This is a genomic window from Streptomyces sp. CBMA29, from assembly GCF_014596445.1.
GTDB lineage: Bacteria > Actinomycetota > Actinomycetes > Streptomycetales > Streptomycetaceae > Actinacidiphila.
The window spans coordinates 1-57,671 of the sequence record NZ_MECL01000252.1; the positions used below are offsets into that span (position 1 = coordinate 1).

The window sequence follows — 57,671 nt, forward strand, 5'->3', positions numbered from 1 at the left end:
GTTCGCCCGGCTGCGCGCGTGGTGGCGGCGGGGCCCGGGGGCGGGGCGGCGGGTCAGCGGGGACCGGCGAAGGGGCCGGTCGCCGCACCAGGCGCCCGTCCCCGTCCGCACGCCCGACGAACCGCTCGGCAGAGGAGGCCGGTGATGGCCGCGACCAGGCTCAACAAGGTGATCGGCGCTCTCGCCGCCGGCGACCACGTCTTCGCCACGTTCTCGGCCGCGGACCCGGCGTCCGCGATCGAGCTGAGCACCGGCGACTACGACGCGGTGGTGTTCGAGACGGAACACAAGCCGTGGGACGTCACCGCGCTGCGCGACAGCTTCCAGTACCTGCTCAACCGGCGCCGGATCTTCGGCGCGGACAGCCTCGCGCCGTCCGTCACCCCGATCGTCCGCATCCCCGCCAACGGCGCGGAGAAGTCGCAGTGGCACGCCAAACAGGCCCTCGACCTCGGCGCGTTCGGCGTCATCTGGCCGCACGTGTCCACGGTCGGGGAGGCCCGTAACGCCGTCGCCGCCTGCCGCTACCCGCGGCTGCCCGACGCCCCGCTGTACGAGCCGCCCGGCCTGCGCGGCGACGGCCCGCACGCGGCGACGCGCTACTGGGGCATCCCCAACACCGAGTACTACGCCAGGGCCGACGTGTGGCCGCTCGCCCCTGACGGCGAGATCCTCGTCGGCCTCATGATCGAGGACCAGCTCGGCATCGCGAATCTGCCGGACATCCTCGACCAGGTGCCGGGCATCGGCCTGATCCTCATCGGCGAGGGCGACATGAGCCAGGAGCTGGGCGTCCCCCGCCAGTACGAGCACCCGCGGGTCCTGGAGTGCAAGCGGCGCATCCTCGACGTCTGCGCCGAACGCGGGGTCGCCGTGGGGCACCCCCACGTGACGGCGGGCAATGTCGAGCGGGTCCTCGACGACGGATACCGGTTCCTCATGACGGCGCCGGTACGCACCTACCCCGGCCTGGTCAAGGGCCGCGAACTGACCGGCGGCAACACGAACTCCCGCGAACTGACCGGCCGCGAGCCTCGGAGCACCTCATGATCATCGACTGCCACGGCCACTTCACCACGGCACCGCCCGCGCTCGGCGAGTGGCGGAGCCGGCAGATCCGCGCCTACGAGGAATCCGGCGCCAGGGTCTCACCCGACGAACTGCGCATCGGCGACGACGAGATCCGTACCGCCGTCCAGGACGGCCAGTTGAAGCTCCAGACCGAGCGCGGCACCGACCTGATGCTCTTCTCGCCGGGCGCGGGCAAGATGGCCCACCACTACGGCGACGAGCGCACCAGTCTCGACTGGTCCCTGGTCAGCAACGACCTCATCGCCCGGGTGTGCGGCCTGTTCCCCGGCCGGTTCGCCGGGGTGTGCCAGCTCCCGCAGTCGCCGGGCGACGCGCTGCCCGCCTCCGTACGCAACTGCGTCGCCGAACTCGAACGCTGCGTCGAGGAGTTGGGCTTCGTCGGCTGTCTGCTCAACCCCGACCCCTCGGACGGGTACTACGACGCCCCGCCGATCACCGACCGGGTCTACTACCCCCTGTACGAGAAGATGGTCGAACTCGACGTCCCCGCGATGATCCACGTCGCGATGTCGCGGAACCCGGCGCTCCAGGGCACCTGCGCGCACTATCTCGCGGGTGACACCGCCGCGTTCATGCAGCTCTGCATGTCGGACCTGTTCAAGGACTTCCCGACGCTCAGGCTCGTCCTGCCGCACGGCGGCGGCGCCGTCCCGTACCACTGGGGCCGCTACCGGGGCGTCATGCAGGACCAGGGCAGGCCGCCGCTGGCGGAGTCGATCCTCGGCAACGTCTTCTTCGACACCTGCGTGTACCACCGGCGCGGCATGGAGCTGCTGCTGGACGTCATTCCCGCGCGGAACGTCCTGTTCGCCTCGGAGATGATCGGCGCGGTCCGCGGCGTGGACCCGGAGACGGGGCGGCGCTTCGACGACACCAAGTACACGCTCGACTCCCTCACCGGCCTGAGCGACGCCGACCGGCGGGCGGTCTACGGAGGCAACGCGCTGCGGGTCTACCCCCGCCTCGACCGAGTCCTCGGCTCCCGCGACTCCCGCGACTCCCGCGACTCCCGCGCGAAGGAACCGACGTACGCGACGGCCCCGGCCCCGGCGAAGGAGAACCACAAGTGAAGGTCTACGAAGCACTCGCCGAGGCGTTCGTCCTGGAGGGCACCACCGACGTCTTCGGCATGATGGGCGACGCCAACATGCACTGGATGAACGCGCTCGCCGAGCGCGGGGTGCGGCTCTACGAAGTACGGCACGAGGGCTCGGGGCTCGGCATGGCCGACGGCTGGGCGCGCGGCGCCGGGCAGCCGGGCGTGCTCACCACCACCAGCGGCCCCGGCGTCGCGCAGCTCGCCACCTCGATGATCGTCGCCAGCCGGGCCCGTACCCCGCTCGTCGCCTTCTGCGGCGAGGTGCCGCTGGGCGACGACAGCGCCGTGCAGTACCTCGACCAGCGCCGCTTCGCCGCCGCCATCGAGTGCGAATTCCTCCACGTGGCCCGGCCGGAAGCCGCCCAGGAGGCCGTACGGCGCGCCTTCTACCTGGCGCGCACCGAGTCCAAGCCGGTGATGATCAGCGCGCCCTTCGACGTACAGCTCGCCGAACTCGACGACTACGACGACGAGTACGTGCCGTCCACGGCGCTGATCTCGCGGGCCCGCCTGCTGCCCGACCCCGCCGGGGTGCGGGCCGCGTGCGACCTGATCGAGAACGCCGAGCGCGTGGTGATCATCGCGGGCCGGGGCGCGCGCCAGGCCGACTCCGGCGAACAGATCCTCGCCCTCCAGCAGCGGACCGGCGCGCTGCTCGCCACCACCCTCCAGGCGAAGAACTGGCTGTGCGACCGCACCGACTTCCACGTCGGACTCTCCGGCCTGTTCGGCGACAAGGCGTCGATGGAGCTGCTCCAGGAGGCGGACTGCGTGATCGCGGTCGGCGCCAGCCTGAACCATTACACGATCGAGAGCGGCTACCTCTACCCCGAGGCCAAGTACGTCCAGATCGACACCGCCCCGCACCTGGTGATGGGCAACGGCAAGGTGGCCGACTGCTACCTCCAGGCCGACGCGGTCACCGCCCTGACCGAACTGACCCGGGAGCTGGAGGGACGGTCCGCGCGCCTGGAGGGCTTCCACACCGACGACGTACGGCGCCGCCTGACCGACCGGCTCCGGCCGCCGGCCGAGTACGTGACCGAGCCCGGACTGCTCGACCCGCGCGAGGCGATCTGGATTCTCGACCGGGAACTCCCCGGCGAGATGGGCCTGGTGCTGGGCAGCGGTCACCAGACCGACTTCGGCACCATGCTCTTCCAGCGTTCCCGCGACGTGCTCTCCAACTACGGCATGTTCGGCGCCATCGGCCAGGCCCCGCTGATCGCGCTCGGCCAGATGATCGCCCACGGCAACAGGCCCGGCTTCGTGGTCGAGGGCGACGCGAGCTTCCTCATGCACCTGTCGGAGTTCGAGACCGCGTGCCGGTACGACGTCCCGCTGCTGGTCGTGGTGATGAACGACCAGGGGCTCGGCGCCGAGTACCACAAGGCCAGGGCGAAGAACCTGGACCCGGAGCTGGCGACCATCCCCACGCCCGAACTCGGCCGCGTCGCCGAAGCGCTCGGCGGCGGCGGCGCCACGGTCCGCACGGCGGACGAACTGCGCGCGGCGCTGGCGGAGTACGTACGCGCGCCGCGGCCCACGGTGATCGACGTCCGCATCACCCGGCAGGTGATGAGCACGCCGTACCGCCGTATCCAGTACGGCGAGGACGTGTGAGCCGGCCGTCCGCCCCTTCGTACGACAACCCCCGCCCGGACCCCGCCTCTTAAAGGAGAGTTCTATGAAACTGGTGCTCGGCCGCGACGATCTCGCGGCAGCCGCGGCGGCGGCCGTCCGTGAGACGGGCACGGAACCCGAACGGCTCGGCATCACGCCGGTGCACAAGGCGTCGCGCGGCTTCGTCAACGACTCCGCCGCGGACATCTGCGAAGTGGCGATCGTGACCGTCCTGCAAGCCGTCGCCCACGGCAAGCCGGTGCTGCTGCTGCCGGTCACCACCCTCGGCCGCCACCAGCACCAGACCCTGGTCACCCGGGGGAAGTTGTCGGTCGCCGACGTCGAGGGGCGCAGCGTCGGCGTCCGCTCCTGGAGCCAGACCACCGGCGTGTGGATGCGCGGCTTCCTCACCGAGCAGTACGGCGTCGACCTGCGCAAGGCGGACTGGACGACGTACGAGGGCAGCCACGTCGACGGCGCGAAGGACCCGTCGTGGGTGCGGCGCGCGCCGCAGGGCGCCAAGCTGCCCGCGGACTTCCTCGACGGCCGCCTCGACTTCGGGATCATGGGCAACGAACTCCCCGCGGACGACTCCATCCGCACCGCCGTCGACAACGCGCGGGAGACCGCCGAACAGTGGTCGAGGGACCAGGGGTTCATCCCCGTCAACCACGTCGTCGGCGTCGGCGAGCGCGCCGCGGCCGACCACCCCGCCGCCGTACTCGCCGCCTACGACGCCATGCGGTCCGTGCTCACCGCCAAGGAGGAGCGCGGCCCCGTCCCCCTGCACCCGGTGGGCTTCGAGGCGTTGCGCGCCGCGTTCACCAAGGCCGCCGCGTACGCGCTGGAGCAGGGCGTGATCCCGCGCGCCGTGGACTACGACGAACTCGTCGAGCGGACCTGCGCGGCGCTCGACGTGCCAGCGGCCCGCCTCGGCGGCTGAGCCGCGATCCGCCACACACACGAACGAGGAGAGACAACGATGGGCAAGCTCACGGTCGTTCTGGGCGACTACCCGCACGCCCGGCCGCTGCTGGACGGCGACGTCGGGCTGGACGGCCACCAGGTCGAGCCGGTGGAGGTCGCACCGGTCATCGGCGCGTACCGGCGGATGATCCGCGACCTGGAATTCGACGTGTGCGAACTGGCGCCGGTCTCCTACCTGATGGCCCGCCAGGAGGGCATAGCGCTGACCGCCGTGCCGGTGTTCCTCAACCGGCGCTTCCACCACGGCGACGTGCAGTGCGCCGCGGGCTCCGGCATCCGCGTACCGCGTGACCTGGAGGGCCGCCGGATCGGCGTGCGGGCGTACTCGGTGAGCACCGGAGTGTGGGTGCGCGGTGTGCTGCGCGACGAGTACGGGGTGGACATCGACACGATCACCTGGGTGGTGGACGACGACGACCACATCGAGGGCCGCGTCCCGTCCAACGTCGAACGCGTCACCGACGGGCGGTCGTTGGGGGACCTGCTGCGCGCCGGGGAGATCGACGCCGCCCTGACCGGCAACGCGGGCACCGGGCGCGCGGGCGCCCCGCGCGCGGGGTGGTCGGCCGGTACCGCCGAGCCCGAGCCGACCGGCGAGGAGGGCCCGTACCCGCTCTTCCCCGACGCCGGGACCCTCGCCGTGGACCACTATCTGCGCACCGGGGTCTACCCGCTGCACTCGCTGGTCTCCCTTCGCTCGGAACTGGTCGAGCGGGAGCCCGAGTTGCCGACCAGGCTGTACGCGGCCCTCGCGGAGAGCAAGCGCCGCCACCTCGCCGGCCGGCCCGACTGGGCGGCGGCCCCTCGGCTGGCCCGCCAGGCGCGGCAGCTCGGCACCGACCCCGTCCCGTACGGGATCGCGTCCAACGAGCGGAGCCTGAACGCGATGGTGCGGTTCGCCAGCGACCAGCGGCTGCTGGACCCCGGCTTCCCCGCCGACCTGCCGTCGCTGTTCGCCCCCGGCGACTACCCGGACGCCTGAGCAGCGAAAAGACCTCACCGACCGAACAGAAGGGCGCTTTCACCGTGGACATCGTCGACGCGCACTGCCACATCATCTCCGACGACCTGACGGCCTACCCCCGAGCCCCGATCGGGGGCAAGCAGTCCGCGTGGGCCGCGACCCGGCCGGTGACCGCCGACGGCATGGCCGAGCGGATGGACGAGGCGGGCATCGCGCAGGCCGTCCTGGTCCAGGCCACCACGAACTACGGCTACGACAACTCCTACGTCCTGGACAGCGCCCGGCGGCGGCCGGACCGGTTCGTCGCCGTCGGCACCGTCGACCCGCTGCGCGCCGACGCCGCCGCCTCGCTCAAGGCCGCGGCCGGCGAGGGCGGCCTGGCCGGGGTGCGGCTGTTCACCAGCGGCAGCACCGTGCCCGTACAGGGCGAGTGGTTCGCCGCGCCCGAGACGTACCCCTTCTGGGAGCAGGCAGCGGAACTCGGCCTGCCCGTCTGCCTCCAGATGCGGCTCGGTCCCGCGACCGCGCAACTGACCGGGCTGCTGGGGCGTTTCCCCGGGGTGACGGTGCTCCTCGACCACATCGGCTACCCCGACATCGCCGCCTCGCCGGCCGGTGCGGGCGCGGAGGTCGCCGCGCTCGGCGTCCATCCGGGGCTGCACCTCAAGCTCACCCACCGCAATCTCGAACGGCTGAGGGACGCGGGGGAGCGGGCGGGCGACTTCCTCCGCCCGGTCGTCGCGGCGTTCGGCGCCCGGCGGATCGCCTGGGGGTCGAACCTCCCGGCCGCGGAGCAGTCGCTGCCGGAGCTGCGCGCGCTGGCCGAGGGCGTGCTGGCGGCGCTGCCGGAGGCCGACCGGCGGGAGATCTTCGCGGGCACGGCCCGCCGCCTGTACCCGGGACTCGCCGGTGGCCGTGGCTGAACGGGTGGACTTCGCCGCCCCGTTGCCGCCGGGGTGCGCCGCGCTTCCGCGATACTCCCGCCAGCGGTTGTCCTTTTCCAGCAGACCCACGGGGTGATCAAGGTGGATTCCAATGGCTTCGACGAGACGGACGCGGTCCGCACGTCGGCGACCCGCCAGGACCAGGCGTACGACGGGCTGCGCTCGCTGCTGCTGTCGGAGAGCATCGAGCCGGGCACGCGGCTGACCGAGGCCGATCTGACCAGGATGTTCAACGTCTCGCGCAGCACCATGCGGGCGGTCCTGGTCCGGCTGGCCCAGGAGGGCTATGTCACCAGCGAGGTCAACCGCGGTGTGCGGACCCGCAGTTTCTCCGTCGAGGAGGCCGCCGACATCCTGGAGGCGCGCGAGACACTGGAATCCGCCCTGGCGGGCAAGGCGGCGGAACGCGCCACCGACGAGGAGATCGCCGAACTGCGGCGCACGCTGGAGGAGATGGAGGCGTGCAAGGCCCGCGGCGACCAGGCCGGTTACTCCCAGGGCAACCGCCGCTTCCACCAGCAGGTCAAGGAGGCCGCGCACCAGCACACCCTGGCGCGGGCGTACGACACGCTGCTGTACCCGCTGGTGATGCGCCAGTACCGCAACCTGTCCGCGCCGCACCCGCGCGCCGGTTCGCTGGAGGAGCACCAGGCCATCCTGCTGTCCATCGTCACCCGCAATCCGCAGGCCGCGACCGCGGCGATGCGCCACCACGTCGCGTCCGCGCGGGAGGCGCTGATGCTGCGGACGCGGCGCGAGCCGACGGACTCCCCGCCGGGCGCCTGACCCCCGACCGCTGACGTACCGCCCGCCGCCTACCGGAAAGAGACAGCATGCTCCAGCCAGTGAAGACCGAGGCGGGCCTGGTGGCGGGCATATCCGGGCGGGACCCGGCGGTGACCGTCTTCCGGGGCATCCCCTACGCGGCCCCGCCGGTCGGCGAGCTGCGCTGGCGGCCACCGCGGCCACCGGAGCCCTGGTCAGGGGTGCGCAGGGCGGACCGCTTCGGCCCGGTCGGCCCGCAGGCGCCGGGACCCGAACTGGACGGGCTCGACCTGCCGATGAGCGAGGACTGCCTGTACCTCAACGTGTGGACGGCAGCGCGTGCGGACGCCGTGTCCGGGCCCGCCGCCCCCGAAGCGCCCCGCCCCGTACTGGTGTGGATCCACGGCGGCGGCTTCCGGGTCGGCACGGGCGCGCACCCGCGCTACGACGGTGAGGCGCTGGCACGTAAAGGCGTCGTGGTGGTCACCTTGAACTACCGGCTGGGCGCGCTCGGTTTCCTCGCCACACCGGAGCTGAGCGCCGAGTCCGAGCACCGGGCCTCGGGCAACTACGGGCTGCTCGACCAGGTCGCCGCGCTCACCTGGGTACGGCGCAACATCGCCGACTTCGGCGGCGACCCCGGCCGGATCACGATCGCCGGGCAGTCCGCCGGTGCCGGTTCCGCCAACTTCCTGGCCATGTCGCCGCTGGCCGAGGGCCTCTTCCACCGCGCGGTCGCGCAGAGCCACGCCCGTCACTTCCGCGACCCGGAGCTGCTGTATCTGGCGTCCTCCTACCGCACGCTGTCCGACGCCGAGTCCGCCGGCATCCGATACGCGGCCGAGCGCGGCGCGCGCACCCTGCGGCGGCTGCGGTCACTGCCGTGGCCCAAGCTCGTCGAGGGCAACGCCTCCGCCGTCGACAGCGCCGCCGACACCGGCGGCCCCGCCAAACCGCCGCTGTTCCGGCCGGTCGTGGACGGCTGGGTGATCCCGCACGGCTACGCGGAGACGTACGCCCGGGGCCTCCAGAACGACGTCTGGTACCTCGCGGGCAACAACCTCGACGAGAGCGGCGCGGTGCCCGAGAGCACCTTCGCCGCGTACCGTACGGCGGGCCGCAGATTCTGGCGGCCCGGCGCCCCGCCGGTCCATGTCACCCGGGACGCCTTCGTCACCGCCTCCCGCGAGAAGTTCGGCGCGATGGCCGAGGAATTCCTGCGGCTCTACCCGGCCGGCACCGACGACGAGGCCGGTCGCGCACACTGCGCCGCCGTACGCGACAACGCCCGGATCTCCACCTGGCTGTGGGCCGAGGACTGGACCGCGCACGGCCGACGTCCGGTCTACACGTATTTCTGGACCCACGCCTCCCCGGTCATGGGCCAGAACCCCCGCCGCGCCTCGCACGGCTCCGAGATCGACTTCGTCTTCGGCAATCTCCACCCCGAGCGCGGCGACTGGACCGACGAGGACCGCGCCGTCGCCGGGACGATGAGTTCTTACTGGGCCAACTTCATCGCCACCGGCGACCCCAACGGCCGCGGTCTGCCGCCCTGGCCGGCCTGGTCGCCCGGCACCCCCGCCGTCATGGACCTGGGCACCGCCTTCGCCCCCGTCCCCCTCGCCGACGCGCCCCGCCTGGACTTCTGGACCCGCTTCTTCCGTACCCAGCAGGCTTGGTAGCGGTGGCGGCTACCGCCGGGTGACGGAGCGGATCCGGGCGAGCCGTCGTGGCTACCGCCGGGTGACGGAGCGGATCCAGGCGAGCCGTCGTGGCTACCGCCGGGTGACCGAGCGGATCCGGGCGAGCCGTCGTGGCTACCGCCGGGTGACGGAGCGGATCCAGGCGAGTTGCTGGCAGACGTCCCCGGCCTCGGCGACCTTCTCCCGGTCGGAGCCGTCGAAGACGCCGAGGAGCGTCTCCGCGCCGTGCGGCGCGACGCTCATCACCGGTCCGCCGGAGTCCCCGCCCGCGGGGATTCCGGACACCTTCACCATGCAGAAGTCCGTGCCGCCCGGCACGGTGGCACCGGCGCACCGCGGGTCGTCCGGCCGGACGACCCGCAGCCGCGCCTGCTTGAGCACCGGCGACTGGCAGGAGTTCTCGTCCCCGGCGCACGTCGCGCCCCACCCGTACACCCGCACGGTCCGGCCGGGGCGGACGGGCGCGGTGGAAAGGCGCGCCGTGCGGACGTTCATGGCCGGCACCTTGACCAGCATCATGTCGGCGACCGCGCTTCCCACGCGCCCGCCGGGCACCGGCCGGACCGTCGTGCCCTTGCGGACGTCGAGACTGCCCACCCGGAACGTGATCCGCTTGTCCGCGACCGGCCGCGCCTGCTCGAAGAAGCAGTGTGACGCGGTCAGAATCCACCGGCGCGTCACGGCCGTTCCCGTGCACACCGGTTTCCCGTCGACGAACATCCGCACCGCCCACGGCGCGTACGTGCTCTTCGACCCGCCGATCACCGCGGAGGCCGGTGCCGACGCCGTCACGATCCCCGTCACGGCCACCAGTACGGCCGTCAGCAGCACCCGAACCCGACCTGCCATCCGTGACAACCCCTCACGTTCACCCGGTATTGCGCCCACTTCCACCGTTTGCGCTCCTGAGCGTACGCGCCGGTCCCCGGCTTTCCGGGCTCACCGCGTGGCGTCGGCGCGGTGCAGCGTGAACCAGAACGTCGGGACCGGATTCGTACCGGGCGTCACGTCGGTCAGCCGCCACCCGGCGAACCTGGCGCGGAGTTCGTCGGCGGTGACACCGCGTGCGCCGCCGACCTGCTGTACGGGCTGCTCGGCCCGGAGCTGTACCTGGTCTTCGTCCGCGACCGGGGCTGGTCCCCCGACGACTGGGAGCGGTGGGCGCGCACCGCCCTGACGGCGGCTCTCCGCGCCGACCAGGTGTGACGCCCGCCGGGCCGGGGTGTCCGGGGGTGTCTGGTGGCGTCCAGGAGTGTCCGGTGGTGCCCGGGGGTGTTCAGCGCGGGATCACCCAGTCGGGGCGCCAGGTCCCGGCGGCGTCGTGGGCGGTCGCCGCGGCGGCGAGGTGGGCGCGCAGACCGGCCAGCGCCGGGTGGGGGTTGTCGCGGTGCCACAGGAGCGCGTGCGGGTAGACCGGGGTGGGGTCGGTCACCGGGATACGGCGCAGGCCGTGGCCCGCGGGCCAGATGAGACGGGTGTGCTCGCCCATGAAGGTGGCCAGCGCCGGGGTGTCGGCGATGGTGTCGAGGAGCGCGTCGGAGCCGAAGTTGGGGCCGGTCGCCTCGATGGTGAGGCCGAACTCGTCGACGAGGTCGTCGTAGTAGGCGCCCCACTCGGTGCCGGGGACGATTCCGGGCATCCAGATCCGGTGCCCCGCGAGCTGCGCGACGGTCACCGACCGGGCGCCCGCCAGCGCGTGGGCCGGGCCGGTGAGGAGCTGGAGCGGCTCGTCGAGCACCCGTACGGACTCGACGTCCTCGGGGAGCGGCAGGCCGGGCGCGGCGACGGCGCGGAAGGTGGCGTCGATCGCACCGGACCGGACGGCGCCGACGGCCGTGCCGAATTCCAGCAGCATCACCACGTCGAGGTCGATCTCGGGGTGCGCGCGGTGGAAGCCGCGCATCAGGCCCGCCTGGGCGCTGCGCGAAGCCATCACGTCGATCCGCAGCGGACGGCGGCCGGGGCGTACGGACGCGACCGCGCGCTCGGCGACGCGCAGCAGCTCGCGCGCGTGGGGCAGGAACGCCTGGCCGTCGATGGTGAGTTCGGCGCCGCGCGGGGCGCGGGTGAACAGCCGCATGCCCAGGGCGCGTTCCAGCGCGGCGACCCGCTTGGAGACCGCCTGCTGGGTGATCGACAGGTCGGCGGCGGCCTTCTGGAACTGGCCCGCGTCCGCGACGGCGACGAAGGTGCGTACGGCTTCGAGGTCCACGTCGACTCACCTTAGTGAACAACGAACGGTTGTGGCTCGCGGGCGGTGCGGTTGTTTGACCTGCGGTTGCGCCGCCCGCTTGGCTCTCACCGGTCAACGTCGGCTTGTCGAAGGGGAAGCGCCGCGCATGAGGGGCAGGAGAGCGCTGGGCCGGCCGTTCGGCTGGCTGTGGACGGCGTACGCGGTGAGCGCCTACGGGTCGGGCCTCGGCTTCGGCGCGCTGCCGCTGATCGCGGTGCTGGCCTTGCACGCCGGCCCCGCCGAGGTGTCCGCGCTGTCCGCGGTGGGGCCCGCGGTGGGTGCGCTGATCGCGCTGCCGCTCGCGCCGTGGGTGGAGTTCCGGCGCAAGCGCCCGGTCATGGTCGCGATGGACCTGACCCGGTTCGCGGTCATGGCGACGGTCCCGGCCGCCTACGCCCTCGGGTGGCTCAGCTTCGTCCACCTGCTCGTGGTCTCCGCCGTGTCCGCGGCGGCCAAGATCGCCTTCAACGCCTCCAGCGGCGCCTACCTCAAGGCGCTCGTCCGGCCGGACGACCTGCTCGTGGCCAACGCCCGCTTCGAGTCCACGAACTGGAGCTCCATCGCGGTCGGGCCACCGCTGGGCGGAGCGGCGATCGGCCTGTTCGGTCCGGTCGTCACCGTCGTGGCCGACGCGCTCAGCTACCTGTGCTCCGCGCTGTGCATCACCGCGATCCGCAGGCAAGAGGACGCGCCGCGACCCGCCGGCACACCGACGACCCGGGCGGGCGCGCTGCTCGACGGCTGGCGGCACCTCCTGGGCCATCCGGGACTGCGGGCGCTCTACCTCAACCAGCTGCTCGTCGGCGGTCTGATCATGGCCACCGAACCGCTGCTCGCCGTGCTCCTGCTGCGCCAACTCGGCTTCCCGCCCTGGCAGTACGGCCTCGCCTTCGCCGCGCCCTGCGTCGGCGGGCTCATCGGCTCGCGGCTGGCCCGCCGGGTGGTGGCCCGCCACGGGCAGCAGTGGGTCTTCCGGACCGTCGGCACCCTGCGCGCGGTCTGGCTGATCGGACTGGCCTTCGTCCGGCCCGGCGTCGTCGGCCTGCTCACCGTGATCGCCGTCGAGCTGGCGATCATCGTCAACATGAGCCTGTACACGCCGGTGCTCGCCACCTACCGGCTCGAACACACCCCCCGGCACCTCGTCGCCCGGACCCTGTCGGCCTGGTCGATCGGCCAGCAGACGGCGATCGCCGTCCTCACCGCGCTCGCCGGGCTGCTCGCCGACGTCACCAGCGCGCGTACCGCCCTCACGGTCGCGGGCCTGCTCATCCTGACCACCCCGCTCCTGCTGCCCCGCCGCGACCTCCCCCCGACCCCGAAGCCAACCCTGGCCCCCGACCGCCCCTGACCGACCGCCCCCGGGCCGACCGACCCTGACCGACCGCCGCGGCGAAGCGTTCCGCGGCCGGAAGGCGGCGCTCAGAGGCGGCTGAACGGCTCGGCGTAGGCGAACGGTCCGCGCAGGGACGGCTGGTACGCGGTCAGGGCGCGGATCTGGAAATACGGGGACCAGCCGGGGTCCGGCGGGGTGATGCCGAGGTCCGTGCCGGCACGGAACCCGAACCGGCCGTAGTAGGCGGGGTCGCCGAGGAGCGCGACGAGTGGTTCGTCGAGCGCGTCGGCCGCGCCCAGGACGGAGTGGACGAGCGCCATGCCGACGCCGCGCCGCTGGTACCGGGGGTCCACGCTGAGCGGGCCGAGCCCGAGCGCCGGTGCGCCGTCCACCCGCCCGCGCGTGCAGACCACGTGTCCGACGATCTCCTCCTGGTCACCGATCGCCACGAGCGACAGCGCGGGGAGCCAGGCCCCGCAGGTCCGCAGCGCGTCCACGAGGGTGGCCTCCGCGACAACCGGCACCTGCGGCTTGGCGAAGGCGGCGGTGACCACCGCGCGTACCGCTACCACGTCGGTGGGTTCTTCACGTCGGATCAGCATCGGCACAGTCTCGTGGGCCGGCCGTGGACGCCGCAAAGCGATTCGGGGCGGAGGCCCCGCCGCTCCGCTGTTGCGGACCGGGACTGACCGCACTCGCGCCCGGCGTCGCAGCGACGACCGATGTCAGCGCGTCGGCGGTGAACCTCCGGCGCCAGGCGAGCGCGACGTGGACGAGGCCGATCAGGACGGGGACCTCGATCAGCGGGCCGACGACCCCGGCCAGCGCCTGGCCGGAGGTGACCCCGAAGGTGGCGACGGCGACCGCGATGGCCAGCTCGAAGTTGTTGCCCGCCGCGGTGAACGCGAGGGTCGCGGCGCGGTCGTAGGCGAGACCGACACCCTTGCCGAGGAGGAAGGCGCCGAAGAACACGACCGCGAAGTAGACCAGCAGCGGAGCCGCGATCCGTACGACGTCCAGCGGGCGCGAGGTGATCGTCCCGCCCTGGAGGGCGAAGAGGACGACGATCGTGAACAGCAGCCCGTACAGCGCCCACGGGCCGATCCTCGGCAAGAACGCGCTCTCGTACCGCTCGCGCCCCACGCGCCGCTCGCCGACGCGGCGCGTGAGGAACCCCGCGAGCAGGGGCGCGCCGAGGAAGACGACGACGTTCAGCGCGATGTGCCAGGCGGAGACGTCCAGGCCCTGGCCGTCCCCGAGGCTGAGCAGGCGCGGCAGCAGGTCGAGGTAGAACCAGCCCAGCAGCCCGAACGCGACCACCTGGAACACCGAGTTGAGCGCGACCAGGACGGCCGCGGCCTCGCGGTCGCCGCACGCGAGGTCGTTCCAGATGATGACCATGGCGATGCAGCGGGCGAGTCCCACGATGATCAGACCGGTGCGGTACTCAGGCAGGTCCGGCAGGAAGATCCAGGCCAGCGCGAACATGGTCGCGGGGCCGACGACCCAGTTGAGGAACAGGGAGGACGCCATCAGCTTCCGGTCGCCGGTGACGCGGTCGAGCCGGTCGTAGCGGACCTTGGCCAGCACCGGATACATCATCACGAGCAGGCCGAGCGCGATCGGCAGCGAGATCCCGCCGACCTCGGTTTTCGCGAGCGCGTCGTCCAGCCCCGGGACGGCGCGGCCCAGGCCCAGACCGGCCCCCATCGCGGCCAGAATCCAGACCGCGAGGTAGCGGTCCAGGGCGGAGAGCTTCCCGACGACCGGGTCGCGCGGGACCGGATCGCGCGGCACCGGATCGCCGCCCGGTGGGCGGGCGGCGGCGGGCTCCGCCGAGGTCACTGATCCGGGCTCCGCCGAGGTCACGGGCACGCCCGCTTGTTCTCGGCGGCGGTACGCGCGGACTCCGCGAGCGCGGCGAACCGCTCGGACAGTCCGGCCAGCACCTCGGGGCGCAGCTTGTAGTAGACGAACCGGCCGCAGGGCTCGGTGTCCACCACGCCCGCCTCGCGCAGGACCTTCATGTGGTTGGAGAGATTGGTCTGCCTGGCTCCGGTCTCCTCGACCAGGTGCGTGGTGCACAGGGTCTCGCGGGCGAGCAGGGTCACGATCCGCAGCCTGAGCGGGTCGGCCAGCACCCGCATCAGATCAGTCTCGACTGATGTCAGCATGGACTGATACTTTCATGCGTCAGTCGCTGCTGACACCAGCACGGGCCGAAACGGCCGGTCGCCTCACCAAGCCGCCTCGTTTAGCCGTCCCGCCAAGCCCGTCCCGTCAAGGAAGGAACAGGGAAGTCCCATGTCCGACAAGCCTTCCGTCCTGTTCGTCTGCGTCCACAACGCCGGCCGGTCGCAGATGGCCGCCGCGTGGCTCACCCACCTGGCGGGGGACCGCGTCGAGGTCCGCTCCGCCGGGTCCGACCCGGGCGCCGCCGTGAACCCGGCCGCCGTCCAGGCCATGGCCGAGGTCGGCATCGACATCTCCGCCGAGACCCCGAAGGTCCTCACCGCGAACGCGGTACGCGAGGCCGACGTGTGCGTCACGATGGGCTGCGGCGACACCTGCCCGGTCTTCCCGGGCAAGCGCTACCTCGACTGGAAGCTCGCCGACCCGGCCGGCCAGGACGTCGAAGCCGTGCGCCCGATCCGCGACGAGATCAAGTCCCTGGTCGAGACCCTGCTCCACGCCATCGCGCCGCCCCCCCGCGCCCTGACCGCGCCGCCGTCACGCTCGCTTCCGTCCCCTGCCCGCCCCGGTGCGCGGCTGAGCCCGAACGGCGTCCCGCCGCCCCGCGCGACCGTCTCGCGGGCCTTCCTTCGCGACAGGCCAGGCCCCGTGAATCACCTGGCTGACGCGACCTCGCCCCATCTTCTCCAGCACGCTACGAATCCCGCGGTCTGCTGGCCGTAGGAGGCGGAGCCTTTCGCGAAGGCCCGCAAACCCGGTGTACCGGTGCCGCCGAGCGTGGGATACGGCGCGTGCCGCTGGTGCCAGTAGACGTACGCAACCAGGTAGCTCTGGCGCCAGCCAACCTGGGCAGCACGTATGTGCAGAGTCGCGAGTCCCGACGATCGGGCCTGGACAGAAGACGGCAGCGCCCTGGGAGCGAATGCTTCGGAGCCATGCAGCTCTGCAAAGCTCGCGTGCGTCGTACTTGCCAACGACTCCGAGGGAACAGGCCGCGTGTGAGCCGTAACCGGTCCACTCTGACCTGGTGCGGGCGGGCACTGCCCAAACCGGATGAGCTCGAGCGGGCATAAGAAGTGCAAAGACAGGAACCAAAGTCTAGAGGTGGATTAGAGTCCACTTGGAGACCAAGTCCCCAATGTCCCGTTTGTGGACTTATTCGATTTGGTGAAATATTCTTATGTCCCAGAAGTCCTCTATGAGCGGAGTGGGGTAATTTGAGTAAAGATGATGTTGACCAGCCTCAGCCGGATTCCAATGACATCCTCGGCGGTAACCTTCGGGCTGAGGATCTGAGTCGGAAGCAACTTGAGGCATGGACTGTGCTGAGTGAACGGGAGCACTCGATTCTGAACTCCCTCGAGTCGCCGGGCCAGAGACTGCTAATCGGTCCTCGTGGGTCAGGTAAGAGCACCTACCTGAAAATGGCGTACTACAGGGAATTGGGTGGCTCAAAAGTATTTCCAGTGTATGTGAACTACTCGAATTCAATCTCGATCGAGCCGGAATTCCGTCGGTCGGCTACGGCTCTTCCCTTCTTCCGTCAGTGGATTCTTGCCCAAGTGGTTGCAGGAGCTTCAGCCACCCTGCGTGAATTGGAGGCATCTGTACCGGAAGGTCTGGATGCTCTGTGTCGCACGGCGCATGATCTGGTTTCTGCTGTTGAGCGTAGGCACTTGGAGAGAGCGCCGGAAAGCTCGTTCGACATTACCGGAGTCCTTGAATTTTTGGAGATTTGCAAAAAGCACACAGGTCGACGTCGAACCGTGCTTCTACTGGATGACGCTGCCCATGCATTTTCTGCCGAGCAGCAGCGCGAATTTTTCGAGGTATTTGGCGCATTGCGGTCGCGTAGTGTAAGCGCAAAGGCCGCCGTGTATCCCGGCGTCACCAGCTATACCCCTAGGTTCCATGTGGGGCAGGATGCTCAGCTCACTAGCGTATGGCTCAAGACGGATTCACCCGGTTTCGCGGAGATGATGCGTGACATCGCTGAGCGACGTCTCACGAAGGAGAACCTCGAGAGATTGTCGCAGCGCGACGGCGTAATCGATTATCTCGCGCTCGCATCGTTTGGTGTTCCTCGTGCTTTCCTTGCGATGATCGCTCAAGTTTTGGAGGAGTCAGACACGACCCACCGCCAGTCGACGGCGCGTCGATTGGCTGATGCGGCTATCGCCGAGAATGCCAATGGTGCGCTAAAAGTTTTCACCTCGCTTGAGGATAAGCTGCCTCGCTATAAGAATTTCGTAGCCATTGGACAGCAATTGGTTGACAATGGAATCGAAGCGATCCGTGAATACAACGATCGCAGGGTAACGGTGGATCCGGACAGCGGGAGAGCGTCCACGCTACTGATTCAGGAGCCCGTGAGCGCGGAGATCGAAAGAGTTCTAGGTTTTCTGGAATATGCGGGAGTAGTGAGACCAGTGGCAGGGGGGATCAGCATGGGGAAGGCCAACTTCAGAGTGATTGTCCCCCACTTCAGCCTCCTCATCACTAGGACGGCCTTGGGGTTGGGTAGGAATCCCAGTGTGGCCTCTGCCATCCAAGCCTTTACTCGCCGTGATCCCCATGTTCGGGTTCGTCGACAGGTTGGCACACTGCTCGGTGAGGACTATCAGAGTCGTTGCCGTCTCAATCTCGGCGCCTGCTCGAATTGTCAAACCGAAAGGGACAACCCGGAAGCACGATTCTGCTCCACTTGTGGCACCCGGCTTGAACAGGTATCGGTATTCGAGGAATTGCTGGATGCGCCGATCGAAAAACTTCCAATTGGGAACGCCCTACTGGACAGGATCAAGAGCAACAGCGACATTAGAAAAGTCAAGGATATCCTCTTGGATGACGATCGGCAGGTCTTGTTGAAGGTCCCCTACGTAGGGCCGGTCAAGGCTAGCCGAATTCGGGTGCTGGCAGAGGAGTTCGTCTATGAGTAGAGGGCCCCAGGTGTCGGCTGGCTCTCAGCCAGAAACGATGCACCTTGCTGACTGCGTGACAGGAGTCGAGCACAGCCCCGGCTCTGCAATCGATGAGTTTGAAGCTGCGTTGGTTGCGCTGGCTAGAACGAGCGGAATAATTGATGCCGCCGCTCACCCCGATGTTCTTGCAGAGATGTTCATAATTTCGGCAGTAAGTTCGACTGAATCATATTTTCGACGTTTGCTGAGTTCGCTGGCGGCAGTGTGTCCTCTCACAGCGGATAATATAGGTAGAGAGGCCCTGAATTATTCGGCGGCAGCCGCTTATCCACAGGAGTTGCTGAGCCTCGCACTGCTTGAGCGGTCACTCTTCAGCTCGAAGGGTGTTATTTTCAAGGAAATAAAAAGGTTCACAAAATTCGAGGCCAGTAAACACCGCGAACTGAGTGCTGCTGTTGAATCATTCGAGACAATTTGCCACATCAGGCACGCTGCGGCCCACTGGCGGGGCCACCTGGACTCTGATGGTGCAAGGCGTTTGGGTGTTTTTGTCACCAGGGGTGAAGTTTATAGAATAAAATTGAACGCACCTCTTGTTCAGCGTGCTTTCGCGGTATGTGACCATCTCGTGAGGCTCGCTAATCGTGAGCTTTTCAGGTTCACAATTCAGCAGTGGGTTGCGAATCAGTACCTGGTTCTGGATGGAGGCGGCGAAGAGGTGGATATTATTCGTTGCGAGCAGCTGCTATCTGTGTTTGGAAGTACTGTTTATTGCGAAGAGGAGAGGGTGACTGCTAAGTCGCTCATGGAGGAGCTGAGATCTGCTCCGTGACCTGAATGGAGTTTCCGTTCTTGCGTCCAGGGAGCGGCATTCGCCCCGGGTTACCGGCGATCAACGTCACATTGCCAGCTCCATCCGGCGCTGGCTCCGCTTCTGGTGCCGGTGCCACGGAGAGTCAGCGTGTGGTGGTGAACCGGTCTGTAACTCGATGACCAGCAGCTTTCGAGTGGTTGTGGAGTCGGCGTGGCTCAGGAGGATCTGGCGGCTGCGGCCCGGCAGCGGCTGGAGCATGCGCGGATCGCCCGTCAGGAGATGGCCCGCAGGTCCGGTGTTGCGGGAGGGTTATGGTGCTCGGCCGCCGGTGTGGCAGGCCGGGCCGGACGCCGACGGGCAGGTCTCCGAGCCGTCCACCGACTGCGCGTCCATGATGCCCGCGCTCGGCCCGCCGGGCCCACCCGTCCCGTTGGCGACGTAGCCGCTGGTAGAGCTCGCGCATACCCGTGGCGTGATCAGCGGCGGAAGAAGTCGTAGACCTTGCGCGCGCCCGGCGGGTCCATGGCCATCGCTCGCCACTTCACGCCGTTGTCAACGAGGAAGCGCACGGCGTCGAGCATTTCACGGTGGCAAATACGCCTCGGGTCGTCCGCTCCGGCCCTCCGGCCCGGCTGGCGCCGGCATTCGATACATCCCTGCCTCGGTCGCACCGAGACCTCGGGTTCGTCACGCCGACCGACGCGCGGCTGAGCACATCGGAGCCGTCCCCGGGGCCTGGCTGCCGGCTCCGAGCGAGAGCTCGTCAGCAGTACGGCTGCCAGGTTCCGGGGACGGCTCCGATCCGTCGATAGATCGCCGCCGCCTGGTTCTCGCCGGCTGTCCCGCACCGGGCCATGGCCTCCAGCGCGCGGGCTTCGGTGAGGGGGAGGTGGATCTCTTGGGCCAGTCGGAGGGCTTGACGGAGACGGGCTGCGGCCTGGTCCGGCCGGTTGCAACTGATCCGCAGTTCGCCCGAGCTTGTCAGCGCGCTTGCTTCGCCGTTGCGGTCGCGCAGTTCTCGAAAGAGTCCGAGGGCCTTTTCGATCAGGTCGTGGGCTGCTGTGAGGTCCCCGATCGCGTGCCGTGCGCGGCCCAGTTCGTGGAGACTGTTCGCCTGGCCCTGAACGTTGCCGAGTTCGCCGAAGCGCCGCAGCACTGCCTCCAGCGCGCGGGCCGCTTCCTCATGTCTGCCCGTTGCCAGCAGAACGCGTCCCAGATCCCACTGCGCATAGGCCAAACCGTTCGCGTGCCCCAACTCCTGATAGAGCGTCAGGCCCTGGCGGAAGAGTTCTGCGGCCGCGCGGTAGTCACCGGTGATCATGCGAGTGTGGCCGAGTTCGCACAGCGTGTCGCCCTCGCCTTGGCGGACGCCGAGGCCGCCGAAGATGGACAGGGCGCGTTCGAGGCTCTCCGCGGCTGTCGGGTACAGCGCGGAGGAATTCTGGAGCCGCCCCAGCAGAAAGAGCGCATTCCCTTCGCCTGTCCTGTGCCCGACCTCTTGGTAGATCCGCAGTGCCGGCAGGACGGACCCGAGCGCCTCCGTACGGTTTCCCATGTCGTGGTGCATCTGTGCCACGTCGCAAAGCACGTTGGCCTCGCCCAGGCGGTCGCCCAGCAGGTTGTACAACGCGATTGCCTGCCCCAGCAGTTCGCTCTGCGCCGCTCCATCTCCGATCATGAACCGGGCCATGCTCGACACCTGGAGGGCGTTGGCCTCGCCCTGGAGGCTGTCGAGACCGCGGAAGACGGCCAGTGCCCGATCGATCTCCTGGAGGGCGCCGGCGTAGTCGCCCGTGCTGATGCCGCACCGCGCCGCCTCGGTCAGGGCGTTCGCCTGGGCCAGCAGGTCACCTTCCTCGCCGGCCATCCGTGCCGCGGTGCGGCTCAGCGCCCGTGCCTGCGGCAGCGGTCCCTCCGTTCGCAGGAACGGGGCTAGCGCCGCGGCTAGTTGAACAGGCCACGTACGCCCTGTGTGCTTGACGGCGAGCGCCAGAGCGGCGGTCAGATTGTCTCTTTCGCCGCGCATCCACGCGAGCGCCTGGTCACGGCCGGCAATGTCAGGGAAGGCCGCGGGGACGGGCTGGGCCAGTGGGCGCTCCGGGCGTACGTGACGGGCCAGATAGCGGTCGGCCGCGGTCGCGGTGTACTGGTAGAAGCCCAGCAGCCGGTCCTGGGCGCACTCGCGCTCCGCAGCGTCCGAGGTCACGGTCGCAGCCACGCGGACGGCGTGCAGGCGGACCAAGTCGTGGAAGCAGTAGCGACCCGCGCGGTTCTGCTGGAGGAGATTGTGGTCCAGCAGGGTCTCCAGCAGATCCTGGGCCGAGCGTACGTCCGTCCCGAGGAGGTTGGCGGCCGCGTAGCTGTCCACGTCGGGCCCGGGGACCAAAGCCAGTCGCCGGTAGGCGTGCTGCTGTGAGTCGGTCAGGACCGTGTAGGAGGAGTCGAAGACCGCGACCAGGCTGCGGTTCTCGTCTTTGAGGTGGTTCAGGCGCTGCCGCTGCTCGCGCAACTGTACGACGAGGTCCTGCACACGAAGCGCTCGCCGGTGCCGCAGCCGCGCGGCGGCGATGCGCAGCGCCAGCGGCAGCCCCGCACACAGTGCCATGAGCTCGGGCACGAACGGGTCGTTGTCCGGGACGCGGTCGGAGCCTGCTGCCGCGCGCAGTAGGTCGTGGGCCTGTGTCTGTGAGAGGGGATCCACGGTGAGGGTGTGGGCGTCGTCGAGTGCTGTCAGGTGTTTCCTGCTGGTCACGATGACCAGGCAACCCGATGCCGCGGGGATGAGTTGGCGAATCTGGACGGCGTCGGAGGCGTTGTCCAAGACGAGCAGGGTGCGGGTGTCGGCGAGCCGACCACGGTAGAGTGCGGCCCGCTGTTCGACCTCGCGTGGGATCAGGTGCGGTGCGACGCCCAGTGAACGCAGCAGCCGCTCCAAAGCCTCTTCGGCGCTCAGGGCTTCCAGGCCCGGAGTGTGCCCGTGCAGGTCCAGGAACAGCTGCCCGTCGGGGAATTGTTGGCGTAGCCGGTGCGCGGCATGAACGGCCAGCGACGTCTTGCCCACTCCGGCCATTCCGTCAACGGCGCAGACCCACGCGGCCGCGGTGCTCTGGCCGGTCCGCGCCTGCTCGGCCAGGGCCAGGATCTGCGCGAGTTCCAGGGAGCGACCGGTGAACGTGCGCAGGTCCGCGGGAAGTTGGAATCGCGTGCTCGGCCGGGGCGGATGCTCCTCGGGTGTCACGTCGGGCGTCACGGGAGCGCACGTCAGCTCCTGAGCCGGGGCGGGAACCGTCGGTGCGTCGAGCCCGGGGTGGGCGTCGAGGATCCGGCTGTGGAGGTTCTGCAGTTCGGTGGAGGGCTCCACACCGAGGTCCGCGACCAGGATGTCGCGCAGCCGGCGGAATGACTCCAGCGCCTCCGCGCGGCGGCCTGTCCTGTGCAGTGCCAGCATCAACTGCCCGTGCAGCGCCTCGCGCAACGGGTACTGGCGCACCAGTCCCTGCAACTCGGGGACGAGATCGGGGTGTCGGCCCAGCCGCAGGTCCGCCTCGATGCGCCGCTCCCACGCCAGCAGGCGGGCCTCTTTCAGCGCCTGGACACCCGATTCGAGCTCGGGGCCCACCGGCATCCCGTCCAGGGGATCGGCTTGCCACAGCGCCAGAGCACCGGCCAGCAATCCGGTAGCGGCAGGCCAGTCTCCGCCACGCAGCGCCCGCCCGCCCCGTTCGCACAAGGCGAGGAAGTCCAGGGTGTCGAGCTCTCCTTCGCCCACCTCGACGCGGTAACCCGAGGGCACGGTACGGATTCGCGCGGCTGCCTCGCTGCCGACCTGCCGCCGCAGGCGTGACATGTGGTTGTGCAGGGAGGCGACCGCTGATGCCGGCCGCTGTGAACCCCACACCGCCTGCGTCAACCGCTGCGCGGACACTGATGTGTTCGGGCTCGACAACAGCACCGCGAGGATCGTGCCCGGAATGCCGGTCAGCACCTGCTGCGTCGCCTGGCCGCCGGTGACTCGTACCGGCCCGAGGATCTCGAATCGCACGTCGGCCCCGTCTCCGCTCTGTGCACCCGTTCCTGCGGACCGTGTTGGTCAGATGTTAGCCGCGTTAGAGCGATGAGCCCCAGGCTGGTCCCACGTCCCGAAAACGGGACCTCGTCACCCCGATGGGGTTGTCGGGGCGGACGTACGACACCCCTTCGGCTTTGCCGGCACAACCCATGGAGACCACCGTGAGCAGCAGCAGCGACACCCGGATCACGCCCTTCCGGATCGACGTCCCGCAGGCGGACCTCGACGATCTGCGCGACCGGCTGGCGCGCACCCGCTGGGGAAGCGAGATCCCCGGCACAGGGTGGAGCCGGGGCGTGCCGGTCGGCTACCTGAAGGAGCTCGCCGGCTACTGGGCGGAGAGATTCGACTGGCGCGAGGCCGAGGCCGAGCTCAACGGGTACCCGCAGTTCACCACCGAAGTGGACGGGCAGAACGTGCACTTCGTACACCTGCGCTCCGACGCCCCCACGGCGGTGCCGTTGCTGCTGATCCACGACTGGCCCTGCTCCATCGTGCAGTTCGCCGACGTGATCGCGCAGATGGCCGCCGACTTCCACGTGGTCGTCACCTCCACGCCCGGCACCGGGTTCTCCGGCCCGCTGGGCGAGGCAGGCTGGACCACCGGCCGGATCGCCGGCGCCTTCGTCGAGCTGATGGACCGTCTCGGCTACCGGCGCTACGGCGTCCAGGGAACCGGCGGGGGCGCCTGGATCGCGGCGGAGATGGGTCGGCAGGCGCCGCAGCGGGTGCTGGGCGTGCACCTGAACGGCCTGGTCACCTTCCCCTCCGGAGACCCCGCCGAGTTCGAGGGGCTGACCGAGGCTGAGCAGGAGCGGCTGGCCCGCCTGGAGCGCTTCCGCGAGGACCAGATGGGCTTCAACGCGATCCAGTCGACGCGCCCGCACACCCTGGCCCACGGCCTGACCGACTCGCCCGTCGGCCAAGCGGCCTGGATCGCCGAGAAGTTCAAGGAGTGGACCGACCCGGCCGCCGAGCTGCCGCAGGACGCGGTGGGCCTGGACCGGCTGCTGACCAACATCAGCATCTATTGGTTCACCGGCACCGCCGGCTCCTCGGCCAACCTCTACTACGAGTCCGGGCACGACGCGAGCGCCTGGGCACCCAAGCCGCGAGGGACCGTACCCACCGGCGTGGCCGTCGCACTGCCCACCGACGTCGCCATCCGCCGCTTCGCCGAACGCGACCACCACATCACCCACTGGAGCGAGCTGCCGCGCGGCGGCAACTTCCTCGCCCTCGAACAGCCGCAGGACTACATCGCCGACGTCCGGACCTTCTTCGCAAGCCTCGACACCTGACCCGCTCCACCGGGTCCAGGACCTGCGCGACCTCGGTGCAGTCCGGAGAGCCAGCCCCTGTCAGCACCTGGCAGTCCATGCCAGTCCATGCCCGCGCCTGTCAGTCCATGCCAGTCCATGCCCGCGCCTGTCAGTCCACGCCAGTCCACGCCAGCCCCTGCAAAAAGTCCCTGACGGCTGTTCCTGCAGGACAGCCGCCGCTGGCGACGGTCTCACCGCCCGAACGGGCACTCCCTACCGCCTCGCGCACGCACAGTGCCGCTACCTCAAGGAATCTCTGCCATGCCTCCTGCTCTGCCGCGCCTGAAGAACTCCGCGATCGCCATCTCCACCGCGGTCGCCGCCGTCGCCGTCGCCGGACTGACGGCGCTGCCCGCCCGCGCCGACACCCCCTCGAACATCGCCGCCGCCGTCAACAGCCAGGTCGGATACGGTCCCAGCGGCTCCACGGGAGCCGGTTACAGCAACGGAGTGAGCCAGACCAACTCCACGCACGGCCAGAGCTGGTGCGCCGACTTCGCCGGATGGGCCTGGGCCCAGGGCGGCGGCGTCAAGCACCTGAGCACCCTGGACGACGGCGCCGCCAGCTTCTACAACTACGGCCAGGACTACGACACCCTGTCCAACACCCCCGCCGTGGGCGACGCCGTCGTCTTCAGCTACAGCGCCTCCAGCGACTGGGCCAAGCACGTCGAGATCGTCACCGCGGTGTCCGGCAGCACCATCACCGCGGTCGGCGGCAACGAGAACGGCCAGGTCGAACGCGACACCTTCACCCACGACGCCGTCGGCACCTCGACCTACAACGGCACCATCAGCGGCTACGTCGCTCCCGCCTACACCGCCACCACACCGCCCGCTGCTCCGGTGTATTCCGGTGATGTGCCGTTGGCCGGCAAGTGGGCTGGCGGTTACATCGCCACGATCGGTGTCTACCGTCCCAGCACTGGTTCGGGCGGCACGTTCTACCTGCGCGACAGCAACACCGCCGGCACCGCCGATTCGACGATTTCCCTGGGCAGTGTCGGTGACGTGCCCATCACCGGTGACTGGAGCAACGTCGGCCACACCCAGGTCGGGGTCTACCGGCCCAGCACCCGTGCCTTCTACCTGCGGCTGGACAACGGCAACACCACTCAGTGGAAGTTCGGCGACTCCGGTGACACGCCGATCACCGGCAACTGGGACGGCGCGGGCGGCACCGGAATCGGGGTCTTCCGCGTGACCGGGCACACCAACACGTTCTTCCTGCGCCACGCCGACGCGACGGTGACCTCCATCGCGTTCGGCAGCCCCGGTGACATGCCCATCACCGGCGACTGGGACGGCACCGGCACGACCCAGGTCGGAGTCTTCCGCCCCAGCACCGGCTCGGGCGGCACCTTCTACCTGCGCCACGCCAACGGCACGACCACCTCCTTCAGCCTCGGCAACTCCGGTGACCTGCCGGTCCTCGGCGACTGGGAAGGCAACGGCAAGACCGAAGCCGGCCTCTACCGCCCCTCCAACGCCAACTTCTACCTCGACAAAACCACCGGCATCACCACCATCCACTACGGCAACGGCGGCACCTGGTCCTAGGGCGTCCGGGTCCGGGCGCAGGGTTGGTTGACGGGTTGGGCCGCGGGGTCCGCGGGCGGGTGCGGTCATGACGGCCTCGGACTCGGCGGGAGTGAGGCGGCCGAGCGGGGCCTGTTGCGCAAGATCACCTCCCACTACCGGGTTCCCCCGGCAGACTGCGCCCGCCTCCCCGACCCCGCCAGGCCCTGCACGGACGCCACGATCTGGATCGGCCTGGACGGCGGCCTCGCCGCGGGCATGCGTGTTCAGGGGGCGTTGGGGCCGTTCCACTGACAGACCAGGACGGTGGCGTCGTCGTCGAGGCGGCCCTCCTGGTGGTCGAGGAGGGTGTGGATGAGGCGGCGCAGGGTTTCTGCGACCGGCATGGCGTCGGCGTGGTGACGAATGACGAAATCGGTGAAACGGTCGACGCCGAACTGCTGGCCGTCGGAGCCGCGGGCTTCGGTGATGCCGTCGGTGTAGAGGAGCAGCCGGTCGCCGGGTTCGAGTTGTTCCTGGCAGACGCTGATCGGCAGGTGGAGTCCGGTGCCCATGGGACCGGCCGGTGGGCAGTGGGCGGTGATGGCCCAGCGGCGACCGCGAATGATGATGGGCAACAGGTGCCCGCGGTTGACCCAGGACAGGACACCGGTATTCAGGTCGAGATCGGCGAGTATGCCGGTGGCGTAGCTCTTGTGGTCGAACTGCCGGATCAGCACGTCCTCTATGGCCCGACTCACTTCGGCGGGGTCGGCGCCCTGCCGTCGCACGTTGCGGCAGGCGGCCATCACCAGACTGGCGGTCAAACCGGAGGTGGTGTTGTGACCCATGGCGTCGAAGACGGCCATGTGCACGGTGTCACCGCAGATGGCGTAGTCGTATCCGTCCCCGGCGACCTGATAGGCCGGTTCCATGGCGGCGCTCACCGTGACCCGGTCGTTGGCGAAGGTGGGCGGCGGCATCAGCGTCCACTGCACTTCGGCGGAGACGGCCATCGCGCGGGTACGGATCAGCTGCGCGTACGAGTCACTCTGCGGACGCTTGGAGGTCAGCAGCAACCCGGTCATCGCGGCGAGGGCCTGTGCGATCTGCGGATCGGGCCGCGCCTCCCCGTCCGGCCTCAGATGCAGTACGCCCAGTCGCTGAGTGCCGTCTGTGACCGGGACCCAGCGGCCGCAGCTCTGTGAATCGCTCAGCGCCTGTTCGGTCTGGTACGCGCGGCCGGCGAGTGTGCTGTCGATCTTCAGTTCCTGGCCGCCCGCACCCGCGTTCCGGCCTCGGCCGGTGACTTCACGCAGGACGACCTGTTGCAGGTCCGCCACGAACAATCGGACCCGCCCGAGACCGCAGCGCATCGCGGCGTCGTTCAGCAGCGCGGGTATCTGCTCGAAAGTCGCCCGCGGGCTGTCCTGCAACAGGCGCGTCAGGGCGTCGGCCACGGTGGAACGTGATGCCGCCATAACCTGATCCCCGATACGTGAGGTGGTGGTAGACCGTCTGCCTCGCGCCGTCCGCGCCTGACTGCCCGGCCGGACCACCCTACCGCCGCCCGTTTCCGGTCCCAGGAGCCCCAGGCGGCCGGACGAAGAGCAGATACGGCGGCTACGGCGTATGCGGTGAACAGGATTCGGCGGCCCTCGTACGGGCCGGGCCGCGGACTCGGCGCGCAGCGCTCTCCCGTACAGGTGGGCGGCCAGCCGCTGGGCACCTCGCGTCACCGGCCCGACAGCCCGCAGGCACCACACCGCGGGCCGGCTGATCGCGAGGACGGTGAACTCCACCGCCCCGTCCGGCAGGCGTTGCAGGACGAACGACTCCTCACCGCACTCGGGGTGCCCCGCGAGGGTTCCGTAGCCGAAGCCGACACGGTCGTCCTCCATGACCGCCCACACCACTTCGCACGGCGCCCGCCACGGGCCCAGCCGCAACACCACACGCTCGCCCGGCGCCGCGTTCCCCGTGACGGACTCAACGCGTACGAGGGGCGTGGCCCGGTGCATCCCCCAGCCGACAAGCACCTCGGCCGCACGCTCGAAACACCCGTCCTCCAGCCGGACGCGGACCCGCAAGGCGCGAAACCCAGGCGGCACCGTCCCACCCGAAGCCGTCATGCCCACCGTGGCATAGGTGAAGTCGTTCATACCGCCAAGTATCAGCGCTGCGCGCCGCCGCCGGGACATTCCCAGGTCCTGCTCGCCCTACGTCTTTCAGCCTCCACACGAGCTGCCGCATGGTTGGCCGTGGCCTGTGTCCGCGTGGGTCGACCGTGTCGGAGCGTCGGGTCATGGGTCTGGTACGGCAGGCCCGGCGCGATGCCCAGGGCCGTGTGCCCGTCGCAGACAGCGTGCGGTCGGAGCGGGCGCCGAAGTACAAGCTCCTATTCGTCGACCGGCTCCTGACAACGCTGGTTCGCCTGCGGCATGGAGTCCCCCATCTCGGCCCGGCCGGACAGACCGGGACCATCGGCGCCACCGAGATCCGGGTCCGACGACCGGCACCACATCAGTCCGTACGAACGAGGTTCGTGCCCGGCCCGCACTGCCAGCTCGACGAAGAGCATGATCAGGGTTTGCCTTCCCGGTCTCGGAACGCCGGTGCGTGAGTACCGACTATTTTTCGGCGAAAAGCACGGAAAGGGAATCTTACAGGTTATCTATTGCGCCCTGTGCGGACCCCTCTGGCAAGCATGAAGATTCCCACCACTCCGAGAGTGGTGGCCATCACGTACATCATGGTGCTCTTATGCCCCGGAACAAGAAAAACGACGGCGGATATAATCATGAATATCGCCGACCAGTGCAACATTACACGTCTTCCTTTGCTTTCATCACGGCTCATCTGTGACTACCTTCACGTGTCAAAGTGTGTGGGGGACGGGCTGGAAGTCCGTACTCCGCGCGCCATCGCTTAGTGTTCTGTAGAGGCGTTTATCCTGTGACAGCCGAGGGTGCGGAGGGGGGCCGAAAAGGCGCATCAGCAGGAGCTACCGGAGCGCCGTGGGCCCTGGGCTGGGATCTGTCGCTGCTGCCACTGCGCGGAGCGGGAGTTGTATTATTCCATTTCGTTTCCGTCTCGGAAACCGTCGCGGCGGCACGACACTTCAATGGTTTCTGCTCTTATCGCACTGGCGCTAACTACCGGGATTTTTCCTGTGGCCCGCAATCATCGATGCGGTAAGAGTGACCATTCCGACGCACATCGCCGCGACAAGCCAGAACAAGCCGTTGACCCCGGCCACGATTTCCGCCGTGGCCATGAGGAGCAATCCGACAACGGCAAGGGTCGGACCTACCTTTACGAGCATGCGTTCACTCCATTGATTGTGGCCGCAGTGCCGGAGGCCAGGTAGCCGAAGTCGACGAGCGAAGAACCGCCGCTTGCCGGAGCGCTCGCAGTCGACGCCGCATAAGGCCCAATCCCGAGGCGGCGCACTTACAGTTGATGTCCAGATGGATGTGGAAGTTGATTCCAACAATGTCCCGTCTGGGTCGGTGTGGTTGATGGGGCGGGCGCCCATCTTGTACAGGCCGGTGGGGTCGAGGTAGGTGCCCTGGAACCGGTAGGGCTGGGGGACGGTCTCGGTGGTGGTGTCGGCGACGCCGGCGGGGGTGTAGGCGTAGGTGTAGACGCGGCTGCCGGTGTTGTTGACCAGGCCGAGCACGGAATCGTCGGCGTCGGTGAGGTAGTAGTAACTTTTTCCCCCGGTCCGCATGGAGTTGAGTGTGCCCTGGGGATCGCGGGTGAATCCGGTGTCCGTCCCGGACGGTCCTTCAGTGCATCGGCCGCCGCCCGCGCCGCGCCAGAAACGCCAGGCTCTGCATCCACCCGCGCCGGCGCGCACCGACGCGTTCGGCCAGTACCGAGAAGCGACGCCTTGGCGACCTATGGGGCGACGGGCCACGGCCGAAAGCCCTTATGCGACCGGCGACTCCGCAGAAGCCCAGTTTCGACGCACGCTACCGGGTAGTCGTGAGCGGTCGAAGCCGTCACGACTGCCGCCGCGCCGGGGGGTAGTCCCGGCGCTCCGGCACGTCGTCAGCAGGTCGTAGGGGCGCCGTGGCAGTGCAGGGGAGGTGTCGGAACGGCCTGGCCGCTGGCGCGTAGGGGACAAAACGGTCCACTACGTCATGGAGCGGTGGAGCTGGGGGTGGTGATGGCGGGGTGTCGACGCGCGGTCCGGCTGGGGGCCGTTCCGTGGGCGGGGATGTGCAACGCTGTTCTCTGTGAACCGACTCGGTGACGCGACCTCGCCCTATTTGCTTCAGCATGCGGAGAATCCGGTCGACTGGTGGCCGTGGGGGGCAGGGGCGTTCGCGGAGGCGCGCAAGCGTGGGGTGCCGGTGCTGCTGAGCGTGGGGTACAGCGCGTGTCACTGGTGTCATGTGATGGCGCACGAGTCCTTCGAGGACGAGGTGACGGCCGGGTATCTCAATGAGCACTTCGTGTCGGTGAAGGTGGACCGCGAGGAGCGGCCGGACGTCGACGCCGTGTACATGGAGGCCGTGCAGGCGGCCACCGGTCAGGGCGGCTGGCCGATGACGGTGTTCCTGACGCCGGAGGGCGAGCCGTTCTACTTCGGTACGTACTTCCCGCCTGCCGCCCGGCAGGGGATGCCGGGGTTCCGGGATGTGCTGGAGGGTGTCGTCGCGGCGTGGCGGGACCGGCGCGAGGAGGTCACGGATGTCGCGACGCGGATCGTCCGGGACCTGGCCGAGCGGGCCGACGCGTACGGCGCGGCCGTTCATCCGGGTGAAGGCGAACTGTCGGCGGCGCTGCTCGGGCTGACCCGTGAATACGACGCGCGGCGCGGCGGGTTCGGCGGGGCGCCGAAGTTCCCGCCGTCCATGGCACTGGAGTTCCTGCTGCGGCACCACGCGCGGACCGGCGCCGAGGGCGCGTTGCAGATGGCCCGCGACACCTGCGAGGCGATGGCGCGCGGCGGGATCTACGACCAACTCGGCGGCGGCTTCGCCCGGTACGCGGTCGACCGCACCTGGACCGTGCCGCACTTCGAGAAGATGCTGTACGACAACGCGCTGCTCACCCGCGTGTACGCGCACCTGTGGCGGGCCACCGGCTCCGACTTCGCGCGTCGCGTCGCGCTGGAGACCGCGGACTTCATGATCGCCGAACTGGCCACGGACGAGGGCGGGTTCGCGTCCGCGCTGGACGCCGACAGCGACGACGGCACCGGCAAGCACGCCGAGGGCGCCTACTACGCGTGGACGCCCGCGCAGCTCACCGAGGTACTGGGCGCGGCCGACGGGGAGTTCGCGGCGGGCTACTTCGGCGTCACCGAGGAGGGCACCTTCGAGGAGGGCGCCTCCGTGCTCCAACTCCCGCAGGGCAACGGGGTGGTGGACGCCGACCGGGTCGGCTCCGTACGCGAACGGCTGCTCACCGCGCGGGCGTCGCGTCCCCGTCCGGGGCGTGACGACAAGGTGGTCGCCGCCTGGAACGGCCTGGCCATCGCCGCGCTCGCCGAGACCGGCGCCTACTTCGACAGGCCCGACCTCGTACAGGCCGCGGTCGACGCCGCCGACCTGCTCGTACGCGTCCACATGGACGAGCGCGGACGGCTCTCGCGCACCTCGCGTGACGGTGTCGCCGGGACCAACGACGGTGTGCTGGAGGACTACGGCGACGTCGCCGAGGGCTTCCTGGCGCTCGCGTCGGTGACCGGCGAGGGCGTCTGGCTGGACTTCGCGGGGCTGCTGCTCGACTCCGTCATCGTCCACTTCACCGCCGACGACGGCGGGCTGTACGACACCGCGGACGACGCGGAGACCCTGATCCGCCGCCCGCAGGACCCCACCGACAACGCGACGCCGTCCGGCTGGACCGCCGCCGCCGGTGCGCTGCTCACGTACGCCGCCCACACCGGCTCCGACGCCCACCGCACCGCCGCGGAAAGGGCGTTGGGCGTCGTCGGCGCGCTCGCCTCCCGCGCGCCGCGGTTCGTCGGCTGGGGTCTCGCCGTCGCCGAGGCCGCCCTCGACGGGCCGCGCGAGGTCGCCGTCGTCGGCGCGGTCGGCGACCCCCTCACCGACGAACTCCACCTCACCGCGCTGCTCGGCGCCGCGCCCGGCGTCGTGGTCGCGGTCGGCGAGGAGGGCAGTACGGAGTTCCCGCTGCTACACGCCCGGCCGACGCGCGCCGGGCAGGCCGCCGCGTACGTCTGCCGCAACTTCGTCTGCGACGCGCCGACGTCCGACGCGCGCACCCTGCGCTCGCAGCTCCGCTCGGACGTGTGGACCGGACCCCGGCCGAGCTAGTGCCGTGACCGGCAATGTTTGCCCGGAAGGAGCGTCGTCCGACGCAGCGAGGGCGCGGTCAGGGCAGCGCGACGGGGGCAAAGCTTGCCGGGAGGGGCACTGGTCCCGTGCGGGGAGCGGCCCACGGACCCTCGCGTCTGCTCCACCACCGGGGCCGGTGGTGACGTGCGACCGCGGTCGTGGCTGTTCGCGCAGTCCTCCCCCCCTCCCCAGCTACCGCTGGGAGGTGCCCCCAGCGCCCCTACGGGCCTCGACCCCCTGTGCTGAGCCCGGTTGAGGCCGCCGCCCCCGCCGTGCCCGCTGGGTCAGAACTCCAGGCCGCCGCGCAGCAGGGCGAGGGCGCGGTCGAGGAGGGGGAGGAGGTCTTCGGTGCGGCCCTGGTCGACCCAGTACATCGTCGTCTCGTGGATGACGCTGAAGACGGCGGCGGTGAAGACGCGTACTTCGAGGTCGTCTGCCGAGCAGCCCGACCGCTCGGCGATGATGCCGCCGAGCAGCCGGCCGGTCTCCGACATGCTCTCGTGGGAACGGGCGCGGATCGCGGGGACGTCGCGGACCAGTTCTTCGCGCTGAACCATCTCGGCCTGGCCCTCGGGGTCCTGGAGCAGCAGGCTGAGCGATTCGTGCATCACCATCTCCAGCGCCGTCAGCGGACTCTCCTCGGCGGGCCGGGACCGCAGCATCTCGGCCATGCCCGCGTCGTACTCGTCCGTGAGGACGATGTCCTCCTTGGTGGGGAAGTACCGGAAGACGGTGCTCGGCGAGACGTCCGCCTCGGCCGCGATCTGGTCGACGGGGGTGGCGTCGTACCCCTGCTCGGCGAAGAGCCGGTACGCGGCGGCGCGGATGGCCTGGCGGGTCTGGGCCTTCTTGCGTTCGCGCAGACCGGTCTTCGCCGGGATGAGGCCGCTGTAACGAGGGGACATGGCGTCATTGTCCGGCATCCGTGGTGCGTTCTGCCACGGGCAGCGGTGCCCCGGCGCGGGTGCCGGAGCCGGTTCCCGCACTGGTCCTGGAGCCGGGAGCGGCGCCAGTCACGCCGCCGGGCGCGGTGTCGCTCCCGGACCCGGACCCGTATCCGTGCCCGTCCCCTGACGCCTTCGCGGCCGGGCCCCCGTCCGCCGCGTTCCCGGTGCGCGGGTTCGGCAGGAAGGCCGCCACCAGCGCGGCGGCCACGAGCGACGCGATGCCGCACACGGTGAGGACGACGCTCATACCGTGCAGGTACGCGGCGTCGGCGGCGGTGGCCAGCGCGCGGTCGCCCAGGGAGGCCGCGACGGCGTGGGCGCCGACGACGGAGTCCTTGGCGGTGCGCGCGGCGGCCGAGGACAGGCCGCCGGTGTCCAACCGTCCGGTGTACCCGGCGGCGAGGACGCTGCCGAGGATGGCGACGCCGATCGCGCCGCCGGTCTGCCGCAGCGTCTGGAGCAGTCCCGAGCCGCTGCCCGCGCGCTCGCGGGGGAGCGCGCCGAGCGCGCTGTCCATGGCGGGCACGATGGCGAGGCCGAAGCCGAGCCCGGCGATCGACAGCCACAGGGCGGTGGCGCCGTAGCCGTCACCGACGCTCGTGGTGCTGCCGAGGAAGGCCGCGCCCGCCAGGACGGCGAGCCCGCCGACGATCACCGGCCGCGGGCCGAACCGCTTGACCAGCGGGGAGCCCGCGCGGGCGGAGAACATCAGGCCGCCCATCATCGGCAGCAGCCGCAGACCGGTGCCGAACGCGTCGTAGCCGAGGGAGGTCTGGAGGTAGGACGGCAGGACGAAGAGCAGCCCGGTGAGGATGAAGGTGACCAGGGTGGCGGCGACCGCGTTCCACACGAAGCCGCGCTGTCGCAGCAGCGTCAGGTCGAGCATCGGCCTGCTCACCCCGCGCTCGCGCAGCACCAGCCCGGTGAGCAGCGCGACCCCGCCGAACAGCATCAGCAGCACCAGCGGGTCGCCCCAGCCCCGGCCGGGCGCCTCGATGATGCCGAAGACCAGGGCGCCGAGGCCCCCGGCGGCGAACACCGTGCTGAGGACGTCCACCCGGGGCGCGGCGGGGTCGCGGGTCTCGGGCAGCAGCGTCATGCAGGCGACGACGCTCAGGCCGACCAGCGGGATGTTGATCAGGAAGACCGAGCCCCACCAGAAGTGTTCGAGCAGCGTGCCGCCGATGATCGGGCCGAGCGGCATGCCGAGCGCCATCGCGGTGGACACGATCGCGACCGCCCGGGAGCGCTCCTGCCCGCTGAACATCGACGGCAGCACCGACAGCGCCAGCGGCATGATGAAGGCCCCGCCGACGCCCATCACCGTACGGGCGGCGATCACCGGTCCCGGGCTGTGCGCCAGGACGCCGAGCATCGATCCGGCCAGGAACACGATGAGGCCCGTGACCAGCATCCGGCGCCGTCCGAACCGGTCGCCCAGCAGGCCCGCCGGGAGCATCGCGGCGGCGAAGACGACGGTGTACGAGTCCACGATCCACTGCATGTCGCCGGTGTCGGCGCCGATCTGCGCGGACATCGTCGGCAGCGCCACGTTGAGGATCGTCGTGTCGAAGCTGAGGACGAGGACGCTGGCGATGATCGCGAGCAGTGCCAGCCAGCGCCGGGGGTCCGCCTGCGGCGATGCCTGTGCGCCCGTATGCGCGTCCGTATGCCCGCTCGAATGCCCGTCCGCGTACGCGCCCGTATGCGCGTCCGCCTGCCCGTCCGCCGGGGGCGGGGCTTGGGAAGAAGAGGTTGCCATGACGGCTCCTGAAGGTCCGTGTCAAATGATAGTGACTCCTAAAAGAGAGTAGCTGTCAGATCGCCGAATGGAAACCCGTGCAGGTGAGCGCGCCGGCGTACGAAAAAACCCGCCCCCGTCGGGACGGGTGCGGGTGAATGAAGGGGCGGCTGCGGCCCGCCGGCTCAGGCGTGCCGGTAGGCGACCAGCCTTATGCGTGCTGGTAGGCGACCAGCGAGATACCGACGTAGTGGACGATGAACGCGACCAACGTGAAGGAGTGGAAGACCTCGTGGAAGCCGAACCAGCGCGGTGACGGGTTCGGCCGCTTGAAGCCGTAGACGACGGCGCCGCCGCTGTAGAGCAGGCCGCCGACGATGACGCAGACCATGACGGCCACGCCGCCGGTCCGCATGAAGTCCGGCAGGAAGAAGACCGCGACCCAGCCGAGCGCGATGTAGCACGGGGTGTAGAGCCAGCGCGGGGCGCCGACCCAGAAGACGCGGAAGGCGATCCCGGCGAGCGCGCCCGCCCAGACGACCCACAGCAGCGCCTCCGAGGTGCCGCCGGGCAGCAGCAGGATCGCCAGCGGCGTATAGGTGCCCGCGATGATCAGAAAGATGTTCGCATGGTCAAGTCGTCGCAAAATCGCTTCGCCCCGCGGGCCCCAGTTGCCCCGGTGGTAGAGCGCGCTCACACCGAACAGCGCGCACGCGGTCACGGTGAAGACGGCGCAGGCGATCCGCCCCCTGGTGCTCTGGGCGAAGGCGGTGAGCACGACTCCTGAGATGAGCACGGCGGGGAACATCCCCGCGTGCAACCACCCTCTGAGCTTGGGCTTCACGGGGATCGGCAAGTCGACGTCGTCGACGGTGGGGGACACCTCTGAAGTGTCGTTGCCAAGGACCATGCCGTCAATCCTACCTACGGTCGCGTAAGTTACCTGTTAGTAACTTGAAGGCCGGCGCGGGGCCGCCCCGCAGTGGTGATGCTCACTCGCGGCGCCCTGGACAGAATCATTTGACGGGGCCCACACTCATATGAGTGCGGTCGGTACCGGATGAGCACTCCACGAACGCGTCCGGGCCGCAGCCCCCAAGGGGCCGAGAACCAAACCCTCAATTTGTGACGCCGGTTCTGTGCGGACCCGGCGGGACGGAGCGATCGTGGCGCGCGGTATTGCGGCTCCCACCAACCATCAGGAACTGACCCGCTGGGTCGGCGAGATCGCCGAACTCACCCAGCCCGACGAGATCGTGTGGTGCGACGGCTCGGAGGCGGAGTACCACCGTCTGGCCGGAGAACTCGTCGCCAAGGGCACCTTCACCAAGCTCGATCCGACCCTGCGCCCCAACTCGTACTACGCGGCCTCCGACCCCTCGGACGTGGCGCGGGTCGAGGACCGGACCTTCATCTGCTCCGAGAAAGAGGCGGACGCGGGCCCGACCAACCACTGGAAGGCCCCCGCCGAGATGCGGGAGATCTTCACCGGCGCCGACGGCTCAGGGGGCGTCTTCCGCGGCTCGATGAAGGGCCGCACGATGTACGTCGTGCCCTTCTGCATGGGCCCGGTCGGCTCACCGCTGTCCGCCATCGGCGTGGAGATCACCGACTCCGCCTACGTCGCCGTCTCCATGCGCACGATGACCCGGATGGGCCAGGCCGTGCTGGACGAACTGGGCACCGACGGCTTCTTCGTCAAGGCCGTGCACACCCTGGGTGCCCCGCTCGCCGAAGGCCAGGCCGACGTGCCGTGGCCGTGCAACACCACCAAGTACATCTCGCACTTCCCCGAGAGCCGCGAGATCTGGTCCTACGGCTCCGGCTACGGCGGCAACGCCCTGCTCGGCAAGAAGTGCTACGCGCTGCGCATCGCCTCCGTCATGGCCCGCGACGAGGGCTGGCTCGCCGAGCACATGCTGATCCTCAAGCTCACCCCGCCGCACGGGCAGCCGAAGTACGTCGCCGCCGCCTTCCCCTCCGCCTGCGGCAAGACCAACCTTGCGATGCTGGAGCCCACCGTCTCCGGCTGGACCGTCGAGACCATCGGCGACGACATCGCCTGGATGCGCTTCGGTGAGGACGGCCGCCTGTACGCCATCAACCCCGAGGCCGGTTTCTTCGGCGTGGCGCCCGGCACCGGAGAGCACACCAACTCCAACGCGATGAAGACGATGTACGGCAACTCGGTCTTCACCAATGTCGCCCTCACCGACGACGGCGACGTGTGGTGGGAGGGCATGACCGAGGAGCCGCCCGCGCACCTCACGGACTGGAAGGGCCAGGACTGGACGCCGGAGTCCGGCACGCCCGCCGCCCACCCCAACGCCCGCTTCACCGTCCCCGCCGCGCAGTGCCCGATCATCGCGCCCGAGTGGGAGGACCCGCGCGGCGTCCCGGTCTCCGCGATCCTCTTCGGCGGACGCCGCGCCTCGGCCGTACCGCTGGTCACCGAGTCCTTCGACTGGCAGCACGGCGTCTTCCTCGGCGCCAACGTCGCCAGCGAGAAGACCGCCGCCGCCGAGGGCAAGGTCGGCGAACTGCGCCGCGACCCCTTCGCCATGCTGCCGTTCTGCGGCTACAACATGGGCGACTACTTCGGCCACTGGGTCGCGCTCGGCAAGAAGCACGACGCCGCCAAGCTGCCGAAGATCTACTACGTCAACTGGTTCCGCAAGGACGCCGCCGGGCGCTTCGTCTGGCCGGGCTTCGGCGAGAACAGCCGGGTCCTGAAGTGGATCGTCGAACGCCTCAACGGCGAGGCCAAGGGCGTCGAGACCCCCATCGGCATCCTCCCGGCGCCCGGCGACCTCGACACCGAAGGGCTCGACATCTCCCAGGACGACCTCGACCTGCTGCTGTCCGTGGACCCCGAGGTCTGGAAAGAGGAAGCCGCCCTCATCCCCGCCCACCTCGAAACCTTCGGCGCCCACACCCCGCGCGAGCTGTGGGACGAGTACGAGTCCCTGGTAGCGCGCCTGGGCTGACGTGGGGGGCGCGGATCGCCCGCGCCCCTTCGCGGTAACCTCCCGCGACCCGTAGCCGTACCCATGACGGGCCCTTGACGGGCCCCTTCGCCGTACCTCTTACGGCACCTGGCTGTAGCCGCCCAGGAAGTCGCCGATGCGGGTGACCGCGTCCGTCAGGTCCTCCTTGGCGGGGAGGGTGACGAGGCGGAAGTGGTCGGGGTCGGGCCAGTTGAAGCCGGTGCCCTGGACGACGAGGATGCGCTCGGCCCGCAGGAGGTCGAGGACCATCTGCTGGTCGTCCTTGATCTTGTGCACCTTGGGGTCGAGGCGCGGGAAGGCGTAGAGGGCGCCCTTGGGCTTCACGCAGGTGACGCCGGGGATGGCGGTCAGGGCCTCGTACGCCGCGTCGCGCTGCTCGGTCAGCCGTCCGCCGGGCAGGACGAGGTCCTTGATGGACTGGCGCCCGCCGAGGGCGGTGGCGATGGCGTGCTGCGCGGGCACATTCGCGCACAGCCGCATGTTCGCCAGGATCGTCAGACCCTCGATGTAGCTGGTCGCGTGGTCCTTGGGGCCGCAGACCGCCAGCCAGCCGCTGCGGAAGCCCGCCACCCGGTACGCCTTCGACAGACCGTTGAAGGTCAGGGTCATCAGGTCGGGGGCGATGGCGGCGAAGGGGGTGTGCGTCGCGTCGTCGTACAGGATCTTGTCGTAGATCTCGTCGGCGCAGACGATCAGCCGGTGCCTGCGGGCGATCTCGGCGACGCCGCGCAGCATCTCGTCGTCGTACACGGCGCCGGTCGGGTTGTTCGGGTTGATGATCACGATCGCCTTGGTGCGGTCGGTGATCTTCCGCTCGATGTCGGCGAGGTCCGGCTGCCAGTCCGCCTGCTCGTCGCAGCGGTAGTGCACGGCCGTGCCGCCGGACAGCGAGACCGACGCCGTCCACAGCGGGTAGTCCGGCGCGGGCACCAGCACCTCGTCGCCGTCGTCGAGCAGCGCCTGCATCGACATCTGGATCAGCTCCGACACCCCGTTGCCGAGGTAGACGTCCTCGACGTCCAGGTCGATGCCCTTGGTCTGGTAGTGCTGCATCACCGCGCGGCGCGCCGGGAGGATGCCCTTGGAGTTCACATACCCGTGCGCCGTCCCCAGCGACCTGAGCATGTCCTCCAGGATCTCCGGCGGGCACTCGAAACCGAACGGCGCCGGATTCCCGGTGTTCAACTCCAGGATGCGGTGGCCCGCCGCCTGAAGCCGCATGGCCTCTTCGAGGACCGGGCCCCGGATGTCGTAGCAGACGTTGGCGAGCTTCGTGGACTGGATCACCTGCATGCCGGTCACCTTACGGCCACGTCTCGCGCGCCGCTCGGTGTTTTCCGCCACGTACCGGCGGACCCGGGGTGCGGCTGCCAGACTTGGAAGGTGCCCTCCCCAGCGGCCGGACCGCCGCCCATGTCGCCGTACGCGTACCCCTACGGCACGCCGTACCCCGACCCGTACGCGTCCTCGTACCCGCCGGTGACCCCGCCGGCGTTCGCTCTGCTCAACGACGAACCCGTGGCGGACGAGACGCGCGACCTGCTCGGCGCCAACCGGGCGGCGGCGCAGCTCACCGGACTGCTGGTGGCCTCGCGCGACGCGACGCCCTTCACCCTCGCGGTGGACGCCGGATGGGGGATGGGCAAGAGCAGCCTGATGCGGCTGGTCGACGTACAGCTCGGGCGGTTCCCCGACGTGCACACCGTCTGGTACAACGCCTGGACCTCGACCGGCGGCGACGCCCTCGAAGGGCTCATCAAATCGGTGCTCAACCAGGTCGACCCCAGCATCCTGCGGCGCGCCCTGCGCCGGATCAGGGCCGGCGGCGCCCTGACGGGCCTGTTACGGGCGCTGACCGTCGTCGCCGCCGGGCCGCTCGGCGTGGCGGGCATGGTCGACGAGCTGTGGAAGCGCCTGTCGGTCGACGCGGGCGCCCGCAACGGCATGCGCGACGCGCTGCGCGACATGGTCGGCGAGTGGACCGCGACGCGCGGCTCCGCGCCCGGCGGCAAGCTGCTGGTCATCTTCATCGACGACCTCGACCGCTGCTCGGAGCAGACCTTCCTCGCCGTCTGCGAGGCCGTGAAGGTCTACCTCGACGTGCCGGGCCTCGCCTTCGTCATCGGCTGCGACCGCGCCGCGATCGGCCCCGGCGGACTGCTGCCCGACCTGTCGCCCGCAGGCGCCGCCTTCGTGGAGAAGATCTTCCAGACCAGCTACCGCATCCCCGCCCCCAGCGGCCGGGAGATCCAGGCGTACGTCCGCTCCTGCGCCGAACTGGCCGGTATCGAGCACCTGTTGGACCCGCACCTGGTCGAACTCCTCGCCTACCGCGCCGCGCGCAACCCGCGCCGGGTCAAACGCCTGCTCAACGGCCTGCTGTTGGAGGCGAGCCTCAACCCGGTCTGGGCGGGCATCCGCCCCGAGGCCGTCATCCGCACCCTGCTGCTCCAGTACCTCTATCCCGACTTCCACCGCATGATGACGGCGCCCGCAGGGCCCGGCGACGACGCCGACGTGGTCCGCGAATTCCGCACCTACCGCCGGGTCCGCACCCGCCTGTGGTCCCCGGCGCCGCTCGCCGACCCCGACCGGCCGATGGTCGCCGACTTCCTGCGCGCCCACTCCCTGCCGCCGCTGCGCGGGCACGAGAACCACGGCGCGGTCCTCGCCGACCTCGAAGCCCAACTCCCGGTCGGATTCCCTGACCTGGCGGGCGACCCCGCCTTCGTCTCCCTGGTCGAGGACCTGGTGGCGCTGCCCGAGTCCGAACTGGTGCTGCGACGGCTGCGGCAGGGCGCCGAGGACGGCGAGGCGGCGCCGTATCCGCCGCTGGCCGGTCCGTGGGGGAGCGCGCCGCAACCCGGGGCCGGGCCGCAACCGGCCGGGGACCCGGTGGCGTCACCGGGACCGAGCGGGCCGAGCGGGCCGAGCGCGCCGTCGGTCGACTACGGCGATACGGGGGTCGTCCAGGCCGGCCGGGACCTGCATACGGCCCCGGGGTACGGGCCTTACGGGCCTTACGGGCCCGAGCCGCTCGAACGGCCGCAGTCGGTGAGCCCCGCGCTGGACGAGGACGCGGGCGAATTCGTCATCGACTACTCACCACCGGCCTGGTACACGCAGAGCCAGCCGGAGCAGTCGCCGGTGGAAACGGCGACCGGGCGACACCCCCGTGTGCTGGTGGCGGGATTTCCGCATTCCGCCGGGAACCGGCTGGTCAGGCAACTGACGGCGGACGGGGGTGACGTGGTGTGGGCGGAGTCGCAAGCGCGGCTGGACCAGGAACTGTCGGTTGCCGGGAACCTCGCGCTGCTGATCTGCCAGGTCGACTTCGAGGACGGCCGGGGCCGCGGTTTCGACCTCGTCCGCGCGCAGCGCGCCCGTGGGTACGGCGGTCCGGTGATCTTCTACTCGCCGCGGGTCACGCCCGATCAGCAGGCGACCGCCATCGACCTGACGGCGTACCTTGCTGACGATCTGCCCGCCGTGCTCTCCCGGGCCAGGGGACTCCTGGACTTGCTCACGCTCACCGCTGGGCGGTCCGCCGCGCCTCGGTCCGCCGCACCGAGCGTCCCGCCAGCACGTCCGTCCGACGAGCGTCCTCGATGACGAACCGGCCGTCGATCAGGACGTACGGGATGCCGGTGGGCAGGGTGCGGGGGCGGTCGTACGTGGAACCGGCCGCGACGGTGGCCGGGTCGAACAGCACCAGGTCGGCGCGGTAGCCCTCGCGGACCAGGCCGCGATCCGGCAGCCGCAGCCGGGCGGCGGGCCTGCCGGTCAGGTGGGCCACGCACTCCTCAAGGGTCAGCACCCCCAACTCCCTGACGTAGCGCCCCAGATACTCGGGGAAGGTGCCGTACGCGCGCGGGTGCGGCTTGTCGCCGCGCAGGATGCCGTCGGAACCGCCGGTGTGCACGCGGTGCCGCATGACGGCCCGGACGTTCTCCTCGTGGCCGACGTGCTGGAGGATCGTGGTGGCGAGCCGGTCCTCCACCAGGAGTCGCCGGGCGGTCGCGAAGTCCGCGATCCTGCGCCCGACATGGGCGGCCAGCGAGCGCTCGCGCACTCCGGCGACCTCGATCACCGACCAGTCGACGGGGACGCCGTGGCTGCCGTCCGCGCCGTCCACCTCCATCACCCGGCGGATCCGCGCCGCCGTCGCGTCGTCGCGCAGCCGGCCCAGCGTCGCCTCGGGGCCGCCCTCGGTGGCCCAACTGGGCAGCATCGCCACGAGGGTTGTGGAGCCGGGGAGGTAGGGGTAGCTGTCCAGCGAGATGTCCGCGCCTGCCGCGAGGGCCGCGTCCAGCAGCGCCAGCAGTTCGGGGGCGCGGCCCTCGTTTTCGGGGAAGTTCATCGTGGCGTGCGCCAAGTGCAGTGCGCAGCCCGCCTGTTCGGTGAGCGCCACCATCTCCTCGTACGCCCGCAGCGCGCCCGCCCCGTACGACCTGTGGTGCGGGCAGTAGTAGCCGTCGTACGCCGCCACCACCCGGCACAGCTCGGTCAGTTCGGCGTCCGACGCGTACATCCCCGGTGTGTACGTCAGCCCCGACGACAGGCCCACCGCACCCTGTGCCAGGCCGTCGGCGACCAGCTCCTTCATCCGGGCCAGCTCCGCCGCCGTGGCCGGGCGGTCCTCCCACCCCAGCGCCAGCATCCGCACCGTGCCCTGCGGCACCAGATACGCGGCGTTCACCGCGATGCCCCGGTCCAGCCGGTCCAGGTACTCGCCGACGCTCCGCCAGTCGAACTCCACGTCCGAGCCGTCGCCGTTCCACCCCGCGATCTGCACCCGCACCTGCGCCAACGTCCGGTCGTCGACCGGTGCGTACGACAGGCCGTCCTGGCCGAGGACCTCCAGCGTCACGCCCTGCGCCGCCTTCGCCTCGTGCGACGGGTCCGTCAGCAGCGCCAGGTCGCTGTGCGCGTGCATGTCGATGAAACCCGGCGCCAGCGCCAGGCCCCTCGCGTCCACCACCCGCCGGGCACCGAGCCGCGCCCCGATCGCCGCGATCCGGCCCGCGGCCACCCCCACATCCGCCACGTACGACGGTGCCCCCGTCCCGTCGATGACGCGAGCGTCGCGGAACACGAGATCCATGGAGGGCCTTTCGGTCGGTACCCGGTGGGGGCGCGGCGGCGACGGGTGCCGGGAGGTGGGCTAGAAGAAGGTGCGGACGTAGGCGGGGACGGTGGCGTCGGGGGCGGTGACCGGGATGAGGGGCCACTTGTCGAAGGTGGTGCAGGGGTGGGAGAGGCCGAGGGCGACCCAGTCGCCGACGGCGAGGGGATCGGAGGCGGGCACGGCCAGCCATGTGTGCTGGTCGGACAGGGCGGTCACGGTGAGCCCGTCCGGCGCCGGGCGCGGCGCGGCGTCGGCGCCGCGGACCGTCCGGACGGACGGCAGCCCGAGATCGTACGGCGCGTCGCGCTTCCCGGCGTTGAGGAACGCCTGGGTGGGGGAGGGCCGGGAGACGACCTGCGCCCAGAGCCGGAAGGCCGGTTCGAGGGCGCCCTCGTCCGGGACCCGGTTGAACGGCGTACGCCGCCGGTAGTGGTCGTCGTCGTGCGTGACGTACGCCCCGGAGCGCAGCAGTTTCAGGACCGGCCGGGACATCGCGGGCACGTCCGCGAAGACCTCCGCGACCATGTCGAACCAGGCGGAGCCCCCGGCGCTGACCACGATCTGCTCGGCGTCCCCGAAGAGCCCGTCGGCGTCGAGACCGGCGGCGAGCGCGACCAGTCGGCGCAGCCAGGCGCGTACCCGCCCGGGGTCGGCGTCCGGCACCTCGCCCTCGTACCCGGCGACGCCGACCAGCCGCAGGGTGCCGGTCGCGGCGACGGCCGCCGCGACGGCCGCGCACTCGGCCTCGGTCCTGACGCCGGTCCTGGCGCCCTCGCCGCCCGCGAGCTCGACCACGACGTCCAGCCGCCGCCGCGTCCCGGCGTCCCGCAGCGCCGCGTCCATCAGCTCGACCCCGCGCACGGAGTCGACGTACGTGACGACGGTCAGGCCGGGGTCGGCGTCGAGCTGACCGCCGATCCAGCGCAGCGCCACCGGGTCGACGACCTCGTTGGCGATGAAGATCCGCGGCACCCCGAACGCCCGGCACACGCGCGCCTGGTGGGGTACGGCGACGGTGATTCCCCAGGCGCCGCGCGCGAGTTGGTCGGCGAAGAGCTGCGGGGCCATGGACGTCTTGCCGTGCGGGGCGAAGGACAGGCCGTGTTGGGCGGTGTACCGCTCCAGCAGGTCGAGGTTGTGCGCGAGGGCGGCCTGGGACAGCACGAGGACGGGGGTGGTGAAGCCGCCGTCGAAGAGGCCGCGGCGCTGGTCGGCCAGCTCGCCGACGGTCAGCCCCTCGGCGTCCGGCGGCAGCCCCTTGAAACGGTGGTCGACCCGCTCCTCGCGCAGCCCGGCCGCCAGCGCCGCCACCCGCTCGGCACCTGCACCGGCAGCGGCTCCCGTACCGGCAGCGGCTCCCGCACCGGCACCCGCTCCCGCACCGGCACCCGCGCCCGTGTCGGCCGCGTCCCCGTTCCCGTGTCCGCCCGCGTCCGCCGTCATCGAACCTCCCGAGTTGCAACATATGCAACGGCCGTTGCATAAGGTGATGCAAGGTGTCTAACATCCCCGCGAGTGCCTGGTCAACGGCGCTCCTGCCCACCAGGCCACCGCCGCTTCCGCCGCGGCCCGCAGAAGTGAGTGACCGCCGTGACCGTACCGACGAGCCCGAGCGCCGCCCCCGGCGCCGCCGACTTCGACGTCGTCTGCCTCGGCGAGTCCATGGTCACCTTCGTTCCCTCCCGCCCCGGCCGCCTTGCCGACGTACCCGCCTTCCACCGCGCGATCGGCGGTGCCGAGTCCAACGTGGCCTGCACCCTGGCCCGTACCGGCCACCGCGCCCGCTGGATCAGCCGCGTCGGCGCCGACGGCTTCGGCGACCACCTGGTGGAGACCGTCGCCGCGGCCGGGGTCGACGTCAGCGCCGTACAGCGCGATCCGCACCGCCCCACCGGCGTGTACTTCCGTACGGCGGGCGAGCGCGCCGTCGGTACGGACGCCCCCGGGGACCGGGCCGAGGTCGTCTACTACCGGGCCGGTTCCGCCGCCTCCGCGCTCGCCCCCGGCCTCGTCGCCCGCGCCGACGCGTGGAGCGGCCGGGTGCTGCACCTCACCGGCATCACCGCCGCGCTCTCCGCGACCTGCGCGGAGCTGATGCGCGGCCTCACCCGCCGCGCGCCGGGCCGCCCGCTGGTCTCCTTCGACGTCAACCACCGCCCGGCGCTGTGGCGCGACGCCGACCCCCGGCGGACGCTCGGCCTCGCCCGCGGCTGCGACCTCGTCTTCGTCGGCGAGGACGAGGCGCAGGCCGCCTGGGGACTGCCGGACGCGGCCGCGGTACGGGCCGCGCTGCCCGAGCCGCGGACGCTGGTGGTCAAGCAGGGCGAGGCGGGCGCGACCGTCTTCGACGGCGACGAACGCCGCCACGTCCCCGCGCTCGCGGTCGACGTCGTCGCGCACGTCGGCGCGGGCGACGCCTTCGCCGCCGGGTACCTGTCGGCGGCCCTGCGCGGTCTGCCCGTACGCGACCGCGTCCGGCACGGCCATGTGCTGGCCGCCGCCGCGCTGACCGAGTCGGGCGACCTCGGCACGCCGCCCGACCGCGCCCGCGCCGACGCGCTGGTCGCCCTGGACGACGCCGCATGGGGGAGACTGCGGCTGGGCGCCGGGTGGACGGCGTCCGGAGATCGTGCGCCCACGACGACGGAGGAGGGACCGCGGTGAGCCAGACGGTCGACCGTGCGCTGAGCATCCTGCCGCTGCTGGCCGAGGGCCCGGCGGGGCTCGAACAGGTCGCCACCCGGCTCGACGTCCACAAGTCCACCGCGCTGCGGCTGCTGCGGACCCTGCACGAACACGGCCTGGTCTACCGGCAGCAGGACCAGCGCTACCGGCTCGGCGCCCGCCTGTTCGCCCTCGCCCAGCAGGCCATCGAGACCCTCGACATCCGCGGCATCGCCCACCCCCACCTCGCCGCGCTCAACGAACGCACCGGCCACACCGTGCACTTGGCGGTGTACGAGCAGGGCGAGGTCGTCTACATCGACAAGGTCGAGAGCCGCTATCCGGTACGGATGTACTCCCGCGTCGGCCGCCCGGTCGCCATTACGGTCGCCGCCGTCGCCAAGCTGCTCCTGGCCGACCTGCCGGAGCCCGAACGGCGCTCGGTGGCCGAGCAGTTGGAGTACCCCCGCTACACCGCGAAGTCCACGCCCGACGCCGCCGCGTTCCTCGCCGAACTTTCCCGCGTCCGCGAACAGGGCTGGGCCACCGACCTCGGCGGCCACGAGGAGTCGATCAACTGCGTCGGCGCGCCGCTGCGCGGTCCCGACGGCCGCGTCTGCGCCGCCATGTCGCTCTCGGCCCCCAACGTCGTCGTCTCCGCCGACGAACTGCTGCGCCTGCGCCCGCTGTTGCTGCGCACGGCCGAGGCCGTCAGCCGCGACCTGTCGGGAAGCGCGCCTGTATCCGCATCAGTACCCGTACCCGTACCCGCACCCGCACCAGATTCAGTGAAGGACAACTCCGCATGAGCGACGGCCAGAAGACCGCGATCGTCCCGGCCACCCACACGGCGCCGCCCGCCAGGTTCTCGCACGGCGTCCGCAAGGGGAATCTCCTCCAGGTCGCCGGCCAGGTCGGTTTCCTCCCCGCCGTCGAGGGCAAGCCCCCGACGCCCGCGGGCCCGGGTCTGCGCGAGCAGACCCTCCAGACCCTCGCCAACGTCCAGGCCGTCCTCGAGGCGGGCGGCGCCACCTGGGAGGACGTCATCATGATCCGCGTCTACCTCACGGACACCGCCCACTTCGCCGAACTCAACGCCATCTACAACGAGTTCTTCGCCTCCCTCGTCGAGGCGCCCGCCGCCCGTACCACCATCTACGTCGGCCTCCCCGCCGGGCTGCTCATCGAGATCGACGCCTTGGCCGTGCTGGGCTGACCGTGTTGGGCTGACGGTTCCCGTACGGGCACAAGGGCGCCCCCTCACCCGAGGGTGAGGGGGCGCCCTTGTGAGCAGGACTCCGTGTTACGGCATGCCGTGCACGTGGGCCCCGACGCCGTTGGACCAGGCGTTGCCCGCCGAGGCGTCCCAGTTCGTGGACCAGGTCATGGCCCCGCGGATGGTGGGCCAGGTGGTGGAGGGCTTGAAGGTGCCGCAGCCGGTGCCCTTGGCGAGGCAGTCGAGCGCGTTGTTGACGACGGTCGGGCTGACGTAGCCGGAGCCCGCGGCGCTGGTGGACGCCGGGGTGCCGATGCCGACCTGGGACGGGGAGAGCCCGGCCTGGATGGCGGTGCAGGCCAGGGTCGTGATGAAGTCCACCGTGCCCTGGCTGTAGACGCCGCCGTCGCACCCGTTCATCGAACCGCTGTTGTAGTACTGGGTGTTGACGACGGTCAGGATGTCCTTGATCTTCAGCGCGGTGGCCAGGTAGTCACTGCCCGCCGAGAGCATGTCGATGGTCTGCGGCGCCATCGTGATGATGAGCGACGAGCCCGCCTTGGCACTCAGTGCGCGCAGCGCCTGCGGCATGTAGGTGGTGTCGATGCCGTTCTCGAGGTCGATGTCGACGCCGTTGAAGCCGTACGTCTGCATCAGCGTGTAGACGCTGTTGGCGAAGTTGGTGGCCGAGGCGGAGTCACGGACCGAGATGGTGCCGTTCTGGCCGCCGACGGAGATGATCACCTTCTTGCCCGCGGCCTGCTTGGCGGCGATGTCCGCCTTGAACTGCGCGGTGCTGTAGTTCAGCGCCGGGTCGAGGGTGAACGAGACCGCGCCGGACGTGGTCGTCGCGTCCGCGAAGGCGACGGCGATGATGTCGTACTGGCTCTGCACCTGCGCGATGGTCTGCACGGTGGCGCCGTTGTTGAAGTTCTGCCAGTAGCCGGTGACCGCGTGCTTGGGGATGCTGCTGGTCGGCGGGCTGGTCGGCGGCGTCGTGGGCGGGGTGGTGGGGGGTGTCGTGGGGGGAGTGGTCGGCGGCGTCGTGGGAGGCGTCGTCGGCGGGGTGGTCGGCGGGGTCGTGCCCGTACCGCCAGGGCCGGACAGCGAGATGTCGTCCGCGTAGTACGCGGGCTGCGCGTACCAGCCGTGGGTGTAGATCGTCACGGACTTGGTGTTCGCGCCGGTGGTGAAGTTCACGCTGAGCTGCTGGTACGAGGAGGCCGACGGCGTCCAGGTGGACGGGTCGGTGCCGCCGGTGCCGGTGGCGCCCAGGTAGACGTACGAGCCCTGTACCCAACCGCTGAGCGTGTACTGGGAGTTGGGCTGCACGCTGACGACCTGGGAACACTGGCCGGTGTCGCTGCTGGTCGGGGTGGCCTTGAGGGCGGCGGAACCGGAGTGCACCGGGCTGGAGACGGTGCTGCCGCTGCCCGCGGTGCAGGTCCAGCCGGAAAGGCCGCTCTCGAAGCCGGGGTTGGCGGCGAGGTTGGTGGTCGCGGCGCTGGCGCTGCCCATGTCGACGAGCGCGACACCGGTGCCGATCACCGCGGCGGCGCTCAGCCCCGCGATGCCGCGGCGGACGAACTTGGAGCGGACGAGCTTTGATCTGTGCTGGGCATGGCTCGCTTGATTCGCGTGCGATGCACGTTCCACGACTGCCTCCTGGGGGCAAGGAGTTGGGGGGTAGTGGGAGTGCGGGTGGCGCATGACATGACGTACGGACGTGAAGCGGTGACCTGAAGCAGTGACCTGAAGCGACGACATGAAGAGCGACATGAAGAGCGACATGAGGAGCAACTTGAAGTGCACACACAAAACAGCTGACAGGGAGAAAGCTGGTCCAGACCAATTGGGTTGTCAAGACCTCTGCCGGACACCTGTCGTTCACCACTTCCGATCCGCAACTTTCCGCACCCAAGCCGCTACACATCGATAAGCTGACGACCGCGAATCGCCAGGTACCGGCCACCACCGGGCGCAGGAGGGGGAGGTACCGCATGCCGAGCGTCATCACCGTCACCTCCGACGATCTCTCGCTCTCGCTGGAAGAGCAGTTGGCGCGCACCACGACCGCGCTCGACACGTACGGGCACCTCATCGCCCTGGCGCCGGCCGAAGCGGCCGACCCCGCCAGACGCCGGATGCACACCGTGCGGTCCGCCCTCGAAGCCGACCGGATAGCGATCGTCCCCAGCCCGCTCCCCCCGCTGGCCGTCGCCCTGCTCGCCGAACAACTGCGCCAGCTCTCCGGCACCGACCTCGGCCCCGGCGTCCTCGCGGGCGCCGCCCGGCTGCTCACGTACTACCTGCACTCCGGCGCGCTGCTCGGCTCCGTCGCCAAGCTCGACCGCGTCCCGGTCGGCGTCGGCGCCCACGTCAAGTCCCTCGTGCCGGGACGCCACTTCGCCGTCATCGCGCACCCCGAGCCGTATCTCGCCGAGGCCGAACCGGGCACCGTACCGCCGGGACCCGGCTACCAGACACAGTTGGCCGTCGCGGGCAAGGGCGTCGACCCCGCCTGGGTCACCGGACCGCTCGCCAGCGGCTGGCGCGCCCAGCACCTGCGCGAAGTCCCGCTGCCGACCGACTCCCCACGCTGGTGGGGCACGTCCCGGCTGGTCGAATTCACCGCCTACATCGCCGATGTGGGCATGCTCTACCAACTCGTCACCTCGGTACGGCGCGACACCTGCACCTGGTGCGGGCTCGAAGTCATCGGTGACCAGTGCTTGTTCTGCGCCACACGGCTGGGGGACCGTACGGCTCCGGCGAAGCACGCCGCCGCCCGGCCGGCGCGCGAGGTCGAGACACCGCGCCGCCCCCAACTCGAACCCCACAAGCGATAGGTCCGCCCGCACATGAACTCACGTCAGCGTCGTGGTGTCGTCCTCCTCGTGATCTCCGTGATCTGCGCGGTGGCCGCCTTCGCGGGAGTGCTCGCCGTCGTCAGCGACGCGCGGTCACAGGTCGGACCGAAGGTCACCGCGTACGAACTCAGCGCCGACATACCGGCGTACCAGGCGCTGACCGCGTCCCAGGTGCACCAGATCCGGATACCGAAGCGCTGGCTGCCGGACACCGCCGTACGCGATCTCGGCCAGCTCCAGGGCAAGATCGCCGCCGTGCCGCTGCGCAAGGGCTCGCTGCTCCAGTCCGACATGGTCGCCGCCCGGCCCGAACTCCAGCCCGGACAGATGGAGATCGCCATCATGATCGACGCCGAGACCGGCGTCGCGGGCAAGATCACCCCCGGCGCCCGGGTCAACATCTTCGCCACCTTCCAGGGCCGCAAGGACACCGACCCCGACGTCTCGAAGATCATCGTGTCCGGCGCGCAGGTCATCGACGTCGGTGAGATCAAGGCTTTCGACAAGAGCGAGAACGCCCAGCGGCTGTCCACCGAGGGCGTGCCGATCACCTTCGCGCTCAACGCCGGGGACGCCCAACGCGTCGCCTACGCCGAGTCGTTCGCCGAACACGTCCGCCTCGCGCTCGTCGCCCCAGGTGACAGCTCCGCACCCTCGCAGACCGACCGCACGTACACCCTGAGCGGCGACAGCGGCACCGGAGGCAAGCCGTGACCGTACGCATCCTCGCCGGAACCGCCGACCCCGACGCCGCGCGCGCCCTGCTCGGCCTGCTCGGCCAACTGCCCGGCGCGGAACCGGCGCCCGCCCTCGCCGACTCCACCAGCCTGCTCGAAACCCTCATACGCGCCGCCGAGGCCGGAATCGACGAACTGCCCGAAGTCGTCATCGTGCAGGAGGGCATCGGACCGATGCCCGCACTCGACCTCATCCGCGACGTCGCCCTGCGTTTCCCCGCCATCGGCGTCGTCCTGCTCACCGCCGACCCCAGCCCCGCCGTGCTCGCCGCCGCCATGGACTCCGGCGCCCGGGGCGTCGTCGGATTCCCGCTCTCCTACGACGAGTTGGGCGCCCGCGTCGAAGCCGCCGCCACCTGGTCGGCCGGGGTCCGCAGACACCTCGGCCCGCAGCGCGCCCTGCCCGCCGTCGCCGGCGGCACCCTCGTCGCCGTCGCGGGAGCCAAGGGCGGTGTCGGCACCACCGTCACCGCCGTCCAACTCGCCCTCGCCGCGCATGCGTCGGGCCGCTCCACCGCCCTGGTCGACCTCGACCTCCAGGGCGGCGACATCGCCTCCTACCTCGACGTCCAGTTCCGCCGCTCCCTCGCCGACCTCGCCGACATCGCGGACGTCTCCTCCCGCGTCCTGCACGACGCCATGTACGTCCACGAGTCAGGCCCCGCCCTGCTGCTCGCCCCCGCCGACGGCGAACGCGGCGAGGACGTCACCGACCGCTCGGCCCGCCTCGTCCTCGCCGCGCTCCGGCAGCGCTACGAAGTCGTGGTCGTGGACTGCGGCACTCAGATGACCAGCGCCAACGCCGTCGCCGTCGAAGTCGCCGACGCCGCCGTCCTCGTGCTCACGCCCGACGTCATCGCCGTGCGCGCCGCCAAGCGCATGGTCCGCATGTGGGACCGGCTCCAGATCCGCAAACCCCAGGACACCACCGCCGTCGTCAACCGCCACACCCGCGGCACCGAGATCCAGCCGTCGCTGATCGGCCGCATCACCGGCACCCGCATGGCCACCTCCGTCATCCCCGCCGGATTCCGCGAACTCCAGGCCGTCATCGACGCGGGCCGCCTCCAGGACCTCGACGCGCGCTCCACCGTCAAGGCCGGAATCTGGTCACTGGCCGGGGAGTTGGGCCTGGTCAGCGGCGCGACGCTGCCCGCCGCGCGCGGGAAGAAGCAGCGCCGCGAGCGCGGTGAACGCGGCGGCGACCGGGGTCAGGTCACCCTCGAAACGCTCGGCATGACGCCGATCATCCTCATCACGCTGCTGCTGATCTGGCAGGCCGTGCTGGCCGGTTACACCTTCACGCTGGCGGGCAACGCCGCCGACCAGGCGGCGCGGGCGGCGGCGGTGGGTTCGGACGCCTCCGCCGCCGCGAGCAGCGACCTTCCCAGCGCGTGGGGGCCCGGCGACACCTCGGTCAGCCGCGCGGACGGCACCGTCTCGGCGACCGTCACCCTCAAGATGCCCCTCCTCATCCCCGGCATCGGCGACTTCGTCCCCATCTCGGGCCACGCGAAGACGCTGGACGAAACGGCCAAGCGATGAAGCGCTCCCGCCGCTGGGCCCCCGACGCCCGTACCTCCGCCTTGCGCAGGCGGGTCGCGCCCCGCAGGGGCGCTGGGGGCACCCCCAGCGCCCCTTCGGGGCCGTCCCGGCGCGGGTTCGGGGGCGGCGCCCCCGAGAGGCACTTGGGGTCCGCCCGGGACCGGGGCGTGGCCTCGCTCGAATACCTCGGAATGCTCCCGCTCCTGCTCCTGATCGCCCTCGCGGGCATCCAACTCGGCCTCGTCGCGTACTGCGGCGAACAGGCCGGGACGGCGGCCCGTACGGCGGCCAGGACCGCCGCGCAGGCGGGCCCGGACGGGGGAGAGGCGGCCGGCCAGCAGGCGGGCGAGGCTGCGGTCAGCGACTGGCTGACCGCGACGATCCGGTTCACGACGTCCGACTCGACGACCGTGACCGCGCAGGCCACGGTGAAGGTCCCGTCCGTCCTGCCGGGAGTCAGCTTCTTCGACCCCGTGAAGCGCTCCGCGACCATGCCGAAGGAGGACACGACACGATGAGCCTCCGTGCCCGCCTCGCCGTCGAAGAGGCGACCCCGCAGACGCAGGAAGGCCACATGGTGGCCGTCTACCGCGCGAAGCTGCTCCAGGAGATCGACCTCGCGGAGATGTCGGCGCTCGCGCCGGGCGAGCGCAGGGCCCGGCTGGAACGGGTGCTCGGCCACATCGTCAGCCGCGAGGGCCCGGTGCTGTCCACGGCGGAACGCGCCGCGCTGATCCGCCGTGTGGTGGACGAGGCACTCGGCCTCGGCATCCTGGAACCGCTGCTCGAAGACCCCACCGTCACCGAGATCATGGTCAACGGCCCCGACAAGATCTACGTCGAGCGCGGCGGCCGGGTCGAGGCGGTCGCCGCCCGCTTCTCGTCGGCGGAACAGCTCCTCCAGACCATCGAGCGGATCGTCTCCACCGTCAACCGCCGTGTGGACGAGTCGAATCCGATGGTCGACGCCCGGCTGCCGTCGGGCGAGCGCGTCAACGTCATCATCCCGCCGCTGTCGTTGACCGGACCCACGCTCACCATCCGCCGCTTCCCGCGCGCGTACACGCTCCAGGAGCTGATCGCCCTCGGGACGCTGGACGAGCACATGCTGCTGCTGCTCTCGTCGTTCGTGCGCGCGAAGTGCAACATCATCGTCAGCGGCGGCACGGGCTCGGGCAAGACCACGCTGCTCAACGCGCTGTCCGGGCTGATCCCCGACGGCGAGCGGATCATCACGGTCGAGGACGCCGCCGAACTCCAGCTCCAGCAGGAGCACGTGATCCGGCTGGAGTCGCGCCCGCCCAACGTCGAGGGCGAGGGCCGGATCACGATTCGCGACCTCGTACGCAACTCCCTGCGGATGCGCCCCGACCGGATCATCGTCGGCGAGGTACGCGGCGGCGAGACCCTCGACATGCTCCAGGCGATGTCCACCGGACACGACGGCTCACTGGCCACCGTGCACGCCAACTCCGCCGAGGACGCGGTGCTCAGGCTCCAGACGCTCGCGTCGATGAGCGAGGTCAAGATCCCCTTCGAGGCGCTGCGCGACCAGATCAACAGCGCCGTGGACGTCCTCGTCCAGCTCAACCGCCATATCGACGGCACCCGCAGGATCGGCGAGATCGCCGTCCTGTCCTCCCGCGGCCGTGACGTCTTCCGCCTCACCTCCGCGACCCGCTTCCGCGCGGAACCGCTCGGCGTCGACCGCATCGTCCGCGGCTGGTACGAACACCGGCCCGTCCCGCGCGAGATCGCCGAGCGGCTCTACCTCTCCGGCGAACACGTGCCCGCCGCCTTCGGGATCGGCGCGAGCGAACTCGAACTCGACAGCAGGGAGGCGAAGTGACCGCCATTCCAAAAGAGTTGACGGCGGTGGCGGCTCCGCCCGGCAGCGGTCTCCCGCACCTGGCCGCGGGCCCCGGATTCGCCTTGGGCCCCGGATTCGCCTCGGGACCGTATCCGCTGCTCGTCCTCGGCGTCAGCGTGGTCGCCCTCGCGCTGGCCGTGTGGGGCGGCCACGCCTGGCGTGGCGGCAAGGCCGACCGGGCCGCGCTCGTCGACCGGCTCGCCGGCGACTTCGGCGGCGGGCCCCGCGAATCGGCCTTCGCCGGACTCGACCGCCGCGTACGCCGCTACGCCTGGGGCCAGCGCCTCGCGGGCCGACTGGCCGCCACCGGGACCAACTTGACGCCAGGTCAGTTCACCGCAGCCGCTATCGGCGTCGTCCTCGTCGCGTGGGTGCTCGCCGCGGCGATCCTCGCCCCCTTCTTCGGGCCGATCGCCGCACTCATCGCGGGCTGGTCCGCGTACAGCTTCCTGGAGTGGCGCCGCCGCGTCCGTACCGAGCGCTTCATCGCCCAACTCCCCGACCTCGCACGCGTTCTGGCCAACGCCACCCAGGCCGGGCTCGCCCTGCGCACCGCCGTCTCCATGGCGGCGGAGGAGCTGGACGCGCCCGCGGGCGAGGAGCTGAAGCAGGTCGCCGACGCGATGGCGGTGGGCCACTCCATCGAGGACGCGCTGGCGGAACTGCAACAGCGCCTGCCCAGCCGCGAGTTGGTCGTGCTGGTCTCCACCCTGGTGCTCTCCAGCCGCGCGGGCGGCTCCGTCGTCGAGTCGCTGCGCAACCTCACCGTCACCCTGGAGGAGCGCAAGGAGACCCGGCGCGAGATCCGTACCCAGATGTCCCAGGTCACCGTCACCGCCTACGCGGTCCCGGTCATCGGCATCGGCTCCCTGCTGCTCCTCAACCAGATCATGCCGGGCTCGCTCAGCGCCATGACCGGTTCCAACGTCGGCCGGATCTGCGTCCTGGTCGCCCTGGGCCTGTACGTGGTCGGCTTCGCGCTGATCCGCCGGATGTCGAGGATCGACGTATGACCGCGACCGTGCACACCTCACGCGGCAACCGGCCGGTGACCGGAGGGAGTTCCCGATGATCCTGATCGGCCTCGCCCTGGCGGCGGTCGTCGCCGCGGGCGTCGTCGGCGTCGTCCACGCCGTCGGACTCCTGCGCGCCGACGTGAAGCTCCCCGACGACCTGGCCCTCGCCCTGGAAGTCGGCAGTACCCGGACGACCCGTACCGGCAACGCGATCGACCGGATCGGCATCCGCTGGGCGCCGATGGTGATGCGGATGATGGGCCCGGCCCGGATCGCCACCATGCGCGCCCGGATCGACCACGCGGGCCACCCGCACGGCCTCACCGTCGAGCGCTACGCCGCCCGCCGCGCCGTCTACGGCGGCCTCGGCGGCTTCGCGGCCCTGCTGCTGCTCGTCCAAGGGCACTGGATTCTCGCGTTGTTGCTCGCCGCGTACGCCTGGTGGTGGGCCGACCTCGGCATCTGGCTGGCCGTCCGCCGCCGCCGCGACGACATCGAACGCACCCTCCCCGACTTCCTCGACGTCCTCGCCGTCGTCGTCAGCGCGGGCCTCGGCTTCCGCCAGGCCCTGGAGCGCGTCAACGCCGTCTACCAGGGCCCCTGGTCGGACGAGATCCGGGTCGCCCTGCGCCAGATGGACGTCGGCGTCAGCCGCCGCGACGCCTTCGACCAGCTCCGCAGGCGCAACCGCAGCGACCAGGTCGGCCAGTTCGTCACCGCCCTCCAGCAGGGCGAGGAACTGGGCGCCCCGATCGCCCGCACCCTCCTCCAGATCGCCAACGACATGCGCCGCACCGAGGCCCAGAACGCCCGCCGCCGCGCCGCCCGCATGGTCCCGCGCGCGACGGGCGTCATCACGACTCTTCTGGTCCCGGCGACGATGATCCTGCTGATCACCGGCACGATCATGGGCTCCCACATCCAGTTCGGCGACACCTTCGGCGGCGGGTGACGGGCGTTGCGGCGAGGCGTTGATGAGCGGAGATGGCGGCCGATGACCGGAGATGAGCGGATGATGACCTGGCGATTACCGTGATCCGCTGGCCACACAGCGTGATCAACCGGCATGCTGTAAGCGCCAATTGGCGCAGAACGGGCTGCGGATGCCCGAGGTTCGGGTGTACCTTTGCATTCGCAACCATATTTGCACCTGCAATCAGAACCGATCCGCTGCGGACGGCAACACGACCAGCGAGAGGCGGTGCGCCGTGGACACCTACCCCGACAGGTGGAACGCGGCCGTCGCACGCATCCGTCAGGTGACGAAGAATGGGGCGAACGATGATGAACAGGTGGGTAGTCCGGCGCTACACAGACGCCGAGATCTGGCTGCGCGACCGCACGGACAGACTCGCGGCCCGGATCGCCGACCGGTCGGCGGACGGGTCGGCCGACCGGGGTCAGACGTCGTTCGAATATCTCGGGATCGCGGTAGTGATCGCGGTGATCATCGGGGTGCTGGCCGGGACGACGGACATCGGCAAGATGGTCAAGGACGGAATCACCGGCATGATCGGCAAGATCATCGGCGGCAGTGGCAAGTAGCCGGGTTCGGCGACGACCGTGGTCAGACACTGGGGATCTACATCGTCGCCATGTCCGCGCTGTTCTTCCTCGCCTTCGCGTTCTTCGCGGTGGGGCAGGCCGCCGTCGTTCGTAACTCCGCCCAGACCGCCGCGGATTCGGCGGCGCTCGCCGCCGCCCGAGCGGACCGGGACGCGGCGCACGACGCTTTTCTCGCCGCGCTGACCTCTGGTGACCTCGTCAAACTGGGTTATCTCCTCGCGAATTTGGGACACGACGGGCAGTCCTGCGGTGCCGCGGACACCTACGCGGCGGAGAACGAGGCCAAAGTGGACGGCTGCGATCCCACAAGTTCTGGGCTCGGATACACCGTCTCCGTCACGACGTTGGGCACGGTCGGCACCTCCGTGATCGACGGCACCGAGACCAAACACGCCACGGCCACCGCCACCGCGGTGGTCGAACCGCGCTGTGGCCTCGGCGACAAGGACGGCAACGCGATCGGGTTCATCTGCAACGGCGACCATGTGACGGTCGATCCGACGGCGGGCGGCTTCGTGCTGGACCTGTCGATCTTCTACACCGTCCACTTGAGCAAGTGACGGCGGCCGAGCGATGAGGGAACGGGGAACGATGCGATACGGGCGCAGGGCGACGATTGCGGTGGCGTTCGCCGCCGGTGCCGCCATCACGCTGGCCGGATGCGGTGGCGGAGGCGGCGGTGGCGACAAGGCGGACAACAAACCGTCCACCTCCGCGAGCGCGTCGAAGAACCCTGGATCGAGCGGCGGTGACAGCGCCGCACCGAGCGCCACGCCGACTCAGGTCCTCGCCCAGGTCAAGGGCGACAAGAATATGGAGATCACGATCAACTCGGCCGTACGGGATTCCGGCGGCTTCGTGACTGTGGAGGGTGTGGCTACCAACAACGGCACGGAACTCTTCACCGCCAATGACTGGGCCGGTAACGAGACGGCGTTGTCTGCGTCGGGAGCTTCCGTCGCGGGTGCCATTCTCGTCGACGAGGCGGGCAAGAAGCGCTACTACATACTCCGCGACACCGACGGCCGCTGCCTGTGCACCATGGGGCTTGTCGGCATCCAACCCAAGGAATCCCGCCCCTTCTTCGCTCAGTTCCCCGCACCGCCGGAGGCCACCACCCAAGTGTCGTTCGAACTGCCGACGATGCCGCCCGCGAAGATCACGATCTCGGAGGGGTGAGGACGATGAAGCGCAACGCGCCGCCGCCCGGGGCGGCAACCCGCGCCGGAGGGCACCGGGCCGCCATGTCCGCGGGTGTGGTGATCGTGCTCGTGCTGGCCGCCGGGACGGCAGCCGGGGGGACGGCGGCCGTGGCCGATACGAATCCGCCGCCGACGGCCGGTGACAGCACGCCGACGGCCCCCGTGCGGATCGACCCGACGTCGCCAGGGCTCAGGCTGCCGGAGGGCTCGACGCTGGCGCCGGCGAAGGTGCTGGACATTGTGTCGGTGACGGACGAG

46 protein-coding genes and 3 pseudogenes (1 of these 49 running past the window's edge) are annotated in these 57,671 nt (G+C 70.4%); 32 read left to right on the forward strand and 17 right to left on the reverse strand.

The features are described from left to right. Positions 1 to 144 precede the first annotated feature (144 nt). From BGM09_RS34065 to BGM09_RS34100, 8 genes are all read left to right on the forward strand, one after another. On the forward strand, positions 145 to 1,050 hold the full coding sequence (locus BGM09_RS34065; RefSeq protein ID WP_188285613.1) for an HpcH/HpaI aldolase family protein: 906 nt from the start codon (positions 145 to 147) through the stop codon (positions 1,048 to 1,050). Further along, positions 1,047 to 2,162: an amidohydrolase family protein gene (locus BGM09_RS34070; RefSeq protein WP_188285614.1), complete on the forward strand. Its 1,116-nt coding sequence runs from the start codon at positions 1,047 to 1,049 to the stop codon at positions 2,160 to 2,162. The genes BGM09_RS34065 and BGM09_RS34070 overlap by 4 nt, the downstream gene beginning before the upstream one ends. Further along, positions 2,159 to 3,814 carry a thiamine pyrophosphate-binding protein gene (locus BGM09_RS39055; RefSeq protein ID WP_188285615.1) on the forward strand — a complete coding sequence of 552 codons (1,656 nt, stop codon included), beginning with the start codon at positions 2,159 to 2,161 and terminating at the stop codon, positions 3,812 to 3,814. Before BGM09_RS34070 ends, BGM09_RS39055 begins: the two co-directional genes overlap by 4 nt. A 64-nt stretch (positions 3,815 to 3,878) precedes the next feature. Then, entirely contained in the window at positions 3,879 to 4,757 is an 879-nt protein-coding gene (locus tag BGM09_RS34080) for a hypothetical protein (RefSeq protein ID WP_188285616.1), read from the forward strand. A gap of 39 nt (positions 4,758 to 4,796) precedes the next feature. Beyond that, entirely contained in the window at positions 4,797 to 5,783 is a 987-nt protein-coding gene (locus BGM09_RS34085; protein ID WP_188285617.1) for an ABC transporter substrate-binding protein, read from the forward strand. Positions 5,784 to 5,827: 44 nt separating this feature from the next. Beyond that, positions 5,828 to 6,688 carry an amidohydrolase family protein gene (locus BGM09_RS34090; RefSeq protein ID WP_188285618.1) on the forward strand — a complete coding sequence of 287 codons (861 nt, stop codon included), beginning with the start codon at positions 5,828 to 5,830 and terminating at the stop codon, positions 6,686 to 6,688. Positions 6,689 to 6,790: 102 nt separating this feature from the next. Beyond that, complete coding sequence (locus BGM09_RS39060; RefSeq protein WP_188285619.1) at positions 6,791 to 7,495, forward strand: GntR family transcriptional regulator; 705 nt, start codon at positions 6,791 to 6,793, stop codon at positions 7,493 to 7,495. Positions 7,496 to 7,542: 47 nt separating this feature from the next. After that, a complete protein-coding gene (locus tag BGM09_RS34100; RefSeq protein WP_188285620.1) occupies positions 7,543 to 9,159 on the forward strand; it encodes a carboxylesterase/lipase family protein in 1,617 nt (538 codons plus the stop codon). A gap of 135 nt (positions 9,160 to 9,294) precedes the next feature. Here BGM09_RS34100 and BGM09_RS34105 read toward each other — a convergent pair whose 3' ends face one another. After that, on the reverse strand, positions 9,295 to 10,029 hold the full coding sequence (locus BGM09_RS34105) for a S1 family peptidase (protein WP_188285621.1): 735 nt from the start codon (positions 10,027 to 10,029) through the stop codon (positions 9,295 to 9,297). A gap of 111 nt (positions 10,030 to 10,140) precedes the next feature. Between BGM09_RS34105 and BGM09_RS38285 the strand changes: the two genes are divergently transcribed. Then, a complete protein-coding gene (locus BGM09_RS38285) occupies positions 10,141 to 10,386 on the forward strand; it encodes a hypothetical protein (protein WP_223187990.1) in 246 nt (81 codons plus the stop codon). 70 nt (positions 10,387 to 10,456) lie between these two features. Here the strand turns inward: BGM09_RS38285 and BGM09_RS34115 are convergent, their stop codons facing one another. Beyond that, on the reverse strand, positions 10,457 to 11,392 hold the full coding sequence (locus BGM09_RS34115; protein WP_188285622.1) for a LysR family transcriptional regulator: 936 nt from the start codon (positions 11,390 to 11,392) through the stop codon (positions 10,457 to 10,459). Between the two features lie 127 nt (positions 11,393 to 11,519). Between BGM09_RS34115 and BGM09_RS34120 the strand changes: the two genes are divergently transcribed. Continuing rightward, positions 11,520 to 12,764 (forward strand): MFS transporter, encoded by a 1,245-nt coding sequence (locus tag BGM09_RS34120; protein WP_188285623.1) that lies wholly within the window; start codon positions 11,520 to 11,522, stop codon positions 12,762 to 12,764. Positions 12,765 to 12,835: 71 nt separating this feature from the next. On the opposite strand, the gene BGM09_RS34125 is transcribed toward BGM09_RS34120, so the two are convergent. From BGM09_RS34125 to BGM09_RS34135, 3 genes and pseudogenes are all read right to left on the reverse strand, one after another. Continuing rightward, positions 12,836 to 13,351 carry a GNAT family N-acetyltransferase gene (locus BGM09_RS34125; protein ID WP_188285624.1) on the reverse strand — a complete coding sequence of 172 codons (516 nt, stop codon included), beginning with the start codon at positions 13,349 to 13,351 and terminating at the stop codon, positions 12,836 to 12,838. Between the two features lie 118 nt (positions 13,352 to 13,469). Next, a pseudogene (gene arsB, locus BGM09_RS34130) lies at positions 13,470 to 14,594 on the reverse strand (ACR3 family arsenite efflux transporter); the annotation flags it as partial. A gap of 20 nt (positions 14,595 to 14,614) precedes the next feature. Beyond that, complete coding sequence (locus BGM09_RS34135) at positions 14,615 to 14,923, reverse strand: ArsR/SmtB family transcription factor (RefSeq protein ID WP_188285625.1); 309 nt, start codon at positions 14,921 to 14,923, stop codon at positions 14,615 to 14,617. Positions 14,924 to 15,053: 130 nt separating this feature from the next. On the opposite strand from BGM09_RS34135, the pseudogene BGM09_RS34140 reads away from it, so the two are divergent. The 3 genes and pseudogenes from BGM09_RS34140 to BGM09_RS34155 all read left to right on the forward strand — a co-directional run. Next, positions 15,054 to 15,473, forward strand: a pseudogene (locus BGM09_RS34140) (arsenate reductase ArsC); the annotation flags it as partial. Between the two features lie 686 nt (positions 15,474 to 16,159). After that, the gene (locus BGM09_RS34150) at positions 16,160 to 17,881 is read left to right on the forward strand and encodes a zinc ribbon domain-containing protein (RefSeq protein WP_188285626.1); all 1,722 of its coding nucleotides are present in this window, start codon (positions 16,160 to 16,162) and stop codon (positions 17,879 to 17,881) included. A gap of 55 nt (positions 17,882 to 17,936) precedes the next feature. Next, a complete protein-coding gene (locus BGM09_RS34155; RefSeq protein ID WP_188285627.1) occupies positions 17,937 to 18,695 on the forward strand; it encodes a hypothetical protein in 759 nt (252 codons plus the stop codon). 745 nt (positions 18,696 to 19,440) lie between these two features. Here BGM09_RS34155 and BGM09_RS34160 read toward each other — a convergent pair. Beyond that, positions 19,441 to 22,719, reverse strand: coding sequence for an AfsR/SARP family transcriptional regulator (locus tag BGM09_RS34160; RefSeq protein WP_188285628.1), 3,279 nt, complete (start codon positions 22,717 to 22,719; stop codon positions 19,441 to 19,443). A 176-nt stretch (positions 22,720 to 22,895) separates the two neighbouring features. Between BGM09_RS34160 and BGM09_RS34165 the strand changes: the two genes are divergently transcribed. Both BGM09_RS34165 and BGM09_RS34170 read left to right on the forward strand, forming a co-directional pair. Continuing rightward, a complete protein-coding gene (locus tag BGM09_RS34165) occupies positions 22,896 to 24,047 on the forward strand; it encodes an epoxide hydrolase family protein (protein WP_188285629.1) in 1,152 nt (383 codons plus the stop codon). Positions 24,048 to 24,329: 282 nt separating this feature from the next. Beyond that, positions 24,330 to 25,628 (forward strand): CHAP domain-containing protein, encoded by a 1,299-nt coding sequence (locus tag BGM09_RS34170; protein ID WP_188285630.1) that lies wholly within the window; start codon positions 24,330 to 24,332, stop codon positions 25,626 to 25,628. A gap of 245 nt (positions 25,629 to 25,873) precedes the next feature. Here BGM09_RS34170 and BGM09_RS38290 read toward each other — a convergent pair whose 3' ends face one another. The 4 genes and pseudogenes from BGM09_RS38290 to BGM09_RS39285 form a co-directional block, all read right to left on the reverse strand. Then, positions 25,874 to 27,067: a PP2C family protein-serine/threonine phosphatase gene (locus tag BGM09_RS38290; RefSeq protein WP_223188000.1), complete on the reverse strand. Its 1,194-nt coding sequence runs from the start codon at positions 27,065 to 27,067 to the stop codon at positions 25,874 to 25,876. Between the two features lie 222 nt (positions 27,068 to 27,289). Beyond that, positions 27,290 to 27,787 (reverse strand): annotated as a pseudogene (locus BGM09_RS38295) (DUF1990 domain-containing protein); the annotation flags it as partial. A 197-nt stretch (positions 27,788 to 27,984) separates the two neighbouring features. Next, a complete protein-coding gene (locus tag BGM09_RS34180; RefSeq protein ID WP_188285632.1) occupies positions 27,985 to 28,167 on the reverse strand; it encodes a hypothetical protein in 183 nt (60 codons plus the stop codon). A 570-nt stretch (positions 28,168 to 28,737) separates the two neighbouring features. Further along, entirely contained in the window at positions 28,738 to 29,319 is a 582-nt protein-coding gene (locus BGM09_RS39285; protein ID WP_411158397.1) for a hypothetical protein, read from the reverse strand. 511 nt (positions 29,320 to 29,830) lie between these two features. On the opposite strand from BGM09_RS39285, the gene BGM09_RS34190 reads away from it, so the two are divergent. Beyond that, positions 29,831 to 31,882 (forward strand): thioredoxin domain-containing protein, encoded by a 2,052-nt coding sequence (locus BGM09_RS34190; protein ID WP_188285633.1) that lies wholly within the window; start codon positions 29,831 to 29,833, stop codon positions 31,880 to 31,882. A 305-nt stretch (positions 31,883 to 32,187) separates the two neighbouring features. Here BGM09_RS34190 and BGM09_RS34195 read toward each other — a convergent pair whose 3' ends face one another. The 3 genes from BGM09_RS34195 to trhA form a co-directional block, all read right to left on the reverse strand. Next, positions 32,188 to 32,808 (reverse strand): TetR/AcrR family transcriptional regulator, encoded by a 621-nt coding sequence (locus BGM09_RS34195; RefSeq protein ID WP_188285634.1) that lies wholly within the window; start codon positions 32,806 to 32,808, stop codon positions 32,188 to 32,190. A gap of 4 nt (positions 32,809 to 32,812) precedes the next feature. Then, on the reverse strand, positions 32,813 to 34,612 hold the full coding sequence (locus tag BGM09_RS34200; RefSeq protein ID WP_223187991.1) for an MFS transporter: 1,800 nt from the start codon (positions 34,610 to 34,612) through the stop codon (positions 32,813 to 32,815). A gap of 190 nt (positions 34,613 to 34,802) precedes the next feature. Beyond that, positions 34,803 to 35,501 carry a PAQR family membrane homeostasis protein TrhA gene (trhA, locus tag BGM09_RS34205; RefSeq protein ID WP_188285635.1) on the reverse strand — a complete coding sequence of 233 codons (699 nt, stop codon included), beginning with the start codon at positions 35,499 to 35,501 and terminating at the stop codon, positions 34,803 to 34,805. A gap of 256 nt (positions 35,502 to 35,757) precedes the next feature. Here trhA and BGM09_RS34210 point away from each other — a divergent pair, with 256 nt between their 5' ends. Beyond that, complete coding sequence (locus tag BGM09_RS34210) at positions 35,758 to 37,578, forward strand: phosphoenolpyruvate carboxykinase (GTP) (RefSeq protein ID WP_188285636.1); 1,821 nt, start codon at positions 35,758 to 35,760, stop codon at positions 37,576 to 37,578. A gap of 99 nt (positions 37,579 to 37,677) precedes the next feature. On the opposite strand, the gene BGM09_RS34215 is transcribed toward BGM09_RS34210, so the two are convergent. Continuing rightward, positions 37,678 to 38,892, reverse strand: a complete 1,215-nt coding sequence (locus BGM09_RS34215) for a pyridoxal phosphate-dependent aminotransferase (RefSeq protein ID WP_188285637.1) — start codon at positions 38,890 to 38,892, stop codon at positions 37,678 to 37,680. 90 nt (positions 38,893 to 38,982) lie between these two features. On the opposite strand from BGM09_RS34215, the gene BGM09_RS34220 reads away from it, so the two are divergent. After that, complete coding sequence (locus BGM09_RS34220; protein ID WP_317453000.1) at positions 38,983 to 41,211, forward strand: P-loop NTPase fold protein; 2,229 nt, start codon at positions 38,983 to 38,985, stop codon at positions 41,209 to 41,211. Here BGM09_RS34220 and BGM09_RS34225 read toward each other — a convergent pair. Both BGM09_RS34225 and BGM09_RS34230 read right to left on the reverse strand, forming a co-directional pair. Next, entirely contained in the window at positions 41,129 to 42,703 is a 1,575-nt protein-coding gene (locus tag BGM09_RS34225; protein ID WP_188285638.1) for an N-acyl-D-amino-acid deacylase family protein, read from the reverse strand. The genes BGM09_RS34220 and BGM09_RS34225 overlap by 83 nt on opposite strands. Positions 42,704 to 42,763: 60 nt before the next feature. Then, positions 42,764 to 44,170, reverse strand: coding sequence for an alanine racemase (locus tag BGM09_RS34230; RefSeq protein ID WP_188285639.1), 1,407 nt, complete (start codon positions 44,168 to 44,170; stop codon positions 42,764 to 42,766). Positions 44,171 to 44,317: 147 nt separating this feature from the next. Here BGM09_RS34230 and BGM09_RS34235 point away from each other — a divergent pair, with 147 nt between their 5' ends. From BGM09_RS34235 to BGM09_RS34245, 3 genes are read left to right on the forward strand one after another with little or no spacing between them, the layout of a single operon-like run. Beyond that, on the forward strand, positions 44,318 to 45,391 hold the full coding sequence (locus BGM09_RS34235) for a sugar kinase (protein ID WP_317453001.1): 1,074 nt from the start codon (positions 44,318 to 44,320) through the stop codon (positions 45,389 to 45,391). Beyond that, positions 45,388 to 46,200, forward strand: coding sequence for an IclR family transcriptional regulator (locus BGM09_RS34240; protein WP_188285640.1), 813 nt, complete (start codon positions 45,388 to 45,390; stop codon positions 46,198 to 46,200). Before BGM09_RS34235 ends, BGM09_RS34240 begins: the two co-directional genes overlap by 4 nt. Further along, positions 46,197 to 46,607, forward strand: a complete 411-nt coding sequence (locus BGM09_RS34245; protein ID WP_188285641.1) for a RidA family protein — start codon at positions 46,197 to 46,199, stop codon at positions 46,605 to 46,607. Before BGM09_RS34240 ends, BGM09_RS34245 begins: the two co-directional genes overlap by 4 nt. Before the next feature lie 87 nt (positions 46,608 to 46,694). On the opposite strand, the gene BGM09_RS34250 is transcribed toward BGM09_RS34245, so the two are convergent. After that, a complete protein-coding gene (locus tag BGM09_RS34250; protein ID WP_411158398.1) occupies positions 46,695 to 48,179 on the reverse strand; it encodes a chitinase in 1,485 nt (494 codons plus the stop codon). A 428-nt stretch (positions 48,180 to 48,607) separates the two neighbouring features. On the opposite strand from BGM09_RS34250, the gene BGM09_RS34255 reads away from it, so the two are divergent. The 11 genes from BGM09_RS34255 to BGM09_RS34305 form a co-directional block, all read left to right on the forward strand. Continuing rightward, positions 48,608 to 49,456 carry a hypothetical protein gene (locus BGM09_RS34255; protein WP_188285642.1) on the forward strand — a complete coding sequence of 283 codons (849 nt, stop codon included), beginning with the start codon at positions 48,608 to 48,610 and terminating at the stop codon, positions 49,454 to 49,456. 12 nt (positions 49,457 to 49,468) lie between these two features. Beyond that, the gene (gene cpaB / locus BGM09_RS34260; RefSeq protein ID WP_188285643.1) at positions 49,469 to 50,191 is read left to right on the forward strand and encodes a Flp pilus assembly protein CpaB; all 723 of its coding nucleotides are present in this window, start codon (positions 49,469 to 49,471) and stop codon (positions 50,189 to 50,191) included. Further along, complete coding sequence (locus tag BGM09_RS34265; RefSeq protein ID WP_188285644.1) at positions 50,188 to 51,759, forward strand: CpaE family protein; 1,572 nt, start codon at positions 50,188 to 50,190, stop codon at positions 51,757 to 51,759. Before cpaB ends, BGM09_RS34265 begins: the two co-directional genes overlap by 4 nt. 167 nt (positions 51,760 to 51,926) lie before the next feature. Beyond that, positions 51,927 to 52,277, forward strand: coding sequence for a TadE/TadG family type IV pilus assembly protein (locus tag BGM09_RS34270; RefSeq protein WP_317453002.1), 351 nt, complete (start codon positions 51,927 to 51,929; stop codon positions 52,275 to 52,277). Beyond that, positions 52,274 to 53,608, forward strand: a complete 1,335-nt coding sequence (locus tag BGM09_RS34275) for a CpaF family protein (protein WP_188285645.1) — start codon at positions 52,274 to 52,276, stop codon at positions 53,606 to 53,608. The genes BGM09_RS34270 and BGM09_RS34275 overlap by 4 nt, the downstream gene beginning before the upstream one ends. A gap of 83 nt (positions 53,609 to 53,691) precedes the next feature. Next, the gene (locus BGM09_RS34280) at positions 53,692 to 54,642 is read left to right on the forward strand and encodes a type II secretion system F family protein (protein WP_188285662.1); all 951 of its coding nucleotides are present in this window, start codon (positions 53,692 to 53,694) and stop codon (positions 54,640 to 54,642) included. Positions 54,643 to 54,706: 64 nt separating this feature from the next. Continuing rightward, a complete protein-coding gene (locus BGM09_RS34285) occupies positions 54,707 to 55,597 on the forward strand; it encodes a DUF5936 domain-containing protein (RefSeq protein ID WP_411158399.1) in 891 nt (296 codons plus the stop codon). A 332-nt stretch (positions 55,598 to 55,929) separates the two neighbouring features. Next, positions 55,930 to 56,190 (forward strand): hypothetical protein, encoded by a 261-nt coding sequence (locus BGM09_RS34290; protein ID WP_223187993.1) that lies wholly within the window; start codon positions 55,930 to 55,932, stop codon positions 56,188 to 56,190. Between the two features lie 29 nt (positions 56,191 to 56,219). Continuing rightward, positions 56,220 to 56,771: a pilus assembly protein TadG-related protein gene (locus tag BGM09_RS34295; RefSeq protein ID WP_223188006.1), complete on the forward strand. Its 552-nt coding sequence runs from the start codon at positions 56,220 to 56,222 to the stop codon at positions 56,769 to 56,771. A 31-nt stretch (positions 56,772 to 56,802) separates the two neighbouring features. Next, positions 56,803 to 57,390: a hypothetical protein gene (locus BGM09_RS34300; protein WP_223187994.1), complete on the forward strand. Its 588-nt coding sequence runs from the start codon at positions 56,803 to 56,805 to the stop codon at positions 57,388 to 57,390. Between the two features lie 5 nt (positions 57,391 to 57,395). Next, positions 57,396 to 57,671: the 5' portion of an OmpA family protein gene (locus BGM09_RS34305; RefSeq protein ID WP_223187995.1), read on the forward strand. The gene runs 420 nt beyond the window's last position; the window shows 276 of its 696 coding nt (coding positions 1-276); its start codon is at positions 57,396 to 57,398; its stop codon lies beyond the right edge, outside the window.

What these genes read in the sequence shown, in the direction of transcription:
- BGM09_RS34065 (WP_188285613.1), top strand. Translation starts at nt 145, where the DNA reads ATGGCCGCGACCAGGCTCAACAAGGTGATCGGCGCTCTCGCCGCCGGC.
- BGM09_RS34070 (WP_188285614.1), top strand. Translation starts at nt 1,047, where the DNA reads ATGATCATCGACTGCCACGGCCACTTCACCACGGCACCGCCCGCGCTC.
- BGM09_RS34080 (WP_188285616.1), top strand. Translation starts at nt 3,879, where the DNA reads ATGAAACTGGTGCTCGGCCGCGACGATCTCGCGGCAGCCGCGGCGGCG.
- BGM09_RS34085 (WP_188285617.1), top strand. Translation starts at nt 4,797, where the DNA reads ATGGGCAAGCTCACGGTCGTTCTGGGCGACTACCCGCACGCCCGGCCG.
- BGM09_RS34100 (WP_188285620.1), top strand. Translation starts at nt 7,543, where the DNA reads ATGCTCCAGCCAGTGAAGACCGAGGCGGGCCTGGTGGCGGGCATATCC.
- BGM09_RS34105 (WP_188285621.1), bottom strand. Translation starts at nt 10,029, where the DNA reads ATGGCAGGTCGGGTTCGGGTGCTGCTGACGGCCGTACTGGTGGCCGTG.
- BGM09_RS34120 (WP_188285623.1), top strand. Translation starts at nt 11,520, where the DNA reads ATGAGGGGCAGGAGAGCGCTGGGCCGGCCGTTCGGCTGGCTGTGGACG.
- BGM09_RS34125 (WP_188285624.1), bottom strand. Translation starts at nt 13,351, where the DNA reads ATGCTGATCCGACGTGAAGAACCCACCGACGTGGTAGCGGTACGCGCG.
- BGM09_RS34135 (WP_188285625.1), bottom strand. Translation starts at nt 14,923, where the DNA reads ATGCTGACATCAGTCGAGACTGATCTGATGCGGGTGCTGGCCGACCCG.
- BGM09_RS34165 (WP_188285629.1), top strand. Translation starts at nt 22,896, where the DNA reads ATGGAGACCACCGTGAGCAGCAGCAGCGACACCCGGATCACGCCCTTC.
- BGM09_RS34170 (WP_188285630.1), top strand. Translation starts at nt 24,330, where the DNA reads ATGCCTCCTGCTCTGCCGCGCCTGAAGAACTCCGCGATCGCCATCTCC.
- BGM09_RS38290 (WP_223188000.1), bottom strand. Translation starts at nt 27,067, where the DNA reads ATGGCGGCATCACGTTCCACCGTGGCCGACGCCCTGACGCGCCTGTTG.
- BGM09_RS34180 (WP_188285632.1), bottom strand. Translation starts at nt 28,167, where the DNA reads ATGCTCTTCGTCGAGCTGGCAGTGCGGGCCGGGCACGAACCTCGTTCG.
- BGM09_RS39285 (WP_411158397.1), bottom strand. Translation starts at nt 29,319, where the DNA reads ATGCGGACCGGGGGAAAAAGTTACTACTACCTCACCGACGCCGACGAT.
- BGM09_RS34195 (WP_188285634.1), bottom strand. Translation starts at nt 32,808, where the DNA reads ATGTCCCCTCGTTACAGCGGCCTCATCCCGGCGAAGACCGGTCTGCGC.
- BGM09_RS34200 (WP_223187991.1), bottom strand. Translation starts at nt 34,612, where the DNA reads ATGGCAACCTCTTCTTCCCAAGCCCCGCCCCCGGCGGACGGGCAGGCG.
- trhA (WP_188285635.1), bottom strand. Translation starts at nt 35,501, where the DNA reads ATGGTCCTTGGCAACGACACTTCAGAGGTGTCCCCCACCGTCGACGAC.
- BGM09_RS34215 (WP_188285637.1), bottom strand. Translation starts at nt 38,892, where the DNA reads ATGCAGGTGATCCAGTCCACGAAGCTCGCCAACGTCTGCTACGACATC.
- BGM09_RS34225 (WP_188285638.1), bottom strand. Translation starts at nt 42,703, where the DNA reads ATGGATCTCGTGTTCCGCGACGCTCGCGTCATCGACGGGACGGGGGCA.
- BGM09_RS34230 (WP_188285639.1), bottom strand. Translation starts at nt 44,170, where the DNA reads ATGACGGCGGACGCGGGCGGACACGGGAACGGGGACGCGGCCGACACG.
- BGM09_RS34245 (WP_188285641.1), top strand. Translation starts at nt 46,197, where the DNA reads ATGAGCGACGGCCAGAAGACCGCGATCGTCCCGGCCACCCACACGGCG.
- BGM09_RS34255 (WP_188285642.1), top strand. Translation starts at nt 48,608, where the DNA reads ATGCCGAGCGTCATCACCGTCACCTCCGACGATCTCTCGCTCTCGCTG.
- cpaB (WP_188285643.1), top strand. Translation starts at nt 49,469, where the DNA reads ATGAACTCACGTCAGCGTCGTGGTGTCGTCCTCCTCGTGATCTCCGTG.
- BGM09_RS34275 (WP_188285645.1), top strand. Translation starts at nt 52,274, where the DNA reads ATGAGCCTCCGTGCCCGCCTCGCCGTCGAAGAGGCGACCCCGCAGACG.
- BGM09_RS34290 (WP_223187993.1), top strand. Translation starts at nt 55,930, where the DNA reads ATGAACAGGTGGGTAGTCCGGCGCTACACAGACGCCGAGATCTGGCTG.
- BGM09_RS34300 (WP_223187994.1), top strand. Translation starts at nt 56,803, where the DNA reads ATGCGATACGGGCGCAGGGCGACGATTGCGGTGGCGTTCGCCGCCGGT.